This is a genomic window from Methylomonas sp. MED-D (genome assembly GCF_050276835.1).
GTDB lineage: Bacteria > Pseudomonadota > Gammaproteobacteria > Methylococcales > Methylomonadaceae > Methylomonas > Methylomonas koyamae_A.
In genome coordinates, this window is the sequence record NZ_CP189965.1 from 230687 (window position 1) to 287229 (window position 56543).

At 56.6% G+C, this 56543-nt stretch carries 55 protein-coding genes and 1 tRNA gene (2 of these 56 running past the window's edge); 26 read left to right on the top strand and 30 right to left on the bottom strand.

The window, feature by feature from the left end; translation table 11 throughout:
- The 4 genes from ACQE3E_RS01000 to ACQE3E_RS01015 form a co-directional block, all read right to left on the bottom strand.
- Window positions 1-823 carry the 5' end (the start) of a serine/threonine protein kinase gene (locus ACQE3E_RS01000; RefSeq protein WP_313729322.1) on the bottom strand. The gene continues 1142 nt to the left of window position 1, outside the view, so the window shows 823 of its 1965 coding nt (coding positions 1-823); it begins with the start codon at window positions 821-823; its stop codon lies off the left edge, out of view.
- Window positions 824-895: 72 nt separating this feature from the next.
- The gene (locus tag ACQE3E_RS01005) at window positions 896-1183 is read right to left on the bottom strand and encodes a SelT/SelW/SelH family protein (protein ID WP_168030234.1); all 288 of its coding nucleotides are present in this window, start codon (window positions 1181-1183) and stop codon (window positions 896-898) included.
- A 6-nt stretch (window positions 1184-1189) separates the two neighbouring features.
- Entirely contained in the window at window positions 1190-2539 is a 1350-nt protein-coding gene (gene mpl, locus ACQE3E_RS01010) for a UDP-N-acetylmuramate:L-alanyl-gamma-D-glutamyl-meso-diaminopimelate ligase (RefSeq protein WP_313729471.1), read from the bottom strand.
- 27 nt (window positions 2540-2566) lie between these two features.
- Window positions 2567-3091 (bottom strand): ankyrin repeat domain-containing protein, encoded by a 525-nt coding sequence (locus tag ACQE3E_RS01015; RefSeq protein ID WP_168030230.1) that lies wholly within the window; start codon window positions 3089-3091, stop codon window positions 2567-2569.
- A 72-nt stretch (window positions 3092-3163) separates the two neighbouring features.
- Here ACQE3E_RS01015 and apaG point away from each other — a divergent pair, with 72 nt between their 5' ends.
- From apaG to trpD, 5 genes are all read left to right on the top strand, one after another.
- Complete coding sequence (apaG, locus tag ACQE3E_RS01020) at window positions 3164-3541, top strand: Co2+/Mg2+ efflux protein ApaG (RefSeq protein ID WP_064026361.1); 378 nt, start codon at window positions 3164-3166, stop codon at window positions 3539-3541.
- Window positions 3541-4368, top strand: coding sequence for a symmetrical bis(5'-nucleosyl)-tetraphosphatase (locus ACQE3E_RS01025; RefSeq protein ID WP_313729321.1), 828 nt, complete (start codon window positions 3541-3543; stop codon window positions 4366-4368). Before apaG ends, ACQE3E_RS01025 begins: the two co-directional genes overlap by 1 nt.
- Window positions 4369-4454: 86 nt before the next feature.
- The gene (locus ACQE3E_RS01030; protein ID WP_168030225.1) at window positions 4455-4781 is read left to right on the top strand and encodes a periplasmic heavy metal sensor; all 327 of its coding nucleotides are present in this window, start codon (window positions 4455-4457) and stop codon (window positions 4779-4781) included.
- Window positions 4782-4849: 68 nt separating this feature from the next.
- Window positions 4850-6154 (top strand): NAD(P)/FAD-dependent oxidoreductase, encoded by a 1305-nt coding sequence (locus ACQE3E_RS01035; RefSeq protein ID WP_313729320.1) that lies wholly within the window; start codon window positions 4850-4852, stop codon window positions 6152-6154.
- Between the two features lie 96 nt (window positions 6155-6250).
- A complete protein-coding gene (trpD, locus tag ACQE3E_RS01040) occupies window positions 6251-7267 on the top strand; it encodes an anthranilate phosphoribosyltransferase (protein ID WP_071160182.1) in 1017 nt (338 codons plus the stop codon).
- Between the two features lie 110 nt (window positions 7268-7377).
- On the opposite strand, the gene ACQE3E_RS01045 is transcribed toward trpD, so the two are convergent.
- A complete protein-coding gene (locus tag ACQE3E_RS01045; protein WP_064026352.1) occupies window positions 7378-8457 on the bottom strand; it encodes a choice-of-anchor L domain-containing protein in 1080 nt (359 codons plus the stop codon).
- A 524-nt stretch (window positions 8458-8981) separates the two neighbouring features.
- Between ACQE3E_RS01045 and ACQE3E_RS01050 the strand changes: the two genes are divergently transcribed.
- The 4 genes from ACQE3E_RS01050 to ACQE3E_RS01065 all read left to right on the top strand — a co-directional run bounded on the left by ACQE3E_RS01050 (window position 8982) and on the right by ACQE3E_RS01065 (window position 14056).
- Window positions 8982-11093, top strand: coding sequence for an acyltransferase family protein (locus ACQE3E_RS01050; RefSeq protein WP_313729319.1), 2112 nt, complete (start codon window positions 8982-8984; stop codon window positions 11091-11093).
- Between the two features lie 278 nt (window positions 11094-11371).
- On the top strand, window positions 11372-11998 hold the full coding sequence (locus ACQE3E_RS01055; RefSeq protein WP_313729318.1) for an LON peptidase substrate-binding domain-containing protein: 627 nt from the start codon (window positions 11372-11374) through the stop codon (window positions 11996-11998).
- Between the two features lie 289 nt (window positions 11999-12287).
- Window positions 12288-12692, top strand: a complete 405-nt coding sequence (locus ACQE3E_RS01060) for a FixH family protein (RefSeq protein WP_427501147.1) — start codon at window positions 12288-12290, stop codon at window positions 12690-12692.
- A complete protein-coding gene (locus tag ACQE3E_RS01065) occupies window positions 12689-14056 on the top strand; it encodes a cytochrome-c peroxidase (RefSeq protein WP_427501148.1) in 1368 nt (455 codons plus the stop codon). Before ACQE3E_RS01060 ends, ACQE3E_RS01065 begins: the two co-directional genes overlap by 4 nt.
- A 231-nt stretch (window positions 14057-14287) precedes the next feature.
- On the opposite strand, the gene ACQE3E_RS01070 is transcribed toward ACQE3E_RS01065, so the two are convergent.
- From ACQE3E_RS01070 to ACQE3E_RS01110, 9 genes are all read right to left on the bottom strand, one after another.
- Complete coding sequence (locus ACQE3E_RS01070) at window positions 14288-14560, bottom strand: hypothetical protein (RefSeq protein WP_313729315.1); 273 nt, start codon at window positions 14558-14560, stop codon at window positions 14288-14290.
- A 120-nt stretch (window positions 14561-14680) separates the two neighbouring features.
- Window positions 14681-15190 carry a formaldehyde-activating enzyme gene (gene fae, locus ACQE3E_RS01075; RefSeq protein ID WP_426991600.1) on the bottom strand — a complete coding sequence of 170 codons (510 nt, stop codon included), beginning with the start codon at window positions 15188-15190 and terminating at the stop codon, window positions 14681-14683.
- A gap of 28 nt (window positions 15191-15218) precedes the next feature.
- Window positions 15219-16520 carry a c-type cytochrome gene (locus ACQE3E_RS01080; protein ID WP_426991598.1) on the bottom strand — a complete coding sequence of 434 codons (1302 nt, stop codon included), beginning with the start codon at window positions 16518-16520 and terminating at the stop codon, window positions 15219-15221.
- 14 nt (window positions 16521-16534) lie between these two features.
- Complete coding sequence (locus ACQE3E_RS01085) at window positions 16535-17971, bottom strand: c-type cytochrome (RefSeq protein ID WP_427501149.1); 1437 nt, start codon at window positions 17969-17971, stop codon at window positions 16535-16537.
- Between the two features lie 385 nt (window positions 17972-18356).
- The gene (gene pqqA / locus ACQE3E_RS01090; RefSeq protein WP_082885416.1) at window positions 18357-18431 is read right to left on the bottom strand and encodes a pyrroloquinoline quinone precursor peptide PqqA; all 75 of its coding nucleotides are present in this window, start codon (window positions 18429-18431) and stop codon (window positions 18357-18359) included.
- A gap of 81 nt (window positions 18432-18512) precedes the next feature.
- Complete coding sequence (locus ACQE3E_RS01095) at window positions 18513-18992, bottom strand: c-type cytochrome (protein ID WP_082885405.1); 480 nt, start codon at window positions 18990-18992, stop codon at window positions 18513-18515.
- Window positions 18993-19011: 19 nt separating this feature from the next.
- Window positions 19012-19872, bottom strand: coding sequence for a substrate-binding domain-containing protein (locus ACQE3E_RS01100; RefSeq protein ID WP_427501150.1), 861 nt, complete (start codon window positions 19870-19872; stop codon window positions 19012-19014).
- A 29-nt stretch (window positions 19873-19901) separates the two neighbouring features.
- Complete coding sequence (locus ACQE3E_RS01105; RefSeq protein ID WP_427501151.1) at window positions 19902-21698, bottom strand: PQQ-dependent dehydrogenase, methanol/ethanol family; 1797 nt, start codon at window positions 21696-21698, stop codon at window positions 19902-19904.
- 834 nt (window positions 21699-22532) lie between these two features.
- Window positions 22533-23324, bottom strand: coding sequence for an RMD1 family protein (locus ACQE3E_RS01110; protein WP_168030200.1), 792 nt, complete (start codon window positions 23322-23324; stop codon window positions 22533-22535).
- Window positions 23325-23429: 105 nt separating this feature from the next.
- Here ACQE3E_RS01110 and aroG point away from each other — a divergent pair, with 105 nt between their 5' ends.
- The 6 genes from aroG (at window position 23430) to ACQE3E_RS01140 (ending at window position 29003) form a co-directional block, all read left to right on the top strand.
- The gene (aroG, locus tag ACQE3E_RS01115) at window positions 23430-24509 is read left to right on the top strand and encodes a 3-deoxy-7-phosphoheptulonate synthase AroG (RefSeq protein WP_064026329.1); all 1080 of its coding nucleotides are present in this window, start codon (window positions 23430-23432) and stop codon (window positions 24507-24509) included.
- Between the two features lie 3 nt (window positions 24510-24512).
- Complete coding sequence (thiS, locus tag ACQE3E_RS01120; protein ID WP_064026327.1) at window positions 24513-25490, top strand: sulfur carrier protein ThiS; 978 nt, start codon at window positions 24513-24515, stop codon at window positions 25488-25490.
- A 1056-nt stretch (window positions 25491-26546) separates the two neighbouring features.
- Complete coding sequence (locus tag ACQE3E_RS01125) at window positions 26547-26885, top strand: elongation factor Tu (RefSeq protein ID WP_083386009.1); 339 nt, start codon at window positions 26547-26549, stop codon at window positions 26883-26885.
- A 98-nt stretch (window positions 26886-26983) separates the two neighbouring features.
- Window positions 26984-27466 carry a hypothetical protein gene (locus ACQE3E_RS01130; RefSeq protein ID WP_157197778.1) on the top strand — a complete coding sequence of 161 codons (483 nt, stop codon included), beginning with the start codon at window positions 26984-26986 and terminating at the stop codon, window positions 27464-27466.
- Window positions 27467-27538: 72 nt separating this feature from the next.
- Window positions 27539-28240 carry an RES family NAD+ phosphorylase gene (locus ACQE3E_RS01135; protein ID WP_064026321.1) on the top strand — a complete coding sequence of 234 codons (702 nt, stop codon included), beginning with the start codon at window positions 27539-27541 and terminating at the stop codon, window positions 28238-28240.
- Between the two features lie 562 nt (window positions 28241-28802).
- On the top strand, window positions 28803-29003 hold the full coding sequence (locus tag ACQE3E_RS01140; protein WP_427501152.1) for a (2Fe-2S)-binding protein: 201 nt from the start codon (window positions 28803-28805) through the stop codon (window positions 29001-29003).
- 18 nt (window positions 29004-29021) lie between these two features.
- On the opposite strand, the gene ACQE3E_RS01145 is transcribed toward ACQE3E_RS01140, so the two are convergent.
- From ACQE3E_RS01145 to metH, 3 genes are all read right to left on the bottom strand, one after another.
- Window positions 29022-29252, bottom strand: a complete 231-nt coding sequence (locus ACQE3E_RS01145; protein ID WP_427501153.1) for a glutaredoxin family protein — start codon at window positions 29250-29252, stop codon at window positions 29022-29024.
- A complete protein-coding gene (locus ACQE3E_RS01150) occupies window positions 29252-29758 on the bottom strand; it encodes a TIGR00645 family protein (RefSeq protein WP_197471737.1) in 507 nt (168 codons plus the stop codon). The genes ACQE3E_RS01145 and ACQE3E_RS01150 overlap by 1 nt, the downstream gene beginning before the upstream one ends.
- 62 nt (window positions 29759-29820) lie before the next feature.
- Window positions 29821-33495, bottom strand: a complete 3675-nt coding sequence (gene metH, locus ACQE3E_RS01155; protein ID WP_427501154.1) for a methionine synthase — start codon at window positions 33493-33495, stop codon at window positions 29821-29823.
- 80 nt (window positions 33496-33575) lie between these two features.
- On the opposite strand from metH, the gene ACQE3E_RS01160 reads away from it, so the two are divergent.
- A complete protein-coding gene (locus ACQE3E_RS01160; protein ID WP_064026314.1) occupies window positions 33576-33764 on the top strand; it encodes a DUF2970 domain-containing protein in 189 nt (62 codons plus the stop codon).
- A gap of 60 nt (window positions 33765-33824) precedes the next feature.
- Here ACQE3E_RS01160 and ACQE3E_RS01165 read toward each other — a convergent pair whose 3' ends face one another.
- On the bottom strand, window positions 33825-34244 hold the full coding sequence (locus ACQE3E_RS01165; RefSeq protein WP_064026312.1) for a hypothetical protein: 420 nt from the start codon (window positions 34242-34244) through the stop codon (window positions 33825-33827).
- A 209-nt stretch (window positions 34245-34453) separates the two neighbouring features.
- On the opposite strand from ACQE3E_RS01165, the gene ACQE3E_RS01170 reads away from it, so the two are divergent.
- From ACQE3E_RS01170 to ACQE3E_RS01180, 3 genes are all read left to right on the top strand, one after another.
- A complete protein-coding gene (locus ACQE3E_RS01170; RefSeq protein ID WP_255189959.1) occupies window positions 34454-34582 on the top strand; it encodes a hypothetical protein in 129 nt (42 codons plus the stop codon).
- A gap of 142 nt (window positions 34583-34724) precedes the next feature.
- Window positions 34725-36629: a DCC1-like thiol-disulfide oxidoreductase family protein gene (locus tag ACQE3E_RS01175; RefSeq protein WP_313729305.1), complete on the top strand. Its 1905-nt coding sequence runs from the start codon at window positions 34725-34727 to the stop codon at window positions 36627-36629.
- A gap of 105 nt (window positions 36630-36734) precedes the next feature.
- Window positions 36735-36872 (top strand): hypothetical protein, encoded by a 138-nt coding sequence (locus tag ACQE3E_RS01180; protein ID WP_168030184.1) that lies wholly within the window; start codon window positions 36735-36737, stop codon window positions 36870-36872.
- A 378-nt stretch (window positions 36873-37250) separates the two neighbouring features.
- On the opposite strand, the gene ACQE3E_RS01185 is transcribed toward ACQE3E_RS01180, so the two are convergent.
- From ACQE3E_RS01185 to glyQ, 4 genes are read right to left on the bottom strand one after another with little or no spacing between them, the layout of a single operon-like run.
- Window positions 37251-37961 (bottom strand): lysophospholipid acyltransferase family protein, encoded by a 711-nt coding sequence (locus ACQE3E_RS01185; RefSeq protein ID WP_313729304.1) that lies wholly within the window; start codon window positions 37959-37961, stop codon window positions 37251-37253.
- 13 nt (window positions 37962-37974) lie between these two features.
- Entirely contained in the window at window positions 37975-38517 is a 543-nt protein-coding gene (gene gmhB, locus ACQE3E_RS01190; RefSeq protein ID WP_313729303.1) for a D-glycero-beta-D-manno-heptose 1,7-bisphosphate 7-phosphatase, read from the bottom strand.
- Window positions 38514-40580, bottom strand: coding sequence for a glycine--tRNA ligase subunit beta (gene glyS, locus ACQE3E_RS01195; protein ID WP_409521105.1), 2067 nt, complete (start codon window positions 40578-40580; stop codon window positions 38514-38516). The genes gmhB and glyS overlap by 4 nt, the downstream gene beginning before the upstream one ends.
- Window positions 40580-41494, bottom strand: a complete 915-nt coding sequence (glyQ, locus tag ACQE3E_RS01200; protein WP_064026492.1) for a glycine--tRNA ligase subunit alpha — start codon at window positions 41492-41494, stop codon at window positions 40580-40582. The genes glyS and glyQ overlap by 1 nt, the downstream gene beginning before the upstream one ends.
- Window positions 41495-41638: 144 nt before the next feature.
- Here glyQ and ACQE3E_RS01205 point away from each other — a divergent pair, with 144 nt between their 5' ends.
- The gene (locus ACQE3E_RS01205) at window positions 41639-42085 is read left to right on the top strand and encodes a GNAT family N-acetyltransferase (protein ID WP_313729301.1); all 447 of its coding nucleotides are present in this window, start codon (window positions 41639-41641) and stop codon (window positions 42083-42085) included.
- 33 nt (window positions 42086-42118) lie between these two features.
- On the opposite strand, the gene ACQE3E_RS01210 is transcribed toward ACQE3E_RS01205, so the two are convergent.
- On the bottom strand, window positions 42119-44224 hold the full coding sequence (locus ACQE3E_RS01210) for a hypothetical protein (RefSeq protein ID WP_313729300.1): 2106 nt from the start codon (window positions 44222-44224) through the stop codon (window positions 42119-42121).
- A gap of 245 nt (window positions 44225-44469) precedes the next feature.
- On the opposite strand from ACQE3E_RS01210, the gene ACQE3E_RS01215 reads away from it, so the two are divergent.
- The 3 genes from ACQE3E_RS01215 (at window position 44470) to ACQE3E_RS01225 (ending at window position 46386) form a co-directional block, all read left to right on the top strand.
- Window positions 44470-44688, top strand: coding sequence for a cold-shock protein (locus tag ACQE3E_RS01215; RefSeq protein ID WP_064025375.1), 219 nt, complete (start codon window positions 44470-44472; stop codon window positions 44686-44688).
- Window positions 44689-44869: 181 nt separating this feature from the next.
- Window positions 44870-44946: transfer RNA gene (locus tag ACQE3E_RS01220), tRNA-Pro, on the top strand.
- A 984-nt stretch (window positions 44947-45930) separates the two neighbouring features.
- Window positions 45931-46386 carry a hypothetical protein gene (locus tag ACQE3E_RS01225; RefSeq protein ID WP_139306335.1) on the top strand — a complete coding sequence of 152 codons (456 nt, stop codon included), beginning with the start codon at window positions 45931-45933 and terminating at the stop codon, window positions 46384-46386.
- Between the two features lie 212 nt (window positions 46387-46598).
- Here ACQE3E_RS01225 and ACQE3E_RS01230 read toward each other — a convergent pair whose 3' ends face one another.
- Together ACQE3E_RS01230 and ACQE3E_RS01235 are read right to left on the bottom strand one after the other, a co-directional pair.
- Window positions 46599-47723, bottom strand: a complete 1125-nt coding sequence (locus ACQE3E_RS01230) for a GNAT family N-acetyltransferase/peptidase C39 family protein (RefSeq protein WP_313729299.1) — start codon at window positions 47721-47723, stop codon at window positions 46599-46601.
- Window positions 47720-48814, bottom strand: a complete 1095-nt coding sequence (locus tag ACQE3E_RS01235) for a DUF2817 domain-containing protein (protein WP_313729298.1) — start codon at window positions 48812-48814, stop codon at window positions 47720-47722. The genes ACQE3E_RS01230 and ACQE3E_RS01235 overlap by 4 nt, the downstream gene beginning before the upstream one ends.
- Window positions 48815-49061: 247 nt before the next feature.
- Here ACQE3E_RS01235 and gltA point away from each other — a divergent pair, with 247 nt between their 5' ends.
- Window positions 49062-50357, top strand: coding sequence for a citrate synthase (gene gltA, locus ACQE3E_RS01240; RefSeq protein ID WP_064025365.1), 1296 nt, complete (start codon window positions 49062-49064; stop codon window positions 50355-50357).
- 68 nt (window positions 50358-50425) lie between these two features.
- Here gltA and ACQE3E_RS01245 read toward each other — a convergent pair whose 3' ends face one another.
- The 3 genes from ACQE3E_RS01245 to ACQE3E_RS01255 are packed head-to-tail and all read right to left on the bottom strand — an operon-like array spanning window position 50426 to window position 53209.
- Window positions 50426-51013, bottom strand: a complete 588-nt coding sequence (locus tag ACQE3E_RS01245; protein ID WP_064025363.1) for a phosphoheptose isomerase — start codon at window positions 51011-51013, stop codon at window positions 50426-50428.
- 1 nt (window position 51014) lies between these two features.
- Complete coding sequence (locus tag ACQE3E_RS01250) at window positions 51015-51386, bottom strand: YraN family protein (protein WP_427501155.1); 372 nt, start codon at window positions 51384-51386, stop codon at window positions 51015-51017.
- Entirely contained in the window at window positions 51383-53209 is a 1827-nt protein-coding gene (locus ACQE3E_RS01255; RefSeq protein WP_427501156.1) for a penicillin-binding protein activator, read from the bottom strand. The genes ACQE3E_RS01250 and ACQE3E_RS01255 overlap by 4 nt, the downstream gene beginning before the upstream one ends.
- Before the next feature lie 22 nt (window positions 53210-53231).
- Between ACQE3E_RS01255 and rsmI the strand changes: the two genes are divergently transcribed.
- Window positions 53232-54089, top strand: a complete 858-nt coding sequence (gene rsmI, locus ACQE3E_RS01260) for a 16S rRNA (cytidine(1402)-2'-O)-methyltransferase (protein ID WP_427501157.1) — start codon at window positions 53232-53234, stop codon at window positions 54087-54089.
- Window positions 54090-54105: 16 nt separating this feature from the next.
- Here rsmI and ACQE3E_RS01265 read toward each other — a convergent pair whose 3' ends face one another.
- Together ACQE3E_RS01265 and ACQE3E_RS01270 are read right to left on the bottom strand one after the other, a co-directional pair.
- Complete coding sequence (locus ACQE3E_RS01265; protein WP_427501158.1) at window positions 54106-55575, bottom strand: polysaccharide biosynthesis C-terminal domain-containing protein; 1470 nt, start codon at window positions 55573-55575, stop codon at window positions 54106-54108.
- Window positions 55576-55639: 64 nt separating this feature from the next.
- Complete coding sequence (locus ACQE3E_RS01270; protein ID WP_427501159.1) at window positions 55640-56230, bottom strand: TetR/AcrR family transcriptional regulator; 591 nt, start codon at window positions 56228-56230, stop codon at window positions 55640-55642.
- 82 nt (window positions 56231-56312) lie between these two features.
- Here ACQE3E_RS01270 and ACQE3E_RS01275 point away from each other — a divergent pair, with 82 nt between their 5' ends.
- On the top strand, window positions 56313-56543 hold the 5' portion of the coding sequence (locus ACQE3E_RS01275; RefSeq protein ID WP_427501160.1) for a glutathione S-transferase family protein. Its footprint extends 417 nt past the window's final position; the window shows 231 of its 648 coding nt (coding positions 1-231); its start codon is at window positions 56313-56315; its stop codon lies off the right edge, out of view.

Here is a 56543-nt window from a genome sequence, read left to right on the forward strand (position 1 = left end):
CGCCTTGTAGAGGAGGTCGGCCGTTCAGCAAATAAAATAGCATGCAGCCCAGCGCGAACACGTCAGTGCGGGCATCGATACCGCCGAAACGCGGGTCGGCTTGCTCCGGCGCCATGTAAGCCGGTGTGCCCAAGATGTCGCCGAGCCGGGTCAGGTCTTCGTCGTCATCAGCGTTCGAGCGGCCGGCGCGCGGTAACGGCGCCGCCGCCGACTCCGTCTCGCTTTCGACCTTGGCCAAGCCCCAGTCCAGCACGATGGTCTCGCCAAATTGACCCAGCACCACGTTGCCGGGCTTCAAATCGCGGTGGACCACGCCTTTGGAATGCGCGTAAGCCATCGCCTCGCAAACGTCGATCAGGCGGTCCAATAGGGCCAAACGCTTGGACAGCGCATGTTCGGGCAACGGATCGGCGTTGCACTCCTTCAGCGCCTGGGCCAAGGTGTCGCCGCGTACCAGTCGCATGACGTAGTAAGGCGCGCCGCTGGGCTTAACACCCAAGTCGTAGACCGGCACGATGCCGGGATGCTCCAGCCGGCCGGTGATGCGTGCCTCGCGCAGAAAGCGGGTGCTGAGTTCGCGGTCTTCGTTGGCGGCCTGGTCCAGCATTTCCTTGATCGCGACTTCCCGGCCGATACGCTCGTCGAAACCGAGCAGCACCTGGCCGACGCCGCCGGCACCGACCGCACCGCGCAACGAATAGCCGCCGCCGTAAGCCTCGTCGTTCGCGCGAGTGTCGGGCAACGGACGCGGGTAAGGCCGCGGTTTCAGCACCGTTAAATCGTCTTGCGGGAGAAGGCGGGTCAGGTCGTCGTCGGGCGTCATCGGCTAACCGTGGGAACAAACAGTTGCGCCAAGTATAGGTCGCTATTTGCGGTGGGGCCGGCCGCGCGCGGATTAGGTCGGCGGCGGCTTGCGGTCGGCGTGGCCCAGATCGCGCTCCGGGGCGATTTGATCGCGGACGCGTTGCTTAAGCTCGGTGATGTCCGGGAAGCGACCCTCGGCCTTGCGCGACCAGACCAGTACGCCGTCGGCATAGACCTCGAAAATGCCGCCGGTGCCGGGCTGCAAGGCCAGTTCGGTCAGGTCGCCGTCGAAAGTGCTCAGCAGTTCCTGAGCCATCCAGGCCGCGCGCAGCAGCCAGCGGCATTGGGTGCAATAGCGGATTTCGACACGGTGGCTCATAGCGACTTACAAAATCTCGCGCAAGCGTTGGTAGATGCCGCCGAAACTGCCGTTGCTCATCAACAAGACGTGGCAAACGCCGCCGGCTTCGGCGCGGATGGTTTCGATGATGGCATCCAGGCTGTTGCAAATCTCGATGTTGTTGGCGTATCTCAGCAATTGGCTCAAGTCCCAGCCCAGTCCGTCCGGCTGAAAGATGATGGCCTGGTCAGCCTGGCTCAGCGATTCGGCCAGCGACTGGGTATGTACGCCCAGGCGCATCGTGTTGGAGCGCGGTTCGACGATGGCCAGGATTTTTTCGCTGCCGACCTGTTTGCGTAGGCCGTCCAGCGTGGTTTGGATCGCGGTCGGGTGGTGGGCGAAATCGTCGTAGACGGTGATGCCGGCTTTCTTGACAATGACTTCCATCCGCCGCTTGACGTTCTGGAATTGGGCCAACGCGGCAATCGCGTCGGCCGGCAACACGCCGACATGACGAGCGGCGGCAATCGCCGACAAGGCGTTGTAGACGTTGTGTCGGCCGGTCAGCGGCCATTCGACGACGCCTTGGGCTTGGCCTTCGAAATGCACCGCGAAGCGGCTGCCGTCTTTGCTCAGCAATTCGGCTTGCCACGGCGCCGGGGCGTCGATCGCGGTCAGTTGCACCGGGGTCCAACAGCCCATGTCCAGTACTTCGGAGACATGCTGCTCGCAGTCGGGCGCGATAATCAAGCCTTGGCCGGGGATGGTTCTGACCAAATGGTGGAACTGTTTTTTGATCGCGTCCAGATTTTCGAAGATGTCGGCGTGGTCGTATTCCAGGTTGTTCAGAATCGCGGTGCGCGGCCGGTAGTGGACGAATTTCGAACGCTTGTCGAAAAAGGCGCAGTCGTATTCGTCGGCTTCGATGACGAAGAAATCCGATTCACCCAAGCGCGCCGAAATCCCGAAATTCAACGGTATGCCGCCGATCAGGAAACCCGGTTTGAAACCGTTGAATTCCAGTATCCAGCCGAGCATGCTGGTGGTGGTGGTCTTGCCGTGAGTGCCGGCCACCGCCAACACCCATTTGTGTTGCAGCACGTGTTCGGCCAGCCATTGCGGGCCGGAGATATAGGGCAAGCCCAGATTCAACACGGCTTCCACCTCGGGGTTGCCGCGCGACATCGCGTTGCCGATGACGACCAGATCCGGCTTGACGTCCAGATTTTCGGCCATATAACCGTTCATCAAGCGAATGCCTTGCTGTTCGAGTTGGGTGCTCATCGGCGGATAGACGTTCTGGTCCGAGCCGCTGACGCTGTAGCCGAGTTCGCGGGCGATCAGGGCCAAGCCGCCCATGAAAGTGCCGCAGATGCCGAGGATGTGAATATGCAAAGGTTTGTCGTTGGTCATGTGGCTGGTTTATTTGCCTGCTTCCTTGGGGGTCTCGCCTTCGGGCTTAGCTTCGCCTTCGGGTTTGGCTTCGGTTTCGGATTTGGTTTCTGTGCCTTTGGCGCCTGCCGCTTCCAGCAACTTGACGATGGTCTCGCGGCCCGTCTTCTTGGCTTTGTCGAGGATTTTGACATTCTGGCCGTCGGCGGCATTGACGTTGGCGCCGGCCGCGATCAACACGCCGACCACATCGGCGCTGCCGAACATCACCGCGTCGCCAAGCGCGGTGGCGCCGGTTTTATCGGCGGCATTCACGTCGGCGCCGTAGGCCAAAAGCGCTTTGACCACCCGCAGATTGCCGTTGAAACTGGCCGCCATCAGCGCGGTTCTGTCCTGTTCGATCTTGGCGTTGACATCCTCGCCTTGAGCCAGCAAAGCCTCGACTCGCTCCGGCTTGCCGGCCGCCGCCGCCGCGAACAGCTCCTTGCCGCCCTCGGCGCCGGCGGTAACTGAAATCGTCAGCAGCGCCAGCGCCGCGAATCGGGTCGTGAACATTCGGATTGCTTGCTTGCGTTTGCTTATCAGTTGGGTTGAAATAACCGGCATAACGATTTACATCATCTATCAATGAGCGAAAAAAACAAAGTTTTAGTTGAGGCCCAGCCTTACTACATCGAGGCGCAATCTTCGCCCGAAGACAACCGCTACGTGTTCGCCTATACCGTGACGATTACCAACGTCGGTTCCAGCGCCGCCAAGTTGCTGACCCGGCATTGGCTGATTACCGACGCCAACGGCAAGGTGCAGGAAGTCAACGGCGAAGGCGTGGTCGGCGAACATCCGCATCTGAACCCCGGCGATTCGTTCCGTTACACCAGCGCGGCGATGATCGAAACCCCGGTCGGCGTGATGCAGGGCAAATACCAGATGCAGGCCGACAACGGCGAAAGCTTCAACGCGAACATACCTAAATTTACCTTGTCGATTCCCCGCACTCTGCATTAATGGCGACCTACGCGATAGGCGATATTCAAGGGTGTTACGACGACTTGCGCCGCCTACTGGACCGGGTAGACTTCGATCCGGGTAAGGATACGCTGTGGTTGGCCGGCGATCTGGTGAATCGGGGGCCGAAGTCGCTGGAGACCTTGCGCTTCGTCAGGAGTTTGGGCGACGCGGCAGTCTGCGTGCTTGGCAACCACGATCTGCATCTGATCGCCACCGTGGTGGCGCTGGGCAAGTCCAGCAAGAAAGACACGCTGGGCGCCATTCTGCGAGCCGCCGACTGCGACGAATTGATAGCTTGGCTGCGCCATCGTAAATTATTCCATTACGACGATGATTATTGCATGCTGCATGCCGGTCTGCCGCCGCAGTGGGATTTCGAACTGACCCGGCAAATGGCGCTGGAAACCGAACAGGCCATGCAGAGTCCGGACTACGAGCGCTTCTTTCGGTCCATGTACGGCAACAAGCCGGCGGTCTGGCAGGACGATCTCAGCCACACCGAGAAACTGCGGTTTGCGATCAATTGTTTCAGCCGACTCCGTTATTGCAGCGCCGACGGCGTGTTGGATTTCACGCAAAAAGGTCCGCTCGGCAGCCAGCCCGCGCATTTGCTCCCCTGGTTCGCGGTGCCCGGCCGGCGCAGTCTGGGCATGCGGATCATCTTCGGCCATTGGTCCACTTTGGGGTATTACGAAGGCTACAACTGCTACGGTATCGATACCGGTTGTCTGTGGGGCGGCCAATTGACCGCGCTGGAATTGTCCGACCCGCCGCGCCGCCACCAAGTCGAATGCCAAGCCGCCAGCGATCCGCTGGCCGTATGAAAACCTGAACTTTAGCGGTGTTTGCTTATCCATTTCGACGCCGCCCTGAAGGCGCGCATTCATTCAACCCTCCGAGAGTACATCCGATGATTAAACCGCTACTGATGCTGGCCGCGCTGATTTTGCCGCTGACCGCGACTGCCTACCCCAGCGAAAACGATTACGGTCAACCGACCGACCACAAGCTCGAGCACTTGAGCAAAATGCTGCAACTGACGCCCGAGCAAAAAACCAAGCTGGAAGCCATTTTCACCGAGCAACACGCCAAATTCCGGGCGATACACGAAGAGTCGCACGCCCGCATCAAGGAAGTGCTGACCCCGGAACAGATGCAGAAAATGGACGAGATGCGCAAGGAGCATATGGAAAAACGCCAGGAAAAGCGTGGTGCGCTCAAACCCAGCCAACCTTGATCGGTTCGGTTCCTCGCATGATAGGTCAGCCGCCATGCTAACTCGCATACTTCTGGGCTTGGCGGCCGGTGCCAATAGCCGGCCCTGGACGCTTACGCCGGCACCGGCCGGAACAAGTCTTGGCGGCGAACGGATCGCCGGGCATGGATAGCTCGCCCACCGTCGCCATCGTCGGCGCCGGTCCGGCCGGTTTGATGGCCGCCGAAGTGCTGGCTCAAGCCGGTGCCGCTGTTACCGTTTACGACGCGATGCCGTCGGCCGGGCGCAAATTCCTGATGGCCGGCAAAGGTGGCTTGAACATCACCCATGTCGAAGGTTTTGAAAGTTTTTTATCGCGCTACGGTGCACGGAGCCACGCTCTGGCCGGGTTTATACACGATTTCTCGCCGGAGATTTTGCGCCATTGGGCGGCCGAATTAGGCATTGCGACTTTCGTCGGCAGTTCTGGCCGGGTGTTTCCCAACGAAATGAAAGCGGCGCCGCTACTGCGCGCCTGGCTGCATCGGCTGCGCGGCAGCGGTGTCAAATTCCGGATGCGTCATCGCTGGCTGGGTTGGACCGACCAGCGGCTGCGCTTTGCGAGTCCGGACGGCGAAAAACTGATCGAAACCGATGCACTGGTATTGGCCTTGGGCGGTGCCAGTTGGCCGCAGTTGGGTTCCGACGGCGCCTGGACTCAGCCCCTGGCCGAGCGCGGCGTGACCATCTCGCCGTGGCAACCCGCCAACTGCGGCTTCGAAACCGGTTGGAGCGATTATTTCCGCGAACGCTTTGCCGGCGAGCCGCTGAAGTCGGTGGCCTTGACGTTTGTCGGAAACGACGGCCTGGAATGCCGGCGGCTTGGCGAAATGACGATCGCGGATTACGGTTTGGAAGGCGGCTTGATCTATACGTTGTCTGCGCCGATTCGCCAGCAGATCGCCGCCAACGCCGCCGCCGTCGTCCATTTGGATTTACTGCCCGGCTTAACGGTCGAGGAAGCCGGCCAGCGTGCCGGGCAAGCGCGCGGCAAAATGAGTTTGAGCAATCATCTGCGCAAACGCTTGGGTCTCGGCGGCGTAAAAATGGCGCTGCTCCGCGAAGTCTTGAGCGCCGCCGAAATCAACGACCCGCACCGCCTCGCTATCGCGGCAAAAGCCCTGCCTATCCGCCTGAGCGTGGCCCGACCGCTGGCCGAGGCGATCAGCAGCGCCGGCGGCATAGACTTTGCCGAACTTGACCAAGGCTTGATGCTGCGGCGTTTGCCGGGGGTGTTCGCGGCCGGCGAAATGTTGGACTGGGAGGCGCCGACCGGCGGCTATCTGCTGACCGCTTGCCTGGCGACCGGCCGCGCCGCCGGGCTGGGCGCGGCTACCTGGCTGCAAGCACGTTGACATTTGCGGCGCGTCGCGGTTTGTTATCATAACCGTCTACCTTAACCGGCCGCCCGGGACTGCCGTTCCGAAGCGCCCCAACCCACGACGCTTGCCATGCAAATTCAGGCCACGCTGCAAAAACTGCTGGATAAACACGACCTCGACGGCGAGGAAATGCGCGCGGCGATGCGCGCGATGATGAACGGCAAGTTGACCGACGCCCAAATCGCCGGTTTTTTGATCGCGTTGCGTTGCAAAGGTGAAACCATAGACGAAATTGCCGCGGCGGTCGGCGTGCTGCGGGAGTTGGTGCACAAGGTGCCGGTGACGGGCAAACACGTCATCGATACCTGCGGCACCGGCGGCGACGGCGCCAATACCTTCAACATCTCTACGACGGCGGCTTTCGTGGTCGCGGCGGCCGGCGGTAAGGTCGCCAAACATGGTAACCGTTCGGTGTCCAGCTGCTGCGGTAGCGCCGATTTGTTGGAAGCCGCCGGCGTCAATCTGGACCTGCCGGCCGAGCAAGTCGGCCAATGCGTCGAAGACATCGGCGTCGGCTTCCTGTTTGCCGCGAAGCACCATAGCGCGGTGCGCCACACGGTCGGGCCGCGCAAGGAAATGGGCGTGCGCACGCTGTTCAACCTGATCGGTCCGTTGTCGAATCCGGCCAATGCGCCGCACCAGCTGATCGGTGTATTCGACAAACAATGGCTGGTGCCGGTGGCCGAGGTATTGAAACGCCTGGGCAGCCGCCACGTGCTGGTCGTGCATGCCCACGACGGCCTGGATGAAATCAGTATCGCCGCGCCGACTGACGTCGCCGAACTGCACAACGGCGCGATCGGCACTTACACAATTACCCCTGAATATTTCGGCCTGCGCCGCGCACCGCTCGACAGTCTGGCCATCACCTGTGCCGAGGACAGCCTGACCATCGTCAAGGCCGTGCTGAATAATCGTCCCGGCCCGGCGCTGGACATCGTCGCGCTGAACGCAGGCGCCGCGATTTACGCCGCCGACCTGACCGACTCGCTGGAAGCCGGCGTCCGCCGGGCCTATGCGGTGCTGGCGGACGGTAGCGCGTTAGCCAAGTTCGAGGCCTTGGTAGGGTATTCCAAAGTCGGTTAAAGCATTGATTTTTTTCTAATCATTCGAGTAGCCACTCGGCGAGCGGCTGTTAGCTTGAAAGAGGGATTGAATCCGGGCCGTTTGGTTCGCCGGCCACGCTCAAGCCTTCCCTAGCGTCTACGTCGCAATCCGCCCACCAGCGCTAATCCCGATACGAACAACCCCAACGATGCCGGCAGCGGCACGGCGGTCGGCACGTTGGCTTGGAATACGCCGGGCACCGTGGCGGAGCGCAGGCCGGATAGGAACACCGCGCTATCCCAAAGCGGATCGTTGGAATCGGCAATGACGGCTTCCAGACTATGATTGGCCAGGGCTGGGTTCAGTAAGGCATTGACGGTCAAAACCGCCGTATAACCGTCGAACTCGAACGGAACCGAGCTGGCGCCGGCGTTGGGCGTCAGAAAGCCGTTGTCGTTTTGTACGGTGTCGGTGCACGGATAAACGCCATTGCTGCTGCAATTGTCCAGCACCACGAAGTTCGAGGCATCGAAGTGTGCGTAATTGACGCCGTCCACGACCAACGCAAAGCCGTCGCGGAAAATGCCGGTCCATTCCGGGTATTCCTCGGAGGCAAACACGAACTGGGTCGTGATGCCGTTGGCGCTCGACGCTGACGGATCCAGGGTAAAGTCGAACTTCAGCGAATTGGCGTCGTAGGTCATTTGCTTGCTGAGCTTGGAAACTTCGTAGCTCGCGCCGGTTCCGGTCACGCCGGTTGCCCCGCTGGACGTGTTGGAATGGGCAAAGTTAGCCATGCCGGTGGTCAGGACGATGCCGTCGGCGTTCACCACGCTGCTGAATTCGCTGGCGGCATAGACCCGCGCCTGGTCGCCCTTGCCGATGTAACTCACGTTTTGCGCGACGATGCCGCTGTTGGGCACCCGCCAGGCATTCAACAATTGATTGCCGGTCACGGTATCAAGCGGAGTCTGCACCGGCGGCGGAGTGACTTTTATCGTCTCCAGTTCGGTTTCGGTGATTTCCGGTGTGTCGGCATCGTTTTGCTTTTCCGCGCCGTATTGCAGCACGTAAAGGTCCGAAGCGGAGGGATTGTCGTCCACGGTGCCGCTGTTACCTCCGCCTCCGTTCCCGCCATTTCCACCACCGCCGTTACCGCCGCCGGCAGCCCAGGTTGCGTTCGTAGCCGCCAGTAAAACCATTAGTACAGCCAAATTCACGATTTTCATATTCGATCTTTCTTTTTCAGGGTTAAAGGTCATTCGTTTCCCAGCTCGGCGATCCGATCGGGGCCGGTTAGATTGGAAATCCCTTCCGCGCCGTTCGGTCTCGCTAACATGTGTTAATGCGAACTGGCGCGTAAGAAGTTCAATCGGATAAATTTTCGGTGCGAAATGAGGTTAAGAATTGGGCTGCGCGATAACGACGCAGTTTGAAAGGCCGAAGCCCGCGTAAGTCGTAACGGACGCGGGCAATACCGGGTTCACGCGCCGACGTGAGGTATCAACCGGTTTCGATAGCCGCGACTGTCCTAAATCCAAGGCTTATCGGGGCCGGGGCGGCCGATTGACGACGGCGCCGTGAAGCAATATGATCGCCGCCAGAGTTGTCATTCTGTTGTCTTGATTCCGGGCGAACCGCGATGGCGCCAGATTCAGCGACTCGCCACACATGCGTTCTGCTTTACTCCATCAGTCACCTATAGTGCGGGCAAGAAGTCGAACTTATGCCACTTTAGCGTGCCGGGAGCTTCATGACCTTTACCCAGTCCCACGTTTTAAACCCTAGTCTGTCTCATCCGAAATATCGCCCCGATATCGATGGCTTGCGAGCCATCGCCGTGCTGTCGGTCGTTGCGTTCCATGCCTTTCCGAACGGTTTAAAAGGCGGCTTCATCGGCGTCGATATCTTTTTTGTGATTTCCGGCTATTTAATTTCCACGATCGTTTTTCAGAACCTGGAAAAGGGTACGTTCAGTTTCAGCGAGTTTTACATTCGCCGGATCAAACGTATTTTTCCGGCGTTGATTCTGGTATTGGCGGCAAGCTTTACGTTCGGCTGGTTCGCGCTGTTTGCCGACGAGTACAAACAGTTGGGCAAGCATATCGCCGCCGGTGCCGGCTTCGTGTCGAATCTGGTGTTGTGGAATGAGGCCGGTTATTTCGACAGCTCCGCCGAAACCAAGCCCTTGCTGCATTTGTGGAGCTTAGGTATCGAGGAACAGTTTTATATTGTCTGGCCGTTGTTGCTGTGGCTGGCGTGGCGGAAAAATTTCAATTTGTTTACGGTGACGGCGATCGTCGCCATTGCCTCGTTTTATTTGAATGTTCGCGGCGTATTGAACGATTCGGTCGCCACGTTTTACTCGCCGCAAACTCGGTTTTGGGAACTGCAGTGCGGCAGTTTGTTGGCGTGGATGGCCTTGTACCGCAAGCACGCCTTCGCATCGGTTCGACACAGGCTGGACGGTTGGCTGGTGGCCGTCGTCTATCGGGAGGGCCAGCCGGTGGATGGCAGAACCCTGGCGAACGTGTTGTCTTTCCTCGGTATCGCGCTGTTGATTTACGGGTTCAGCGTCATCGACAAGGACTCCGACTTTCCCGGCAAATGGGCGATATTGCCGATGCTCGGCGCGGTATTGATCATTTCGGCCGGACCGAATGCTTGGGTCAATCGGAAGTTGTTATCCAACCGGCTAGCGGTTTGGGTCGGTCTCATCAGCTTTCCGCTATACCTGTGGCATTGGCCGCTGCTGTCCTTCGCTCACATCATTCAAACCGACGAGCCCAGTGCCAATATCCGAATCGCCGCGGTGCTGTTGACGGTGGTGTTGGCGTGGTTGACGTATGCCTTGGTCGAGAAACCGATACGCTTGGGTAAGCACAGCGGCGCCAAGACCTTGACCTTATTGCTGCTGATGCTGGGTATCGGAAACGTCGGCTACCAGTTATATCTGAAAAACGGCCTGGAGTTTCGGGATGCCGACGCGCTCAGTAAAACCCAGATGTTCGCCGATGTGAACGGTACCGTGCTGTTCAATACGCCGGAAGATTGGGTAGACGATCGATGCCGCGCCGAATTGGGAGCCAGTTACAATTACTTGATCTGTCGATTTACCAGCGCCACGCCGAAAACCTTGGTGGTAGGCGACAGCCACGCCGCGCAGTTTGTCTACGATTCCATTTCTCATGGCGCCGACGATCTGGCGCTGGTGGCGGTGAACGGCTGTCTGCCGTTTATCGATTTGGTTACGATCAATCCGACCGAGCAGTACGAGGAAAAGTCGACGCGTTGCAAGGTCATCATGCCCATCGTGCTGAAACTGTTGCGGGATTTTCCGTCGATACAGCGGATTGCGTTTGCTACCCGAGGCGCGATGTATATCGAAGGCTCCGGTTACGGCAATACCGAAACCAAAAATGTTTATCGGATTATCAACGGTCCCGACGATGTATTGGTGGAAAATTATCACAAGTTTATCGACGGTTATTTGGATTCGATTAATCCGATCCTAAAACTCGGAAAAGAAGTGGTGTTTATCGAAGACGTGCCGGAAATTGGCGTCAAGGCCAAAAATTGCGTTGACGAGCGGCCGTTTCATATCAGCTCGAAAGATCGCCCGGAATGCAGCGTATCCAGAACGTCGTTCGACAAACGTAATGCCAATTATCGGAAGGCGGTGGATTCCATCGTTAACTCAACCCAGCATCAGGTTAAGGTATTCTCGGCCTATCAATATTTGTGCAACGATATTTCTTGCGGCGGCATGCACGAGGATATGTCTTACTTTTACGACGACGATCATCTTTCGATGCGCGGCAGCCATTTTATTTTTGGAAAGTTCGCCGAATGGCTGGACCGGTAAACCGGCCAAGCATTCCGAAGTTCGAGTCCGCTTCCGGGCATGCCGGCGCCGAAGGCGTATTGTGCTGTCTGAGAAGTCCTCTAATCCACTTGTAAACCGCGACTGATTCCGTTCAGTTGTGTGGAATGGGATATTTGGGACGCGCGGAAGATTAACGTAATCAATTCAAGGGCGACGATCACCTTAGTTTTATCAAAATCGCTAAAAATAGTTTTCGCTATTTTTAATGGCTTAGCACACGAACTGAATAGCGATAACCAACCATTAGGATTGATAACATGCAATCACTGCAAACCGGCGACCAAGCCCTATTTCCCCTGAATATCCCCTTATTCCCAAAATGCACTTTACAACTGCAAATATTCGAACAGCGCTATATCAAGATGATATCTGCTTGTTTACGAAGTGGATCGAGTTTTACCGTATGCTTGCTGCGCGAGGGTTTTGAAAAACAGGAAGTGCTTGTTAATGCCGATTCACCCGCAAAGAACGAGTCAATTTTTTATTCAATCGGTACCAGCGCTAAAATCATCGACTTTGGCCAAATGCCCAATGGCTTGCTGTCTATCTCTTTACGGGGCGAGCAACGCCAAAGTCTGGATGAAATTCATCAACAAGCCGATGGACTGTGGCTTGCCAAAACGGGCAATTTAGAGGAAGTAAACGTTTGCAACGGGGAAGTTCTACCTATTTGGGCGGCCGTTTTGAAAAGTTTGATCCAAAGTGGCGTTGTCAGCTGTTCCGAGGTGGAACTTTACGACCACCCGGAACTAGCGATGAATTATTTTGCCATGTACGCACCTCTGCCATCGCATTTGAAGCAATCTTTATTGGAAATAGATGACTTACAAATTCGCTGGCAACGTTTGCAAGAATTTACCGCGCAAAGCTTAATTAAGGTTTAGATGTAATGATTTAGCCTGGATAACACGTGGCCTTAATCCAAGTTTCGCCTTTTAAAACGAGAGAGTGAGGGGAATATATTTAAATAATCCGCTATCCCTCATTTTCAAAGAGGGGGCAGATCGCTGAGCAGTGACAAAATCCGTTTGATTGCAAGCTGGCACGGAAATTTCTAAGTAGTCCGGACACTCGCGGAAACCGCCGGATCGAGCGCGTTGGACGAGTGCCATTGTTTAGAAATCGAACATAGACATTGTTCATCTGCCTGCAATTCGAACACTTGCGCCACTAATGGATAACTTGAGATACCTGCGTATCGCGTTGGGCATGGTCTTGGCCCTAAGCATTTCCCCCTCTTCGGCGACCGACGCCCACATCAGCGACAAAGGCCTGTACCGGGTGAGTTGGCAAAGCTTGGCCCCGGAACTGACAACCGATTTGATACACGAGTGGCTATTGCATGTGGAGACCGCTGACCGACGTCCGGCGGATAACCTGATCATCACCGTTTCCGCCCACATGCCGGGACATGCGCACGGCCTGCCGACTCAACCCAGGGCGACTGCGTACCTCGGCAACGGCGACTACCGAATCGCCGGCATGAAATTTCAAATGAGCGGCGTTTGGTGGGTACGCTTCGATTTTTGGCGTAAGAACCGGCGCGACTGGGTGATCTTCGAGGTCCCGGTCAAATGAGCGCCCCGTTCAAACCCGAGCTCGCCCCAGCGATCGGCCGGGACGATAAGCCCGGTGCCGTAGACATTCCTAGAAACGAACCGCTTACCCGGCAACGGCAGACTTGTTCGGCCAAGCGCTTGGCGGGCGGTTGGACTCTGCTCCTGGTGTTGAGCGCGACCAATGCTGGGGCGATCGATTCCGGACTATGGTCCGATAGCGAACTGACCACGCTGCGCTCGCTAGCGCTGTCCAGTCTGCCGCCGTTGCCGGCCGATCCGTCCAACCGCTTCGCCGACGACCCGGCGGCCGCGGTGTTGGGGCGGCGCTGGTTTTTCGACCAAGGGCTCAGTTCGAACGGCAAAGTCGCTTGCGCCAGTTGTCACGATCCGGACCGGGATTTCCAGGACGGGCGAGACCTGGCGAAAGGCGTCGGCCGAACCAACCGTCGCGCGATGCCGCTAGCGGGCATGGCTTACAGCCCGTGGCTGTTTTGGGACGGTCGCAAGGACAGCCAATGGGCGCAGGCGCTCGGTCCGCTGGAAAACCCCAACGAACACAATCTGACCCGCGGCGGTTGCGCCAAATGGGTGTTGGCGCATTACCGGTGCGAATATCGCGCTGTGTTCGGAGAGCCGCCCGATCTGTCGGCGCTGCCGGATAACGCCGGTCCGCTGGGCGACAAGCGAGCTCGGCGTGCTTGGATCGGGCTTGACGATTCGGCGCGCGACGCAGTCAATCGGGTTTTTGCTAATGTCGGCAAAGCCATCGCGGCTTTCGAGCGGCGCATCGCGTGGAACGAAAGCCGGTTCGACGCCTATGTGCGGGCCTTGGGGGAACAGGCTCCGGCCACGCCGGAAAACTCGTTGAGCTCGGAAGAGATCGCCGGACTGAAACTGTTCATCGGCAAGGCCCATTGTGCCGAATGTCATCGCGGGCCATTGTTCACCGATTTGGATTTTCACAATACCGGCGTGCCGGCCCGCCCCGGTTTGCCCAAGGATTTGGGGCGCCTGGCCGGCGCGGAACAGGTCGTCGCCGACGAATTCAATTGCCTCGGCGGTTACAGCGATGCCAGTCCGGAACAATGCCGGGAGTTGAACTTCATCAACAAGGGTGAGCGACGCCTGTTGCGGGCCTATAAGCCGCCCAGTTTGCGCAACGTCGCGCAGCGTCCGCCCTATATGCATGCCGGACAATTCGCCAGCCTGGAAGCGGTGATCGGCCACTATAACCGGGCGCCCGCCGCCCCGGCGGGGCGCAGCGAAATCAAACGCTTGCATCTGAAGCCTGCCGAAATACGCCAACTGGCCGCCTTTCTGAACACGCTGAGCGGCACCATCGATAGCCCGGCCGACGCGCGACCGCCTGAGTCGTCTCGATAGCCTGTCAGCGCTCGAAGAGGCTTGCCTTGAACTGGCACGCCCGCAATCAAGCGCGTCGTGGAAACCGAACCGATTCCGTTCAGGAGTGCCCGTGGGCTTAGGCTGGCGGTTTACACGGACGTGCAAAATCCCGTGCCCGCCGACAAGCCGGCGGACGCATCTATTCGGGAAGAGGACCGAAGGCGCCGGCGGCTTTGGGTAAAACCCCGCGCCCCGCGCTATGGTCTCGCTTTAATTACGCTTGGGACAGTTTTCGCAACGCGTTTCCCAGCCGGTTTGCAAGGCCAGATCCATTTTGGCTTCCAGTCGCGCCAAATGCCGGTTCAGCGCGCGAATTTCCTGATGCAGGGATTGGTTGTTTTCGTGTATGTGCTGGAAGTGGGTCTGAAAATATTTTGGCAGCGGAAACAGCTCGATAAAATCGGATTCCGGTTTGGCTTGCCGTTTGTTTTTCTTGGCTGCCTGAATATTTTGGGATTGCGATACAGTCGTCAATTGCGTCATTGGATAACTCCTTTTCAGTCAATGCGTTTGCCTCGGCGAACGCTGGATAAATCCATCCGGGATCTCTCGTGTGTGCATCCTTGCCCGTTGCCGATGCCGGACCCGCCGGCGCCGGCAGACTCATTTCGCGGCATAGGGGTGCTTGGCACCGGCCTTGGCCCCAATCACTTCGGCCGCGCCGGGTCGGTGGGAAACCGCCCGTTCGATAGCCAATTTGGTTGCTTGGTAGTTGTAGCGTTCGATTTTGTTGTCGTCCTCTGCGGCCCAATGGATGAACACGCCGACCGAGATGAACAAATCGTCGGCCTGCTCGAGTGGGATCGTGCCGTTTTCAACCGAATCGGCCACGGCCATTGCCACGCCGCGCTGGGCAGGACCGAACATTTGCACGGCCTGCCTGGCGCCCTTGATCGTGACTTTGTTGAACAGGATCGTGGCCGGCTTGACCATCAAATTCGGCGCGACGACGGCCAACAGCGTCGAAAAGCCCTCCTTGTTGTTGGTCAATGCCAGTGCGAACGCGGTTTCGGCGGCGGAGCCGCGCGGCCCCAGGATCAGGTCGATATGAGCAATCTCGTTGCCGTCGCCGACTAAGGCTTCCCCGACGCAAAGATGAGTGATTTTCGTCATGACGGTTTGTCTCGTGAGAGGTTAAAACTTAGCGCAACATGTAGTCGGCGATGGCCTGCAGTTCGGTTTCGCTCAGATGCGGAAAACCGGGCATTTGCATGCTGTTCTCGCGCTTCTTGCCGGGATTTTGGGTCCAGCGGATCAGGCCCTTGGCGTCTCCGGCGTAAATTCGGCGGATTTCCCCCATGTCCGGGCCGACCGTCGGCAGATTAATATGGTGGCAAGCCGCGCAATTGCGCTGAAACGCTTGTTCGCCGAGATCGACCGGTTCGCTTTGTTGCACCAATGCGGCCGATTCCGCCTCTTGCCTGGCGTCGGCCGCCGCAGCCAGATAGTTGGCGGTTTTCTGGGCGATCGCGGCTTTATGGTCTTTCAACGCGTGTTCTCGATACTGGTGGCGGGCCACGGCCATTGCCAAGATCGTGCAGGCGAACAGAACTATGATTCTGCTGAAATGCCTGTCCAGCGAGTTGTCTGGGTTCACCAGATTGCCCCACATCCAGTACAGCGCCGGAACACCGAAACCGCCGCCGGCGAACAACAACAAGGTGACGCCCCAGCTCATGCCCTGGGCCGGCAGACTGACGAAGACCACCAACCCTGACAATATCTGAAAGATGGTCGCGCCAAACGCAAAGGCGTAGAAAAAGCGGCGTACCGATTGCAGCAACGGTTGGCTGAGTTTGACCTCGGCTTGAAATGCCGGCCGGCCGCTCCACCACGCGAAAAACAGCGCGCTGAATAAAATCGCCGCCGAAACGAAGTGCAAGTAACGCTGCAACACGTTCGGCAACAACACTGCCGAGAAAAAGCCTTTCACCTCCGGCCAATATTCCGGAAACAACATCAGATTGACGTTGGTCATGTAGATCAGCGGAATAAACAGGAACAGTGCCGATTCCAGCGCGGCGATGCCGATATGCAATTCCGGAATGTTGACGAAGCGATCCCACCAAAACTTATGCGCGTAGGCCAGCAGAAAAGCGACCGCCACCAGTGGGATTACGGCCATCCAGGCGCCGCCGATCAAGGCGCTGGACGCGTAAAACTGCGGCGCGTACAGCGTGTTGATGATCAACAGCGGAGCGACGCCCATCACCACCGCCAGACTTTTGTTGACGGTGACCGCCTGGGCGATTTTATAGGCCAATCGCTCGTATTCGATCTGCTTCAGGCCCTTGATCTGGCAGAACAGGCTAAACAGCGATCCACCCAGCATCATATGCACGAACACAATATGCACGATGAACGAGACGATCAACAAGACTTCGAGCAATCCCTCCGGCGCCGGCAGCGGAAGCGGGATGTCGCGAGGTACTGGAACATTCATGTCGGGTTTCCTGATTATGGATGAGTAAGATCGGGGATGCTGCCGTAGTGCGTCGAAGCGGCCACGTGATCGGGCTTGGGAATGCCGGTGACCTGAACGCCTTCATACGACTGGGCGCGGTTTTGCAGCGAAGCCAAATAAACCGCCAGCGCGGTCAGTTCTTCTTGGTTGCCTGGGAACGGCGGCATGAAATAGCGGGCGCCGTGCATGTTTTCCAGATAGGCCGCTATCACGTCGGCGTTCCAGCGCTGGTCGCCGTACATCCTGACCAACTGGGCGCGGATGCCGTTGACACCCTTGACGGTGTGGCAGCGGGTACAAGTCAGTTGAAACACTTCGCGGCCGGCGATGGTTTGGTTGTCGGAGCGTATGTCGCGCACGCCGGCGTAAACCGCGTGCTTCAGAATGCCGTCGCGCCGCAGCAAGGGGTAATCGGCGACCCGTATGCCGTTGGCGTACATGTAGTTACCGATGATGAAAGGCTTGCGGATGAACTCGCGGACCCGCTCGAACTGTCCCAGCATCACGCACAACACCAGCGCCGCCGCCACATACTGACCGCCGTGCAAACGGCCGGGACGGCGCAGGCTATCCGCCAGCACCCAGCCGACGAACAGCAGGCCGGCGATCAGCACCCATTTGAAATTGGCGAGCCAGTCGGTATAGGCCTGGGTGGTGATCGCGACCGGGATATTGGCCAGCATGTGCGCCGGCACCACGCTGGAATACCACCATGCGGCTATCGCCAGCAGACCGGTCCACAATGCGGTCCAAACGCATATCGTGCGCGCCAAGCCCTCTCGAAAAGCCGTGTCGTGGTCGGTAAACCAATAGCCGAACGCCATCATCGTCATGCCGCCCATGACCATGGCCAACGAGGTTCTAAAGGCCAATTGCGGCAAGTACATCGGATTGAACAGGCCGGCCCACAAGGACTGCCGTTCGTGCCAGTCGCCGGGGTCCATCATGAATCCGAGTATCGCGACGATGATGGCCATCGTAATCCACGAAAACGCCGCCAACATCACGCCAAAGCGCATATGGCGGCGTTTGGCTAGCGCCGATTCGGTCGAGTTCGGCCAGCTCAGGAAATACAGCATGATCAGCGAGACTTCGCTAACGAATACGATCCATTCGACGAACCAGCCCCAGAAAAACACCCGAATCAAACTACCGATGGCCGCCGGATTGACCAAGGCCGCCGAAAACCAGATGCCGACGCCGGTCAACGCGCCGACCGTGGTTGTCACGATGAACACCACTTTCAACAAGCGGTAGGCCAACGTGTCCCAGCGCGGATCGCCGTGACGAATACCGGTGTATTCCAGCAGAACCACGATAGGCAGGGCGCCGATCGCGAAGGCATGATTAATCAGTACGTGCAGAATCGCATCGACCGCGATCAGCAGGCGGTTTCCGATGAAGTCGATATGAAATATTGGAAAATCCATGTAGGTCCCTAAGCAAAAGTCAGATTTGCCTCAGCCCAAGGCAAATGCCGTGCCTGTTTTGCCTAACGAGCCTGCCGCGCCGCGAGCTGCAAGGCTTGGCGTTGGCAACAAAAATTTCGCCCGGCAAAATGGGTCGCCATTTGTAGCGAATCGGCTCGGCGAAATAGTGTAGAAACTGGACAGGTATGCAGAAATTAAACGGACAATAACTGCCCGATCCGTCGGGGAATCGCGGCGGCGGGCAAGGCCGGCCGAGTTCGGTATAACGCCGGTTTGGCCGGAAACCGGTTTTGGGTATCGTGGCCGCCCCAAAATTCGGTTGGCGGGATTCGAAAAGTCGAGCCGCCGGTTGTGGGCCGACAGCTCGGGCTCGCTTAGAAAGCGTCTAACGGTTGTAAATGTACATCGTGACTTCGAAGCCGAAGCGCAAGTCTTGATAACGTGGGGTTTCCCATTTCATGTCGATGATCTCCTAATGAGTTTGCTTGTTAAATACTCGATGCGACGCCGAACCGGCCGATTTGGTCGGTTCGGCGTTCGTCTATCGGCTGGGATGCGCTTCCCACCAATTGACGAAGGTTGGCTCCGATCCGGTTCCCAATAAGCGTAGATAGGCCGTCAGGTTGGCGAGATCGTTGGGGCACAAGTTGTTTTTGAACGACGGCATGCCCTCGCCTTCGCCTTGCGTTACCGCCTCGGCGGTTTCGTCGGCTTCCCCGACCAAGCTCGGGCCCATCGCGCCGCCGTGACCGCCCATGCCGTGGCAGCTGTAGCAATTCATCCGCATGAAGGCCCGACGACCTTCGCCGGCGGCGTCCTGAGTCGGCGTGACGCATTGCGGCGGGGTGGTCAATTTCGGATCGGCCGCCACGGTGGTTCCGCCACCGGTGCCGGTCCGGCTGGAAGCCGTTTCCGAATAGCTGCCGCCCGTCTTGGGTCGATCCGCTCGCGCGGCGCCGATGCCGCCGACGATGAGCATCAAGCCCAAGGCGGCGCAACTGAGTGTCTGTAAAACTCGCATGATTGATTTACCTCTTATATCAATGGTTAGCGGCCACGCTATCCGTCGCGGATGGCGTTGAGCCGACGATAGGTTGGATGATCGGTACGCGGTAAGCCGCCAGAATCGCTTGGATCTCCGGCCGCTTTCTGGTCAGGCTGGCCGCTAAACGATCGGCCAGGGCCTGGTCGTCTTTGCGGACTCCCAGCGCGATGTCGAACGCAAACGGCATTTCCGGACTAGCGGAATCGGCCGGTACCGGCGCGACCTGGATTGCGTTGCCGTAAGGCTTGGCGAAATAACCGGCAATCGGCCCCCAAACCACGGCCAGATCGATCTCGCCGTTGGCGACGGCGCTCACGATTTCGCCCTGCGGGTTTGCCTGGCTCTCCTCGCCCCACATCGAATAGCCGACGATGTTTTCGACGATGCCTCGGCTAGCCAGCGCGTGCGCCGGCGGCGAATTGGCACCGTCGTTGCCGATCGCATGCAGACCGATTTTCAGATCGCGCAAGCGCGGATCGTCGAACGACGAGATGTCCAAATGCCGGCCGGCAGGCGTCACGAAGGCGTAGCCCGAACGATAATACGGCGGGGTGGCGCGCACCCGTTCGTAACCGTGGGGCACGCCCATCACGACATCGCAATGACCGGCACCCAAGGTTTCCCGTATGAAACCCTGGCGTTGCTTTTGCCAGTAAAAGCTCAGCTTGGCCGGCAGATCGTCGGCTAACAACGCGGCGATCTTGTTTTCGAATCCCTCTTGATTGCGATTGGAAAACGGCAGATTGTCCGGGTCCGCGCACACCCGCAGCTCGGTTTCGGCCGAGGCTGGCGCGGCTAGACTGAATAGCGCCGTCAACAAAGCGATCGCGGCATTGCGACTGGAAGGTGGGTGCATGGCAGCTTTCTCCGTACCGATGAAGGACATCAGGGCAGTTTGTAAACGTGAACCCAACCGCCGTTACCGGTGGGGTGTTCGCCGCCGGAGTTGGCCGCGCACTTGTCGTCGCTGAATACCGCGATACGTTGCTTGCCGTCCGCGCCGGCAAAACTGATCGGGTTGCCGACCGTATTGCATTGCAGCGCGGTGTTAAACAACGGTGCGCCGGTCTTGGCGTCGACGGCTTTCAACGCGGGCGCCTTGGTCGAGTAAAACACCACGCCGCCGGCCGTCGTCAATGTCCCCGCGTAGATCCAGGCTTGCTCCTTGACGCCCCAAAGCTTCTCGCCCTTGGTGGCGTCCCAGGCGATCAGCTCGCTGGCGTAACTGGTGTCCGACGCCGGCCCGATGCTGTAATCGGTCCCCATATAAGGCGCGCCGGAGATGAATTCGGCCTTCAATGCCTCTAAATTGCTGCACAGATTGAAGGTCGGCGCGTAGAACAATCCGGTTTTCGGCGAAAACGAAGCCGGTTCCCAACCCTTGCCGCCGAGCACCGACGGACAGATCTTCTCGGTCAGCACGCCTTGGTGGACGCGCATATCTTCGTTGACGTCCGGCAGGCCTGTCGCGGTATCCACTTCGTTGGCCCAGTTGACTTCATCCACGAATTGCGGCGCCAGCAGCACTTCGCCGGTGGCCCGGTCAAAGGTGTAGGCAAAACCGTTCTTGTTGAAATGCACCAGCAATTTTTCATGGCGAACGCCGCCGACCGTGACGGTTTGATTGACCGCGATGGCCTCGCTGGCGGCGTCGTAGTCCCAACTGTCGTGTGGGGTAAACTGGTAGGCCCAGACCGCTTCGCCGGTATCCGGTTTTCTGGCGAAAACCGATGCGCCCCATTTATTGGCGCACTTTTGCGGGTCCTTGGCATACGCGGTTTGGTCGCAGCGCATATCGGCGTTCCACACGCCCGGCTGGCTGGTGCCGTAGAACAGCAAGTCCAGCTCGGGATCGTAGGTCAAATAACCCCAGGCGGCGCTACCGCCCAATAGATAGGCGCGCTGGTTGGGCCAACTGGTCGCGCCCTGGTCGACTTGACCCTTGTAATAGACCGAATTGTCGCGGAAGTTTTGGCCGATCAGCACGTCCTTGTCGGGACCCGTGTTATAGGCGCGCCATAAGGCTTTGCCGGTTTTCAGATCGAGCGCCTGAATCCAGCCGCGCACGCCCATCTCGCCGCTGGAAGACGCCGTAATCACCTTGCCTTTGGCAATGATGGGCGCGACGGTCATCGTCACGCCGGTATGCGGATCGGCCAAACGATTGCGCCAGACTTCCTTGCCGGTGATCGCGTCGACCGCCACGGTGGTGTTATCGAGCAGGTTGAAGACGATTTTACCGTCGGCATAGGCCGCGCCGCGATTGATGCCGCCGCAGCAATTGGCGCCCTTGGCGTATTCGCTGATGTTTGGGGCGTAGGCCCATTTGGGTTTGCCGGTGGTGAGATCGTACGCGATCAATTTGTTGGGAAACGGTGTGACGACGTACAGCGTTTTACCGACCACCAATGGTTCGCCCATGTGGCTGCCGTGAGTGCCGGTTTTAAAGGCAAATTCTTCTTTTAATTTCGGGGCGTTGGCAGGGGTAATGTCGGTCAGCTCGCTATAGCGTATGCCTTCCGGCGTGCCGCCGGCGGTGGTCCACTCGGCGCCGGCGCCGGTTTGCGCCGACGTGGTTTGCGCGGCCAACAGTCCGGCCCCAAACAGCAGGGCGGTGATCGGCGTCGTTCGCCGATTTCGGCTGAGCTTTGAATTACGACAAAGCGGGTTGTCAGTGGTCATTGAATGGCCTCCTTCTAATGGTTTAACGGTCGAAAAGGCAATAACGAAATCAGCGGAAAATCGCGAGAAATGAATATCGAAATTCGTTTCGATAACTGATGACGTCGAGTCCCTTCGAATTTGTGAGAAAACAAACCTAGTGTTTAGGCGTGAATGCGCCGATATCGGAAAACGATCGGGCATATTCAGAATATCGAGCTGGAATGAATGTTTTGTTAATGCGGGATTAAATCCAAATTAAAACCGGGATTTTTTCCTATTGACAGGGTTGGCTTGAATGCTTGTGCTGGCTAAAAACTCTATATAGCTGATTTATATTGGTTATTTCTAATTGGCTGGCGGCGGATTGGTGGCTCGGCACGAATTGGGCTTTGCCGGGAATTGAAAGGCGCGGAATTTTAATTTGAGTGGTTCGGTGTCGAATAACTTCGAAAATACTCCGCCCCATTATCCCATTTAATTAATTCTGGTTCAGGCTTGGCACAGTAAGCCGGTAGAATAAATTCAAGCTTAAAACTCTATTAGAATTTTATTAAAATCGCTTGGTCGGCAATCGGCAAATTGTGCCGGCGATCTATCGTTACCAATATCAATCCAAGGCAATCTCGGTTTAACGGGGCCGTTACCGCGCGGTGTTTGCCGCCCCAAAAAACTCAAGCCAATTAATGGCAGCAAGAGCGAGGACTTGAGAAAACGCAGCCGAATGTTGGTGCGCTAGTCAGGAGACGAGCGTAGCGCTTTAGTCGAATAGTGAGAGATAGTTCAGTGCTGGATGCGGCCCGCTTTACCCGGCGGCGGCGAGCGTTCCGAGTGGGGAGGCCGGGAAATCCTCGTTTAAAGCAGCCTGTCCACGATCGACATCACAATCTCGACCGCGATCAGCCAGATGATGATCCATTCCAGCGCCGAGGAATGCTGGTGCTTTTGTTCGTCGGCCAGCATCTCCAGCAGTTCGTGTATCGTTTCCAGTTTTTTCGACAGCACCTCGGTGCGCGGCGCGATTTCCAGATAATTGGCGGCCATCGAATACATGCTCTGATATTCAGGGTGTTCCCAGAAGAATTCCGGGGTATCGAGCAAATCGTAGTTCAGGATGATGTCGCTCTTGGTTAGGAACAACTGGCCGCGGATCATTGCCATCGCCTGGCGATTGAGCTTGATTTTGCCTTCGCGAGCCAGCGATCGGGGCAGGTGAGCGGTCGCGCGGATTGTGTCGATGGCGTGGCCTTCGAAGGCCGCCAGTTTGATCGACTGGGCCATCGCGTGCGACAAGGCCAACAAGACCAGGAAGTCGCCGGATTGCAATTCGATATGATCGTGTTGAAAACGATCCTGCTCACAGTCGGTTTCGTAGCTGAAATTGTCTTCCGGCGGTTCGTCGGCCGGCGTCGTCGCATATTCGAGCAACAACTCCTGCAAGCCGTGGCGCTCGTCCAGAGCGACGTTCCAGTAAACCACGACGCCGTAGGAAAATACCACCGCGCAACCGGTTTTGTAATCCACGATCAGCGCGTTCCGAAATACTTGAGTGCGCCGGGTGTCGAGCAGTTTTTCGCGCAGATCGGCAAAACGGAACGATTGCGCCAGGCAGACGGTCATGCAGCGCTTAACGATACGATTTTCCATGGTCAGGTCGATTTCCGTTACAGGCTTAGCATTACTTTGTATCACAGGCGGCGCAAAGGTTAAAATAGCGGTTTTCGTTCATTCATCGAGCCTTCGGCCACGCTTATGCCTACTCACTATAACACCGACGATTTAAGAATTTGCGACACCAAGGATGTCGTAGCGCCGATTCAGGTTCATGAAGAGATCCCGATGACCGAATTCGCCGCCGCCAATATTCTGAAGACTCGCGCGGCGATTCACGACATTTTGTACGGCAACGACGACCGGCTGTTGGTCGTCATCGGCCCTTGTTCGATACACGATCCGGAAGCGGCGGTGGAATACGCCCGGCGTCTGAAACTGGAAATCGAGCGCCTGGAGCGAGACCTGGTGATCGTGATGCGGGTCTACTTCGAAAAGCCGCGTACCACGGTGGGCTGGAAGGGTTTGATCAACGACCCGGATTTGAACAGCAGCTTCAACATCAACAAAGGCTTGCGGATGGCGCGCAAAGTGTTGTCCGACGTCAACAATCTGGGCGTGCCGGCCGCGACCGAATACCTGGACTTGATTACGCCGCAGTACGTGTCCGACCTTATCTCCTGGGGCGCGATCGGCGCCCGCACCACCGAAAGTCAGGTACACCGGGAGCTGGCTTCCGGATTGTCTTGTCCGGTCGGCTTCAAGAACGCCACCGACGGCGGCGTCAAAATCGCCATCGACGCGATCAACGCGGCCATGAGTCCGCACCACTTCCTGTCGCTGACCAAGGAAGGCCGTTCGGCGATTTTTTCGACCCGCGGCAACGAAGACGCCCACATCATCCTGCGCGGCGGCAATAATCGTCCCAACTACGACGAAGTTAGCGTCCAGCAAGTCGCCGAAGGTCTGGAAGACGCCGGCCTGCGCCCCAATATCATGATCGATTTCAGCCACGCCAACTGCCAGAAGAAATACGAACGGCAAATGTTGGTGGCGCAGGACGTGGCCGGCCAAATCCGCCAGGGCGATCGCCGCATCGTCGGCATCATGGCGGAAAGCCATCTGGTCGAAGGCCGTCAGGATGTCGAAGACGGCAAGGCGCTGGTGTTCGGCCAAAGCATTACCGACCCCTGCCTGGGTTGGGACGATACCGTCAAATTACTTAACGATCTGGCCGGCGCCGTCGAACGCCGCCGCGCCGCGACTACATCGAAGGTTTAACGCATGAAAATACAAGTCAACGGCGACAGCCGCGAAGTGGCCGACAATACCTCGGTCGCCGACGTCATCGCCGATTTGGGCCTGACCGGCAAACGCATTGCCGTCGAATTGAATCTGGAAATCCTGCCGTTTACCCAGCACGGCCAACATGCTTTGAAGGACGGCGACCGCCTGGAAATCGTCCACGCCATTGGCGGCGGCCAGGACGATTATTTCACGCTGGCCGGCAAGCAATACCGCTCCAGGCTGTTGGTCGGCACCGGCAAATACCGGGATCTGGACGAAACCCGCGATGCGATTGCGGCCAGTGGCGCCGAAATCGTCACCGTGGCGATTCGCCGTACCAACATCGGCCAAAACCCCGGCGAACCGAATCTGCTGGACGTGATTTCGCCGGACAAATACACGATATTACCCAACACCGCCGGCTGCTATACCGCCGACGACGCGGTACGCACCTGCCGTCTGGCCCGCGAGCTGTTGGGCGGTCATAAGTTGGTCAAGCTGGAAGTGCTGGCCGATCAACTGACCTTGTTTCCCGATGTCGCCGAAACCTTCGTCGCCGCCGAATTGCTGGTCAAGGACGGCTTCGACGTGATGGTGTATACCAACGACGATCCGATTGCCGCCAAGCGCCTGGAAGACATCGGCTGCGTCGCGGTAATGCCGTTGGCCGCGCCGATCGGTTCCGGCCTGGGCATCCGCAATCCCTACAATATCCTGACCATCGTTGAAAACGCCAAGGTGCCAATTTTGGTCGATGCCGGCGTCGGCACCGCTTCCGATGCGGCCATCGCGATGGAATTGGGTTGCGACGGCGTATTAATGAACACCGCGATCGCCGCCGCGAAAAACCCGGTGCTGATGGCCTCGGCGATGAAAAAAGGCATCGAGGCCGGCCGCGAAGCCTTCTTGGCCGGCCGCATGCCGCGCAAGCGTTTCGCCTCGGCCTCGTCGCCGATCGACGGCTTGTTTTTATAAGCCGGCGCGGGCGACCTCGATCCATCACCCTAAAAAGTGCAGTTTGGCGATGAAAAATCCCGTTCGTCCTGAGTTTGTCGAACGGCGTGCGGGATTTTTCATTCACCCGTTTGGCGAGTGTATTGCGAGCCGTACATCATGCTTCGACAGGGCTCTCATGAGCGCAGCCGAAGGACTCAGCACGAACGGCCCGCAATACACGCAAACTACCCTTTTTAGGATCACGCGGTAAAAGCGGCGATTTGCAAAGTCGGCTTGAACTGAAAACCGCCGAATTTCAATTTTCCTGCCCTTTCTGCCGAGCCGGTTTAGCCCGAACCGGCCGCCGGCAACCCATCGGACCGCGAAATACTCGCCCCGCCTACGCCAATCTCGCCCCCCGGCAAGGCCGGCCCGAGGTCATCGGCCTTTCCGTGTCGTGTTTCCAAGCTTCAGTGACGTCCTTCCAACGTTCCGCGACGTGCTTCCAGGCTTCCGTGACGTCCTTCCAACGTTCCGTGACGTCCTTCCAACCTTCCGTGTCGTGTTTCTACTGCTCCGTGAAACCCGAATCGCCGGAAGCCTTGCCAGCCGTGGCCTACAGCGGTTTTCCCCCAACGTTGGAAACACGCGTAAAAACCGTTCCGGGACGGCCTTCCCGGCCGGGTTACCGCCAGCCGCTTTGAAACGCGCGCGGATTCGTTGACCAGGTAGCTAACGTAACCTGAGCGGCTAATGCCATAGCCGATGCGCACGCTGCTTGAGCGTTGGATAAGGTAACCTATACACCGGATACAGCACGGTAAGGCCGCTAGTGTGCTCACGCGGATATTTTTCGATGCGCTATGATTCAGCACACTGCGGTACGGAATTTTAGCGGGTGGCTTGCGATCCGTTGCGGACTATCGGTTGATCTGATTCAATGACGGCAGTTTGGTCGTTGCTAGTCATTATTTCATCGTCGAATGATATATAGAAAGGAAGATCGTATTCTAATCAATAAATTATCGTGCCGAAGATCGTTTTTCTGTAGATATACGGAAACTATTTAATTCCTTGTTATGCATCTGATACGCGATGAGAATCCCGCACGATATTGAGGTCGAAATTTACTTCCTTAAGCCCGAAGAAGGAGGGCGAAGTACTCCCGCCTTTAACGACTATCGACCTCAGTTTTATTATGAGGGGCACGATTGGGATGCTAGGCATGTTTACCCTGATGTCAATCAAGTCAATCCTGGTGATACCGTCAGGGCCTATTTGGGTTTCCTCAGCCCTGCAGAACATTGGGGGAAACTTTATCCCAACATGAAGTTTGAAATTAGAGAAGGCGCACGTATCGTCGGCCGAGGGAATATTACCCAAATTCTTGAACTTGAAGTGTCAGCAAATCGTGCGAAGAAAACAAATGCATAACCCTGCGCTCAAAGGGACGCTCCGCTTCGCTACGCGCCCCTTAGCTCCACGTTATGCGTACTAATAGACAAGAAGATTTCTTAGAGGAGTGCCGCAGTTTGTCGCTGACAGCGCGTCTTCTCCTTGCGCTAATGATCTTCGAACGTTTCTGTGTACAGAAAGGTATCGTACATACTGAGATTGAGCAGTTCGTAGAGTACCTATGGCAATGGCCAGCGATAAATGGGCCGGACGAATTCAACCCTTGGGAAAACTCACGACCCCATTTGGTGAATTACGGGCTTGGTGATGAAATTCACAAGGAAGTTCTCTCTAATCTCGAAGCAAAAGGAGTTTCCGAACAGAGTTTCCGCGATATTGTGTCTGGTGTTGTGGAAATCCTATGGGGAAACTTTTGGGGCGCCCCGGACGACGATGGTTCCTTTCGTATGCTTCGGCAAGTAGTCGAGGCCGCAAAAGTTGATCCACTGCCGTCGATAACACCATTTAAATTCTCTAGGTTTTTAGACAACTCTGGCTGGGGGCAAAGACCAACTGTGTCTGATTATACTTTCTGGAAAGCCTGTCGTGGGTACGCATAACACGGCGCTCAAAGGGACGCTCCGCTTCGCTGCGCGCCCCTTAGCTCAGTGTTGGGTTGCAGTGTGACAGAAATGATCGGAAGTGTCGAAGCTACGATTGCGACAGCGTTGAACGGAATACGTCAGAAGGACTGGACAAGGCTTGTCCTATCTTCAGCTTCGGACGGCCGATGGCGCGAGTTGATCTGGTGGCATAACAAATACTATCGAGTGAACGGCTCTAATGATGGTCGCAGGATTCAAGTACCAAGAAAGGGAGCTCCGGAGATTCCTTACGAACGGGAACTTTTTTATCCTAGCCCACACTCGCGTTTTTCCTTAGGCGCAGAAGCCAACGTTGCGTATTTCTCGAATGACTTCGCAATCAACTGCTGCGAAACGATTGAGCAGTTCTCCGAGAATCCAGAACTGTCCCTCGAAGACTTTCTGCAGTACGGAGGTGGCAATCCTACCCCCGGCTGGCATGGCTACCCGCTCAACTTCCATTTAGCGTTACATGCTGTGGTGCTTGACCTTTCTTCGAATCGTTCCTTGTTCTTTAGCTTCGTGAGCGCCGATGCAGGGGAGGCGATCTGGACCGTCGTCGCGAATCGAGATGAGAGTAAGCGGCATACTCAGCAACTAGCAATCGCGGCCGCGTCGGCGGGCTTTGATGGGATCGTCTATTCATCGGTTCGTGCGCCCGTCGACGCAGTAATACCGGATACCAATCTAGTTGTGTTCAACAAAACGGCGATTGAGTCCGGGCCACCGCCCACCCACGAGGGCATATAACCAGCCGACCAACCCATCATTCGAGCGGACCTGCGCGAAAAGCCGCGCAGGCCGCTCACTTCTACGTGTGTGCCGGGCATGGCGCGTTACTATGTCGGTGAAAAGGCCGTAAGGTGCAATCGTAGGGCGTCAATAGGCGTAGCCGTATTGCGCCGCATGTTGGCCTTAAACCATTCGGCGCATTACGCTACCGCTAATGCGCCCTACGCGGGGTTCCGCCCAGGATATTCTCCGCGTTAGCGGCTTCGTCCAACTCAAAGCTCCAGCTGACTTCGCTATCGCTAAGCCCGGTGGGCACGGTTTTTGTGCCCACGTGGGTTGCAATGGTGGGCAAATTTGCCCGCCCTACATCTGATAAAAGCACTTAACCGGACATCAAAAATTAAAGGGCCGTCCGCTTTTGGCCGAGAGAGCGAGCAAAACTCCCCACCAACTTTTGCAAACACCCCAAAACCTCACAGCGGCGGTAGCCGCGATTCGGTAATATAGGAGGCGGTCGCGCTTGACGGCCAACAAACCTCGCTTGCCGATATATCAACATCATAGCCTCGGAACATTCAGCATGAGCCTAGACCAGGACGACGTCCTTTGTTTTTGTAGCGGTACCACTCGCCGCCAGATCGAACAACTGATCGCCGAAGGCATAAGCGATCCCGAGCGAGTGTCTCGTATCACCGGCGCCGCATCCGGTTGTGGCGGTTGCGAGTACGAATTCGAGCAGTTGTTTAAAGCCGAAGCTCGCCGGGCGGCCGGCGGCGCATAAGCGGGGTCGCGGAGGCGGTTAGCGTTCGGCCAAGAACGCGGCGACCTGCTCTGCGTCGAACGGCCAGTTCAGTTCCGTACCGTCGGCCGGGTCGCGCAGTACCGGAATCCGAAGCGCATAATGTTGATAGACCGCGTCGTCGTTTAGTATCTCTTGTTTTACGAAGTGCGCGCCGGCCCGAGCCAACAGCGCTTCAGCGTCCTCGCACAAATGACAGCCGTCGCTGCCGTACAAAATCAATTCCGCCATCAGTGCTTGGAAATCTTGTCCAGGTAGCCCATGAAGAAGGCCGACACCACCAGCGTCAGGTGGATAATCACGTACCACTGCAATTTGTCGGTTTCGGTGGCGTGCAGATTCATGAAAATTTTCAGCAGATGAATCGACGAAATCGCCACGATGGACGAGGTGACCTTGGTTTTTAAAGAGCCGTAGTCGTGGGTGCCCAGCCACTCCAGCTTTTCGGTGTCGGACTCGATGTCCATCCGCGACACGAAGTTTTCATAGCCGCTGAACATCACGATCACGGTCAGGCTGCCGACCAAGGCCAGGTCGATGAAGGTCAACAATTTCAGGATGATTTCGGTATCCGGCAAGTCCATGACGTGCGGGATGAAATGCCAAAGCTCCTGAAAGAACTTGACGGCCAACACGGCCAGAATCAGCGTCATACCGAAATAAATCGGCGCCATGATCCAGCGGCTGGCGTACATGGTGCGTTCCAGGAAATGTTCGATGCGTTTTGGGGTGCTCATAGTCGTCTTGGGTCGCCGAGTTAAAGACCGAAAATCAGAGCCGGTCTCTAACTCAGCCAAGCTTAGTGGTTTAAATGTGCCGCCAGCCAACGTTCGGCCACTTCAACGTTGATGCCTTTGCGCCGCGCATAATCTTCCAGTTGGTCGCGATCGATTTTGCCGACATTGAAATACTGCGACTGCGGATGCGAGAAATACCAACCGCTGACCGCCGCGGTTGGGTACATCGCGAAGTTTTCGGTCAGTGCTATCGTGGTATTTTCGGTGACGTTCAGCAATTCGAACAATTTGGCCTTTTCGGTGTGATCGGGGCAAGCCGGATAGCCGGGCGCCGGACGGATGCCCTGATAGGCTTCTTCGATCAGGGCATGGTTGTCGTACTTTTCATCTTCGGCATACCCCCAGTAATCGCGGCGTACGGTTTGATGCATGTATTCCGCAAAGGCTTCGGCCAAACGGTCGGCCAAGGCTTTCAGCATGATGGAGCTGTAGTCGTCGTGATCTTTTTCGAATTCAGCCAACTTAGTTTCGATGCCGATACCTGAGGTAACCGCAAAGCCGCCCAGATAATCGGCAATGCCGCTGCCGACCGGCGCGATGAAATCGGACAAACAGTAATTGGGCCGACCCGGCGCCTTGACATTTTGCTGCCGCAAATGATGCAACACTTCCCGTTGCTCTTTACGGCTGTCGTCGGTATACAGCACGATGTCGTCACCGTCGCTATTGGCGGGAAAGAAACCGATCACGGCTTTGGCGGTCAGCCATTGCTCGCTGACCAGTTGTTGCAACATTTTTTGCGCATCTTCGAATAACTTCGCGGCTTCGACGCCAACCACGTGGTCATTGAGGATGGCCGGGTAGCTGCCGGACAACTCCCAAGTCTGGAAGAATGGCGACCAGTCGATGTAGCCAACCAATGTTTCCAGCGGCAAATCAGTGACGACCTTGGTACCCAAAAATTTAGGCTTAACCGGCTGGTGGTCGGCGTAATCGAATCGATTTTTCCGTGCACCCGCCAAATCGTGCTGTGGATTCTTGGCTTGCCGGCCTTTATGGCGTTCGCGCACCAAGGCATATTCTTCGCGGGTTTTTTCGACGAAGTCGGCTCGCAAGTCTTCGCTTAACAGCGCACTAACGACGCCGACACCGCGCGAAGCATCGGTGACATAAACGGTCGGCGCGGCTTGGTAATTGGGTTCGATTTTGACAGCCGTGTGGGCGCGCGACGTGGTGGCGCCGCCTATCATCAAGGGGATTGTAAAGCCCTGCCTCTGCATTTCCTTGGCGACGTGTACCATTTCATCCAACGATGGGGTAATCAAACCACTGAGACCAATTACATCGACTTTTTCGTCACGCGCGGTTTTCAAAATGGTTTCAGCGGGCACCATCACGCCCAAGTCGATAACTTCGTAGTTATTACATTGCAGAACCACGGCGACGATGTTTTTGCCAATATCGTGTACGTCACCCTTTACCGTGGCCATCAGCACCTTGCCGTTGGTTTGCCGTTCGCTGCCATCGACTTCCGCATCCATAAACGGCATCAGATAGGCTACGGCTTTTTTCATGACCCGCGCCGATTTGACCACTTGCGGTAGGAACATCTTACCCTCGCCGAACAAGTCGCCGACGACGTTCATGCCGTCCATCAACGGCCCTTCGATGACATGCAGCGGTTTTTCGGCTTCTAGCCTTGCTGCTTCGGTATCTTCTTCGATGTAATCGGCGATACCTTTGACCAACGCGTGTTCCAAACGCTTGCTGACTGGCCATTCGCGCCATTCCAGGGTTTCTACCTTAGCTGCCTGGCCACTGCCGCGATATTTTTCGGCAATTTCAAGTAGTTTTTCAGTGCCTTCAGGCGTGCGATTCAGGATAACGTCTTCGACGGCGTTACGCAGTTCTTCCGGAATATCGGCGTAAATAGCCAACTGTCCGGCGTTGACGATACCCATGTCCATACCGGCGTGGACAGCGTGATAGAGGAACACCGCGTGTATCGCTTCCCGCACCGGGTTGTTACCGCGAAAGGAAAACGACACGTTAGAAACGCCGCCGGAAACCAAAGCATGCGGCAGAGTTTGTTTGATGATGCGGGTAGCTTCGATAAAGTCCACACCATAGTTGTTGTGCTCTTCGATGCCAGTGGCGACTGCGAAGATATTCGGGTCGAAGATGATGTCTTCTGGCGGGAAGCCGATTTGTTCAGTCAAAATCTTATACGCGCGGCTACAGATTTCCACCTTGCGCGCCATCGTATCGGCTTGGCCTTGTTCGTCAAACGCCATCACAATCACGGCGGCCCCGTAACGGCGCACCAGTTTGGCATGCTTGATAAATGCTTCCTCGCCTTCCTTGATGGAAATCGAGTTGACAATGCCTTTACCCTGAATACATTTCAGACCTGCTTCCAGAATCTCCCATTTTGAGGAATCCAGCATGATCGGTACTTTAGCGATGTCCGGCTCGGCAGCTAGCAAGTTCAAAAACCGCACCATCGCGGCTTTCGAATCCAGCATACCCTCGTCCATGTTGATGTCGATAATTTGCGCGCCGTTTTCGACTTGCTGTTTAGCAACTTCCAAGGCTTCCTCGTAGCGTTCTTCAATGATCATTTTTTTGAAGATTGCCGAACCGGTAACGTTGGTACGCTCGCCGACGTTAACGAATAAAGTTTCCGGCCCGATGCTCATCGCTTCCAGCCCGGCCAGGTGGCAGCGCTTTTCCAACTCGGGAATCTTACGCGGCGGATATTTTTCTAACGCGGCGACGATGGCGCGAATGGTGTCCGGCGAGGTACCGCAGCAGCCGCCTATGATGTTTAAATAACCGCTGGCGGCCCAGTCGGCCAATTCAGCGGCCATCATTTCCGGCGTTTCGTCGTATTCGCCGAATTCGTTAGGCAAGCCGGCATTAGGGTGCGCCGAAACGTAAGTGTCAGCTATGTTAGACAACTCTTCGATGTATTGACGAAGCTCCTGAGCACCCAAAGCACAGTTGAAGCCAATCGAGACCGGTTGCACGTGCTTCAGCGAATACCAAAACGCCGCCGCAGTCTGACCGGACAAGGTGCGACCCGAGGCGTCTGTGATGGTGCCGGAAATCATCACCGGCAATTTGTAACCAATTTTGTCGAAAGTCTGTTCGACCGCAAAAATCGCGGCCTTGGCATTCAGCGTGTCGAATACGGTCTCGATCAGGATGATGTCGGCACCGCCATCGATCAGACCTTCAGTCGCTTCGCTGTAGGCAGAGACCAGATCGTCGAAGGTAGTATTGCGGAAGCCGGGATCGTTGACGTCGGGCGACATCGACGACGTGCGGTTGGTCGGGCCCAATACACCGGCGACGAAGCGAGGCTTGTCCGGGGTGAGCGCGCTGGCCTCCAAGGCGGCTTGCTTGGCAACCCGCGCGGATGCGACGTTGATCTCGTAAGCCAGGTCTTCCATCCGGTAATCGGCCATCGCGATTCGGGTGGAATTGAAGGTATTGGTTTCCAGTATATCGGTGCCGGCGTCCAAATACGCCTTATGTATCGCCTTGATGATGTCGGGCTGGGTGATCGACAGTAAATCGTTGTTGCCCTTCAGGTCGACCGGCCAATCGGCAAAACGCGCGCCACGATAATCCTTTTCGCTCAGCTTGTAGCTCTGTATCATGGTGCCCATTGCACCGTCCAGAAACAGTATCCGTTGTGACAAGAGCTCGTGTAATGGTTGTGTTCTGTTCATCGATCCGAAGAATAAGAGTGGTTACCGACTCGGAGTGGGCGATGCCATCAAGGAATCCGTTTTAAACACCGAGGGGAAAAATGTCGAAACCCAGCATGTTACATGTTATCAAAAGCGTGCTCGCCGCCGGAATCGGCGTACAAAGCAACAAGAACCGGGAAATTGATTTCAAGCACGGTTCGCTACCGGCTTATATCATCGTGGGACTAATTGCGACGGTACTGTTTGTTTTCGCCATCGTGACGGTGGTCTCGCTAGTCACGGGATGATCAGTACCGGTGGGACGGCGCGTAAGCCCAAATTCAGGCTTTAGGGCTTACGCGCGGCGATTAATTGCTGGAGGTTTTAAAGCTGTCTTTAATGCTAATGAGCATTTCCTTGATACCGCTAAACAGGTTGGCCGGTGTCGGCGCTTCCTTCAAAATGACTAGCGTGCGGATGGCGGCCACGGCTAGAACGCCGGCAACCGACGGGAATAATTCGCACAAGCTGTTGACGAAGAAGCCGCCGGGGTTTTCCTGGGTTCTTCTGTCGCTGACGCTAGCTAAATCGCGATCGTAGCTGTCGCCTATATCCTTGCCGCCCAATGCGTCGATGATTTCAATGCAAAAGATCTGGGCAACGAATTCGACCGCGAAAAACACCACCACGCATGCGGCTACCCACATGAGCACATTGCTCTTTTTGGCTTTCATCATGGTCTGGTAGACCCAGATCGCCGTTAAAACCATTACTATGCCGCCTATCATGATTTCTCCCCTATGACTATTGTTATTGTTATGAAATTAACACGCGCCCATACTACTCATATTCTCTCTGGATGGCAATTGCACCGCGATCTTTAACAATCACCCACCAATTGCTTGACTTTGCAAGCAGCTAAAGTAACATATGATGCTCGACCGCCAACGAACTGGCACATTTTATAACAATTAACTTATTTAGGTAGGAGGCACCCATGGGAGCGATCTTAGACTTAACAGAAATGCTGAAAGAACCTTCAGGCATGATCGGCGCGGTAGTGATTATCGCTGCCGGATATTTTTTCGTAAAATGGGTGTTTGCCGAACCTAAAGACGAAGAATAAGACAGTTCGGTTACGAACAAGCTTTTCTGGAAAAGGCGGCTACGGATTGATCCGTAGCCGCCTTTTTTTTGCCAAAAATTCGGGAGGAAGGTTGCAATACCTTATAATTCCTGATCTTTTTCTTTCGCCGTTTCGATCAAACATGTATAGAGCCCTTGTTTCCAAATTCGCAACGCTTTACTCAAAGCGAGTTCCAGCCACGGGCGTGGGGCTGTTTCGCATGTTGTTCGGTCTGGTCACGCTTCAGGAAGTGTGCTTTCTGATCTATTTCAATCATTTGATCTTCGACCCCATCCCGTTTCTCGATGTCGAATTTCCGATGATCGTATTCGCCCTGTGGCTCTGGGCCGTTGTCGCGCTGTGTTTGGCGGTGGGCTACCGCTGTCAAGCCGCCAGCGTCGCCAACTATCTGTTATGGCTGATTTTCGTCAACTTCACGCCGATGCAGCGTGATTTCGACGGCGGCTTCGATTTGTTCATGATAGGCGGCAATTTTTTCTTGATGTTTATGCCGATGGATAGGGCGTTTGCTATTGATGCGCTCCTCCGTAAATTGCGGGCGCCGTTTGCTATTTACGACCGCACACGAGTGGAGCAAGTGTCAGCGTTAGTCTATATTCTGCCGGTTTCGATCTGTCTAGGTCTGCTCTATTTTGATTCCGCCATCCATAAAATGTTTGCCGAGCACTGGCGGAACGGGTTGGGTGCCTGGTTGCCTTCCTCAATGCCGTATTATATTTCGGCCGTCGATCTGGCTTGGTTGCTGAATATCGAAAGCCTGCAAAAATTTATAGGCTACACCATCATCGTCTTCCAATTCAGCTTCCCGTTTTTTTACTTTTTAAGACGATTGCGGCCGCTGTACTTTTTGATCGGCGTCGCGCTGCATCTGGGCATCAGCTTGTCGTTCAATATTTATCCGTTCGGTATGGGTATGTTGATTTTCTATGTCTTAGTCATGCCGTTTTCCTGGTATCGGCGCATCGGTACTTGGCTGAGAGGCAAGACCAAGCTGACGGTGTTCTACGACCGGCAATGCCCTCTGTGCAATCGCACGGTGTTGACGCTCGCTCATTTCGACGTTTTACGCCGTGTCGAATTCAAGCCGGCCCAAGTGCATGCAATCGAATATCCCGCGTTGGCCGAATTGGACGAACAGCAATTGCTAACCGATCTCTACGCGGTGGATAGCGAGGGGCGTGTGTATGCCGGCGTCGATACCTATGCGCAAATCCTGATCGCAATGGCCTATCCTGCCCCAATCGGTTGGCTGATGAATCTCCCGCTATTGCACGGTTGGTTATATCGACGCTATCGTGCGATCGCCGACAGTCGTGCCCGTCTGGTCTGCGACGTGAGCTGCGTTACAGAGACGGCGCCGGACGTAGCGTTTTCCTGGTATGAGCGAGTCTTCGAGCCGGAGCATGCGACGCCGGCGCGTAGCCGAATTCACAAGATTGCCAAAGTCGTAGTGGTGCTGTTGTTTTTTCAGTTCAACAGCAGCATCCATTACGGTTTGCTATATCGCTTGCATGTCGACACCCGGCAAACGATGCTGGCCGGCATGTTGACCGACGCGAGCAACGGGATTTTAATGCTCTCGCATACCTTTCTAGGCATTACTCCTCACGCGCTTTACTTGCACGACCACTTCGAAGGCTACGATCGCATTCTCGGCATCACTTATCTGAACGCCGATGGCGAAGAGTTCTGGTTACCGTTTGTGAATCGGCAAGGACGCTTACTGGCGCCCAATTGGGGGCGGGTGCATTCGATGTGGGCTAACATCGCCGTGACCCCGAATATCGACGAAGTCAGGCTCAAGAAATTCATCATGAAGGTCACCGCTTTTTGGGGAAAAAAGTCCGGACTGGATTTGGAAAACACCCAATTCATCATCAAAATGAAGCGAACCCGTGCACCGTCTTCTTGGGAAAAAGATCTAAGAAATAATAACTTATCTGGAGATTGGGAGGCGATAGGTTCGGCGGCCTGGTCCGGTAAGGAAATCAAGATTAGCCTGCCAAAAGACATCGATTCGCTATGAATATAAGGGGTGTTGCAAGCCGAGAATGATCATGCTATAAAATCCTGGTGCTCGAGATTTGTGCACGAGAACTATAAAAACCTACATTTTTATTCGGAGGATGTTATGAAAAAAGTTTTGTCTCTTCTTGCGATGGCGATGATGATTGTTAGCTTGAGCGGCTGCATGGACGACCCGGACCAAGGTAATCCAAAACCAAAAAACTACGGTACTCCTGCCCAACAAGGTTCAGGCGTCAACTGATCGTAGTTAGGGATTTAGCAAAATCCTTTTATAAGGCCCGCTTTATGCGGGCCTTATTTGTTCTGAAACCGTTCTCTAAAGATATTTTGTTTGCGAAAATCGGCTTTAGTCTGTATAAGTTTCGCCGTGCTTAATTCTTTTTTGATTTCGTACACGAAAAAATATAAAAAACATTCATTTGGAGGATATTGTGAAAAAAGTACTGTCTTTGTTGGCGATCACCCTGATGCTGGTTGGCCTGAGTGGTTGCATGGACGATCCGGACGCATCCAAACAAAAAGTTTCAAGCTCTACTTCCGTACAGCTCTAAAGCTTAACGGCAAGGCCCGCTGTCGGCGGGCCTTGTTTATGGTTTTTTCCTAATATCCTCTTCAAAAATCAAGCGCTCTCGGCGGAAATCTCCGTCATGGCATTCCCAATCCATTCTTCCGCAGCGGCGTTAATCTCTTTAGCGGTTTTGCCGGTGACTTCGATAGTCGGCCCTATCTTGACTTTAATTACGCCGGGATATTTCAAAAAACTGTTGCGCGGCCAAAATTCGCCGGCATTGTGAGCCAGCGGTATTACCGGAAAACCGGATTTTTGCGCCAACATCGCGCCTCCGGCGTTGAATTTTTTGGAGTCGCCTGGCGCGACACGAGTGCCTTCCGGAAACACCAACACAAACAGACCTTCCTTGAGGCGCGCAGTGCCTTGTTCCAACAACATTTTCAGTGCCTCTTTTTGCGCGCTTCGATCGATCGCAATTGGTTTTAGCGTTGCCAAGCCCCAGCCGCCGAACGGGATGCGTAATAACGACTCTTTCAAGACAGCGGTTTGCGGCGAGATAAACTGACGTAGCGCGATAGTCTCCCAGGCCGATTGATGCTTGCTCAGGATCACCGCCGCGCGATCCTTGGGAACGTTTTCCAATCCCTCCACCTGGCAACTCAAACCGCAACAAAGCTTAAGCATAAACATCAGGTAGTTTATCCAGATATCGGCGATTCGATACCGCAGCTCGAAAGACAACGGTATTGCCGCCAGTATCAGTACGCCGACAATCGGGGTGGAAAACAGAATGTAAATAAAGAATAGGGTGGAGCCCAAATAGACTCGGAAATCAGCTTTGCGTGACGATGAAGTTGGCTGCGTCATAAAGAGTGTCGAAGATAGGACAGTAAAGTTCTGGATGATCTTGCATGGTTTTCAGGCCCTTGCCGGTCTTGACCAGGATAGGCTTGGCGCCGGCCGTTTCGGCGGCTTGCAGGTCGCGGAACGAGTCGCCGACCGCGTAGATTTTGCTCAAGTCGGCGCGGTAGTCGGCGGCGAAGCGGCGAAATAGCCCGTCCTTGGGTTTACGGCAATCGCAGGCATCGTCGGGCCCGTGCGGGCAGAAATAGATTGTTTCGATCTTGCCGCCCGCGTCGATTACCAACTGTTTCATCTTGGCGTGTATCGCCTCCAGCGTTGCGAGATCGAACAGGCCGCGCGCCACGCCGGATTGATTGCTGATCACCACGACTTTAAAACCATGGTGGCTCAATAAGGCGATGGCATCCAGGCTACCGGGTAGTGGTTGCCATTCTCCCGGCGACTTGACGAAGGTATCCGAGTCGACGTTGATGGTGCCGTCTCGATCCAGGATGACATAACGGTCCGTCACGCTTGCAGCTTGGAAATGTCGGCGATCCGCAAGAACTGGTTGGACAATTTGGCCAGCAAGGCTAGGCGACTGTTGCGCAATGCTATGTCGTCGGTGTTGACCATGACGTGATCGAAAAACGCGTCGACCGTATCGCGTAGCTGCGCCAAGCGGCTCAGCGCCAGCGGATAATTGCGCTCGGCCAGCAGTGGCAGAATCGCGGTTTCCGATTCCTCGGCGGCAACCAGTAGATTTTTTTCCTGTGCTTCGGCCAGATTACCGATGGTTTCCGAAACCGGCTGTTCGGACTTCTTCAAGATATTGATGATGCGTTTATTGGCGGCGGCCAGACTTTCGGCTTCCGGCAAGGCGCGGAAGGACTGCACCGCTTTAATCCGCAACCAGAAATCGAACGGACGGGTCGGGTTAACCGCGAATACCGCTTCGAATTCGTCGTTGCTGAAACCTTGATCCAAGCAATAGCCTTTCAGACGATCGAAGATGAAGCCAGTCACCTTGTTTCGGGTTTCGGCCTTGTCGAATGTATGACTGAATTGCGCCAGCGCGGCATCCAGCAATTCGACGACATCCAAATCCAGGCCGTTTTCGATCAAGGTCCGCAAAATGCCCAAGGTGGCGCGGCGCAGGGCATAAGGGTCTTTGTCGCCGGTTGGTATCAGTCCGGCGCTGAAAATGCCGGCCAGGGTGTCGATTTTTTCCGCCACGGACAGCGCCACGCTGATAGCCGCCTTGGGAATCTCGCCACCGGATTGTTTCGGGAAATATTGTTCTTCCTGGGCGTTAGCGACCGCTAAGTCCTCGCCGTCCGCCGCCGCGTAATAACGGCCCATCGTGCCTTGCAGGTTGGTAAATTCGCTCACCATATTGGTCAGCAAATCGGTTTTCGCCAGCAAGGCCGCGCGTTTCGCCAACGCGACATCGGCGCCGAGTTTTTCGGCGATCAAGCCGGCCAGATGGGCGATGCGCTCGGTCTTGTCGAGCAAGGTGCCCAAGTCTTTTTGAAAGACGATGGTTTTCAGGCTGTCGACGCGATCGGCCAGGGATTGCTTGCGGTCTTGTTTCCAGAAGAATTCGGCATCGACCAAGCGCGGCAACACCACGCGTTCATTGCCGGCGCGTATCGCCGCCGGATTGGAGCTTTCGATGTTGGCAAAGGTGATGAAGTGCGCCAGCAAGCCGCCGTTTTCATTCTTGACTGGGAAGTACTTCTGGTTGGACTGCATAGTCGTGATCAATACTTCCTGCGGCAATTCCAGGAAGCGGGCATCGAAATTGCCGACTACCGGCACCGGCCACTCGTTCAAGGCCGCGACCTCTTCCAGCAAATCGGCCTCGATATGCGCGATGCCGCCCAGTTCGGTCGCCGCCCGCTGGGCGCCGGTTTCGATTTGCCGCATGCGCTGTTCGAAATCGACCGTCACTTTCGCCGCCAACAGTTTGTCCACGTATTCATTGGGATGGCTTAGCTCGATCGGCGCTGGTGCATGCATGCGGTGGCCGAAGCTATGACGACCGGTCTTCAAGCCCAGGATCTCAGCCTCGATAATGTCGTCGCCGAATAGCAGCACCGCATTGTGCACCGGTCGCACGAACTCGTGGTCGTAATTGCCCCAGTGCATGCGCTTGGCGATCGGCAGTTGCGCCAGGCTTTTGCGGATGATGTCGGGGATAAGCTGGGAGGTCGCTTGACCTTTGACAGCCTGTTTGAAAATCAGCCAGGAACCTTTATCGGTTTCCAGTTTTTCCAGTTGCTCGAAGCCGGCGCCGCAACTGGACGCAAAGCCCAGTGCCGCCTTACTTGGTGCGCCATCCGGACCGTAGGCCGCTTGCAAGGCTGGGCCGCGCTTTTCGACCACCTTATCCGCCTGCTGGCTGTCCAGGTTACGGATGATCACGGCCAAACGGCGTGGTGTCGCGTAGGCCTTGGCCTCGCTAAATTTCAAGCCGGCGTCATTCAAGCCGGCGACCATGCCGTCCAGCAAAGACTGGCTGAGTTTCTTCAAGGATTTTGGAGGCAGTTCTTCGCCACCCAGCTCGAATAACAAATCATTGGTGCTCATGATTACGCTCCCTGTCTGGCCAGAATCGGGAAACCCAGCGCTTCGCGGCGGGCATAGTAGGCTTCGGCGACCGACTTGGCCAGATTGCGCACGCGCAAGATGTAACGTTGGCGTTCGGTGACCGAGATGGCGTGGCGCGCATCGAGCAAGTTAAATGAGTGTGAGGCTTTCAAGACCATTTCGTAGGCGGGCAGGGGCAGGTTTTGTTCGAGCAGTTTTTGGCATTCCGCTTCGAAGGTATCAAAGCATTGGAACAGAAAATCGACGTTGGCGTGTTCGAAGTTGAACGCCGACATTTCCACTTCGTTTTGGTGGAATACGTCGCCGTAAGTCACTACGCCTTGCGGGCCGCGGGTCCAGACCAGATCGAACACCGATTCCACGCCTTGCAGATACATGGCAATACGTTCCAGGCCATAGGTGATCTCGCCGCTGACCGGCTTGCATTCCAGGCCGCCGACTTGTTGGAAATAGGTAAACTGCGTGACTTCCATGCCATTTAGCCAGACCTCCCAACCCAGCCCCCAGGCGCCCAGGGTCGGCGACTCCCAGTTATCCTCGACGAAGCGGATGTCGTGCTCCAGCAAATCCAGGCCTAGATGGCGCAGAGAACCCAGATACAATTCCTGGATGTTGTCCGGCGACGGCTTCATGATGACCTGGAACTGATAGTAATGTTGCAGGCGGTTGGGGTTTTCGCCGTAGCGGCCGTCGGTGGGGCGGCGCGAAGGTTGGACGTAAGCCGCGTTCCAAGGCTCCGGGCCTATGGCGCGTAAAAATGTCGCGGGATGGAAGGTACCGGCGCCGACCTCCTGATCCAGGGGTTGTAATAACACGCAACCCTGCTCCGACCAGTATTGTTGCAAGGTCAGAATCAGGCCTTGAAAAGTAGAGACATCAGTGTTGGTCGTCGTCACGTCGCAAGCCATTTTAAGGGATTAAAAAATACTGCGATTATACTCCAAAAGCCCCCTCGAACGCGGCGGATGGCAACCGACCAGCGCTGATGGTTACTCGGAAAATTCGGTTACACTGGCCGATTCGAATTAGGAGACGACACTATGCGGATCGATTTGGCCTGTGCGGCCGACATCGCGGTCCTAAGCGATTTGTTGACTGAGCTCTTCGATCAAGAAGCCGAATTTTGCCCGGATTCGACGGCGCAACAGCGAGGGTTGGCGGCCATCATAGGTGATCCGACGATCGGCGAAATCCTGGTGGCGCGGGAAGACGGCCGGCCTGTCGGCATGGTCAGCTTGCTATACACGGTGTCCACGGCGCTCGGCGGGCGCGTGGCATGGCTGGAAGATATGGTGGTGACCGCGAATCGGCGCGGGTCGGGGATAGGCCAAGGATTGCTGAAAGCGGCCATCGCACACGCCAAATCCGGCGGTTGCCGCCGGATTACCTTGTTAACCGACGCGGAGAATGCGGCGGCGCAAGACTTTTATCGGCGGGAAGGTTTTAACGCTTCGCCAATGCGGCCTTACCGCTTGTCGTTGGAGTGACGCAGCCGAATGCGTTTGACGTCACGCGCCGGATTATTCGCCGGCCGCCGTAAAGGCGTCGCGTAATATTTGTTCGGCGCTGTAACCGGCTTCAGCCAGGGCTTGGGCGCGCAATATCGACAATCCCAGGCCGTGGCCACTGCCCACGCCTTCGAATTGCCAGCCCCTCCCGCCACTGAGTGCTTCGATCCGGTCCGGGCAGGACGGCAATTTGAGGGTATTGCGGAATACTTCGCAGGCTAGGACCTCCTCGCTTTCCGGATAGTATAGGCGGACCAACAATTCGCCGGTTTTGCGGCGTTCGCGGCGGATAGCGTCGATGCGTTGTTCCGCGAAACGGCCTTCCAATTCCGCGGCCGCGATTTGGCGAATCCAGCGTCGGTCGCCGCCGTTGGCGAAGGGCAGCCAAGTTTGTCCGTCCGCCAGCGCATCCAGTAATCGCAACAAGTTGGGGTCGGTTCGCTCTCCGCTACGGGAATGGGCGTTTGGCGCCTCGCCCAGAAACACCATGCAATGGGTGGTATCGCACAGAGCCTGACTCTCCGAGTGGCGATGCTTGCCGTGGCTGCCGTTCCAAATCACGAGGGCTCGCATCGCTCGGCGGGCACTGCCGGTCAAGGTTTGCGCCTCGGCTGACAAAACGCCATCGGCATAGGTTTCCGCGTCGGTTTCCAAAATGTCGGGACCGTCGCCGACGTCGTTCAATAGACCCGCAATCAAGCGAACGGAACGACTGCCGCGCGCGCTGGATACCAGTGTAAACGACCCGCAACGGCTAAATCGTCCGGCCGGCCCGTTCAGTTCCGGGCAGTCTGCGTCGGCTTGCCAGCTATTGCGTTCGGTGGCGGACAGTAAGCGTACCCGGACGGCGGCGAATTCGGCGGGATATTGTTGTTGCCAGCGTTGCAGCCGCGGCGACGCATAGGCTAGGACGCCGGCGCCGTTGACGCCGCGCTGGCGGAAAACCGCTAAATAGACCGGATGTCCGGCCGGCCAGGCCACCATCAGATGACCGATCTCGGCTTGGCCGTCCGCGCTCGAGACCGTGCCGGTTTTTGCCATTGCCTGTAATCGGCGCAATATCGCTAGCTCGGAGTCGGGACGAGCGGCCAAGGTCGAACCCGGAAGACTACCGTTTTGGGCTAGGCCTTGAAAATAGCTGGGCTGGCTTAACATGGCGGCTCGCATGGTCAGCGCCAATTCGGGCAAGTCGGCGACGATCGGGAAGCGGCCGTCGGCGTCGCGTTCGCCTAAAAACACGCGCCAACCTTGGTCGTCAATCTGGGCTGTCGGTGGAGCTGGCCGCGAAGCTTCCGGCAAAAATCGTCGGTAAAGGTCGGGTTGAAATTGGGCGCGGCGTTGTAGCAATTTGTCGGTGTCGCTGGTCGCTAATTCGGTGGTCAGCACTTCCGGATTGGCGTTTCGCAATGCGGCCGCATAGGGAATCTTCAATAACGAGCCCGGCGGCAAAGCGGTTTGCGAGTCACCGCCTTGGTCCAAAATCCGCCCCGAAATCAAGTTCATCAGTAAGTAGCCTGCTCCCGCGCTCGCATTGGAGCCCAACCAAGATTGCCATTGTGGCGGCGCGCCACAGGCGCGCGCCGGCCATTCAGCTGTCACCGCGAGGCGGCCCAGTAACGATCTGGCTTTAGCGCTCAATTGATTGCCGGAGCGGATGTCTGCCGCTAGGGCTTCCAACTCGGCAGCATTGAGTTGAGACGGGGCATCGACGTTGGATAGTTCGCCGCTAAAGCGCATTGCGGCGGCTTCCTCGATCCAGGTCGGCCAAAGTCCCCCGCAGCTGCGATGGCTGGCTTCATGAAACAGCTCGTGGCGCAGATAGACTGCCGCATCCAAACCGCCTTGCGGTTGCTGGCGCAGGTAAATGGCGCCGGGTCGCCAGCCGCCGGCATGGCTAGCGCTGAATTGGCCGTTCGTTAATGTCGGAAACACTCGTACCGGATCATTTTCGCTGGGGACTCGGTAGCCTTGTTCGATCAATTCGGCCAACGCTGCAACGCCGGCGTCGTGCAAATCTGGCGAATGGGCCAGGCTGCCGAAAAACAGGATAGCGGCACCGGCTTCCGCGTAGTACCCAAAGCGAAGCAAGGGGCGTATCCAGGCCGCAATGGTCGTCAAAGCTAAAATCCTCCAACAAATAATGTCAGGGTACGTCATCTCTCGTTTAAAGACACGAATTAGATTGACAAGCCGGCGAATCAGCCTAGAATAAGGTCAGCTAGAAAATACGTTTTTACCTTTGTTTATCAAATCGGTGTCGGTAAGTTAGACATTCGTCCTTGTTCTTCATTTAGTAATTCCAGCATTTACCAGCGTTACCGGCCTATCGCAGGCCAAATTTTAATATTTTTCTAGGACTTATCATGTCTACTACTTTCACCACCGGCGTCGTCAAATGGTTTAACGCGGATAAAGGCTTCGGCTTTATCGAGCAAAAACAAGGCCCGGACGTTTTCGTTCATTTCAAAAACATTCTGAACCCGAACAACAGTTACAGAACCTTGGACGAAGGCCAGCACGTGCAGTTTAAATTGGGTCGCGGCCCTAAAGGTCCGCAGGCCGAAGAAGTTAGCATTATTTAATGCGGAGAAAGGCCGCCGAGATGTCGGCGGCCTTTTATGAGCCGCATCCGGTTTGGTGCCAGCTTCGCTATCCAGATGGGCGGCGCTAAACTCCCTCTCCTTACTCGATTCGGTTCTGGTTAGCGAAAAGCTTGCGCCGAAGCTACCCATCTTTGTTAGAATAAGCCATCCAAGACGGCATCGGAGTGTAGCTCAGCTTGGTAGAGCACTGCCTTCGGGAGGCAGGGGCCGGAGGTTCGAATCCTCTCACTCCGACCATTCCAAAATGATTGAAAATCCCTCGTGATTGTCAATTGTCATCGATAGTCTCAAGTATAAAACCGGCGGTTGCCTGACAACGTGGATCACGCCGCTTCCCTGGCTCGAAACGGTTCAGGGCATTTGAAAACTTCAGCGTTGTTCCGGAATTGTCTTTGTTGAGATCAATTTAAACTTGCCCTGCTAAGCTATTACCAGCTGGATTTTAGAGCGCAAACGGAATGCTGAAGGCGGCCCGCATCTGGTGGCGGATGCTATCGGCGTGCTTTGGACTTCGCAGATGATTTCCCCGGCGGAGTGTACGCGCAGGTATAGCGGCTGCGGACGCGTAGGGAAATCAGCATTTTCATCCCTCGCCATCGGCCGTGGTACCCGGGTTACAAACTGGAGGAGATGGCTGGCGCCAACTTTTTAAATGCTTGGCACCGATGGTTTGTCTTTCACGATTACAAGGGGAGCTGAATGCCGTGAGTTACGGTAAAAATAGATCGTCGGCGTTGCCACTCGTTTTCAATTGACTTCTTAAGCACTTGAACTGACTTCCTGGCGCCGCGAAGGGATATCAAACCGTCTCGGCCCCATATCTACAGCGCCCTTAGGCATTTTCCACTGTCCTTAACGCAATCGTTCTAGCCTGGACGGTGCGCTAGCCAATCTCGAAAAAACGGCCCGAAGCAGCGATGGTATCGCTGAATGTCGTGCAAGTGTGGTCGGCGTGGCTGTCCACGCAAGTAATTTCGTTGCAATCCTCGCTTACAATGGATGCGAACCAAGTTTTGGGTTCGAGCCTGCCGCGACTTTGGCGTTGGAACGGCGGTTAACAAAGTTTTACCTGCTTTTACCTTTTCGGTGGCCCCGTCGAAGGCGATGTCTTCTAGTATTTCGTTGGCCGGTCAAGTCGCAACTTCCCTCTATTCGGTTTGGCCGGCTACCGGCGACGGCGTTGCCGTCGCCACATTCCAACGAAAACCAGGAGTTTTAATCATGACTAGAGCATGGCTGATTTCCAGTCTCTTGATCGCGTTGGTCGGCAGTGCGCCGGCTTACGCCAAATCGTCGCAAACCGCGCTACGGACCGCCGAGTTCGAGGCTGCCAATACCGACACCGCCGACGACTTGACCTTGGCTGAGTACCAGACCTATATCGCCGGTTTGACCGACACTCGTTTCGACGAACTGGATGCGGATGATAGCGCCGACATTTCGCTTAGCGAATTCGTCGTCGGCAAGACCGGGAAGGCGCTGACTTTGGAAACCGAAGTTTTCAATTTGGCTGATGCTGATGCCAGCGGTGCGTTAAGCAGCGAGGAGTTCGCCGTGACCGCATTGGGCAACAGTGATGGCGAAGTATTGCGCCGCTTCGCGGATATGGATCGAGACAGCAGCTTGACGGTCAGTCTGAGCGAGTATTTGGTCGGTTGTCGGAAACAACGTCATTGATTCGCGTACTCCGTCGGAGGGTTAACTGGGCGGCAAACGCACAGAGGCGGTTCGCCTTGATTTAACTCCTTACGGCTCGACACGCCTGTCCGCGAGAGGGAGCTTCGCCCTAAAAAGCACGCAAGACCGGCGCTTGGGCCAATTGAAAATGCAGCTCGAAATTTGTCGAAACTGGCGGCGTTTTTCGATGCCGGTTTCGGCGCGGCTCGCGTTTATTGGGTTTTGTGAGCGAGAGCGGAGTCGGGTTTTAAAATCACCGCCGTCCGCAGCCTGGATTTGCCGAAACAGCACATCCGCTCGAAATCCTCGCGGGCGATCGGGATGAACTGGCAATCCAGGTCGCTTTGCCGGCCGTCGTCGGGGTCGGAGTCGTGCATGTACAAGCAATCGTTGTCGTAGCCGCTCATGACGACCCAATGCGGGGCTTTCTTACGGTCCATCGCATAGGTGCTGATCAGAATCAAGGGAATTGCACCGGTCTCGAACGCGGCGATTAGATCGGCCTGGCTGATGCTGGCGTAATGTACCGGTATTTGCCGACGCTCGGCTTCGCGTTTGAAATATTGATCAGTGAGTTCGATGACGCGTTTTTTCTCGTCGCTGCGTACGCTGTCGATGAACAAGGTCGAGGTTTGGTTGATCCAGGTTTCCACGTGAAAACCGCGCCGGCCCGCCGCCAGCGCTAAACCGAGCGGGTGGCAGCCGCCGTGGCCGGAGGTCATGAAGACTGTGGTGGCCTCGCGCCAAAGATTGATTTCTTCGTCGGCCGACGGCTGGTAGGTTCGGTTCAAGGCGTGCATCGCCATCATCAGCGCGGCCGGCCCGCAGGTAAACGGCGTGGTTTGTCTGAGCCAGTGCACCGAGCGGTGCTGCGGTTTGTCGCGGTAACGGCGGATGCGTTTTTGATAGCGCAGCGCGTCCTTGTGATCCTGATAATAATCGCGATAGACCCCGAAACGCTGGTAGCCTAGCGCTTCGTAGAGCTTGATCGCCGCCGCGTTATCGACGCTGACTTCCAGGCGCAGATAAAGCCTGCCGTCGTCGCGAGCGGCTTGTTCGCCGGCGGTCATCAAGGCCTTGGCGATGCCGTGGCCGCGCAACTCCGGCGCCACGGCCAGCGAGTAAATTCGCGCCAATCGGGTGCCGGGATGGTAAATGATCAAAATGTAGCCCGCCATCCGATGTTCGAATTCGCCGACCAGCAGGGCGCGATGCTCGTTGGTCAGCCAATGCCGAAAACTGCGCCGACTGAGTTTGTCGGTGGCGAAGCTGGCGTTTTCCAGCGCGACCAGCGCCTCCAGATCGGTCGGCAGCGCCGGGCGTATCGCGGTCGTCATCGTGCCAGCCCGGCTAGTGCTTGGCCGATAACCTGACGGGCGCGAAACAGTACCTGTTCGCGCCAGACCGGGTCCTCCGGACAGAAATGCCGGCGCATCGCGTCGCGGTGGATCAGGCGAGCCGCGTCGTTGCCGGTTTGCGCCCAAAGCAAATGATCTTGCAGCAAGACATCGAACAGCGCATCGGTGGCGTAGGTGCCGAACTCCAGTGTGACGTAGCAACCGGCATCGCCGATTGCCGCGTGCCACAAATAATCCAGCAAACCCCATTTTGGTACCGAACTCGAGGTGCCGGCCGCCGGTAAGGTCACCGCGTCGCCGTACCAAGTTTTTGCAAGCGTCGAGCCGATGCTGTTCGGCGCGTGGTCGCAGATGATTTCTCCGTAACCGTAGGCTCCTAGTCCTGTGTGGATGTCGACGACCGCCAGCCGGCGCCGATTGAGTTGATAGCGAGAAATCAACGCTTCGCATACCTTACGGCCGTGAGCCGGCGCGCGGCCGCCGTAAAAAGGCCCGAGCGGATCGAGGTATTGCCCGCCGCTGATCGCGATTTCCAGCGCGGTTCGACCGTGGCGGGCGGCGAATTCGGCGAACGCTTGTTGGCGGCGGCCGGTATCGGCTTCGAACAAGATCGGCCGCAGTTCGCGGTAATGCGGGTTGTCGGGTGGCGGTAGGGAGAAATCGATTGCATTGCGGTTCAAATCGACGCCGTCGGCATCGCAGCGACGCGACCAGGCATAACCCCACGGCGTTAATGCATGCACCAGCACTAATGCGACACCGTTGGGCAGCAGCGAGGGTTGTGCACTCAAACGGTGCAACCAATCGGTTTGTACCGCCGAACCGGCGTAGCCTTCGATGCCGTGGGTGCCGGCCAGAATCACCACCACTTGTTCGGCATCGGCTGGTCCTATCCAAATGCTGTCCGTGAATAAGGCCGCGCCGTCCGGTCCTTGGCCGGGACAGGGAAAATCCAAACTCTCGCAATGCAAGCTTAATTCCGCCGCCGCTAGCCAGCCCTGGCGCGCTTCGACGTAGTTGCTTGGAAAGCAAGCGAGGTCTAATGGGTTGGAAGTGGTTGAGCTGGACATGGTGTTTTGGTGGCGGGGCGAAGGCCGGTTTTGCGGATCACGGATTATCGGCCTTCCTCGGCTAGCGAGTCCAGCGCTGACTGGAGAAATACCGGCCGGGTTTTTGCATGGATTCGTCCGCAACTATCGGTTATCAGTAAATAGTCAATTCGTGAACAATCCCGATTTTCGGCTGTGTTTATTTGCTGTTTGCAATAGAATAGCTGCATCACCGCCATTAAACGCAAGCTTTCAGGAGAATTCCCCGATGACTGACAGAAAAGTGACGATAAAACGGGACGATCAGGACCAGCACTACGAATTGCCGGTGATGCCCGGTACCTTGGGGCCTTCGGTGATCGACATTCGCTCGCTGTACGCGCAGACCGGCCATTTTACTTACGACCCAGGTTTTACCTCCACGGCCAGTTGTACGTCCAAGATCACTTTCATCGACGGCGACGAGGGCGTCTTGCTGTATCGCGGCTATCCGATCGAGCAATTGGCTGAAAAATGCGACTTTTTGGAGGTTTGCTACCTATTGCTGAACGGCGATTTGCCCAACGGCGCGGAAATGAAGAATTTCGTCACGACGGTCAGTCAACACGTGATGGTGCACGAACAATTGACCAAGTTCTACAACGGTTTTCGCCGCGATGCCCACCCGATGGCGGTGCTGGTTGGCGTGGTCGGCGCGCTGTCGGCTTTCTATCACGACGTCATGGACATCAACAGTCGTGAGGATCGTTACATGTCGGCAATCCGGCTGATCGCGAAAATGCCGACCATCGTGGCGATGTGTTACAAGTACAGCATCGGCCTACCCTTCATATATCCCAAGCGCCGCTTGGGTTACGCCGAAAACTTCATGCGGATGATGCACGGCGATCCGTACGACGATTACATCGCCAATCCGGTGCTTACCCGCGCGCTGGATCGCATCCTGATCCTGCACGCCGATCACGAACAAAACGCATCGACCTCGACGGTGCGTCTGGCGGGTTCCAGTGGGGCGAACCCCTATGCCTGCGTCGCGGCGGGCATCGCTTGCTTGTGGGGCGCGGCGCATGGCGGCGCCAATGAAGCGGTGTTGAACATGTTGGAGCAGATCGGCGATGTCTCCCGAATTGGCGAATACGTGGCGCGGGCCAAGGACAAAAACGACTCGTTCCGCTTGATGGGGTTTGGGCATCGGGTCTACAAAAATTACGACCCGCGCGCCAAACTGATGCGGCAAACCTGCCACGAAGTGTTGGACGAATTGAATTTAAACGACGATCGCCTGTTCAAGCTGGCGATGGAATTGGAACGCATCGCGCTGGAAGATCCGTATTTCGTCGAGAAAAAACTTTACCCCAATGTCGATTTCTACTCGGGTATCGTGTTGCGGGCGCTGGGCATCCCGACCGAGATGTTTACCGCGATTTTTGCGCTGGCCCGTTCGGTGGGTTGGATCGCGCAGTGGGACGAAATGATTTCGGATCCGGAGCTGAAGATCGGCCGGCCGCGCCAGCTATATCGCGGGGTCGGCAAGCGCGATGTCAAGTTTATCTCCGGCCGCTAGCTCTTAAGGCCGCCAGCGGCCGGCGCGCGCCGGCCGCGTTCCGTCAAACTCTTGCTCGATCGCTTAGGTTAGCCGCCAAATAATTGGTGGTCGATCAAATCGCACAAACAATGCGAAATCAACAAGTGGACTTCCTGAATCCGGGCCGTGGAATAGGACGGCACGCGGATTTCGATATCGGCTTCGTTCAATGCGCCGGCCAATATTCCGCCATCCTTGCCGCTCAGCGCGATCACGGTCATGTCGCGGTCGTGCGCGACTTTCACGGCCTTGACGATATTGCCGGAATTGCCGCTACTGGTATAAACCAACAAGATGTCGCCGGCCTGCCCCAGCGCGCGGAGTTGTTTGGCGAAGATTTCGTCGTAGTGGTAGTCGTTGGCGATCGAGGTGATGGTTGAGGTATCGGTCGTCAACGCAATCGCCGGTAAGGCCGGCCGTTCGCGCTCGAAGCGGTTCAGCATTTCCGACGAGAAATGTTGGGCGTCGCCGGCCGAGCCGCCGTTGCCGCAGGTTAATACCTTCCGGTCGTTGACCAAGGCCTCGACAATTTTCTGCGAGGCGAATTCGATCAACTCGCACAAACTGGCCATCGAATCTTGCTTGGTTTGGATGCTGTCGGAGAAGTGACTGATGATGCGGTCTTGTAAGCTCATGTTAGGTTTGAAATGCGTTTTTGATCCAATGGAGATGCTTGTCGCCGGAGACGGCCACTACATCGAAGCGAACCGATAGGTGGTTTAGCTTGTGGATTATGACATAGTGCTGAGTGGCGGCGACGATGCGGGCCTGCTTTTGCGGCGTGATACTGGCCAGGGCTCCGCCGTATTGTTCGGATTTGCGGTAGCGAACTTCGACGACGACCAGCATTTCGCCATCGCGCATTACCAGATCCAATTCGCCGCCTTTGCAGCGGAAATTGCTGCACACCCAGATCAGTCCTTGGCCTTGCAAATGGTTCAGTGCCAAGCGCTCGGCGTCGGCGCCGCTTTGCAAATGGGCGGGTTTGGGTTTGCCGAAACGGATCAATTCAAAAATCCGTCGGCGATCGGCACGCCGGCCTTGAATTGCGCGCAAACCAGCGCCCGGCCGATCCGGTTTTCGCCGGTCAAGGTCAAGCGTCCGGTGGCGCCGGCATAAGCGCCGCCGGCTAACTGGGTCAATTGCCCGCTCAGATTGTAGGCGTCCACGCCCAGCGCCACCAGTTTGATTTGGCTGTCCGGCAGACCTTGCCAGATGTTTTGCAACGCCGACTGGCTCAGCGGGCCGGGATAGTATTCGCCGAACAACCATGGCATGTCGCAAAAGCGGATGGCGCCCAAGTCCACGTCCCGCACCGGATTTTGCCGGCCGCTGTAAAGGTTGGGCATCGCGTAAATCGACAATTCGGCGCTTTGCGGGTACTTGAGCTGCGGCGCCAATTCGCGGGCGACTTCCGGGCTGGCGCTGACGAATACCGCCAAGGGTTGTTTCTTACCGTCGATACTGACCGAGGGCGCCAGCAAAGTGGCGACCGATCCCGAGAAATCGTGCTGCTTGGGGTCGTATTGTTCCAGACCTACAACGCTGCCGCCGCCGGCTTGCCAGGCCGAGGTCAAAAAATGGCCGACGCGCTGGCCCTGGGGGGTATTCGGCACCAGAAACACCGCGTTTTGCAGGCCGTCGCGGCGGGCTTTTCGTGCCAGTTGCTCGGCTTCGTCTTGCGGACTTAGACCGAATTGGTACAGGTTGGCCTTGCCGAGATGGTCGACCTGGTTCAACGCCAGCACCGGTATCGGCAGCTCGCCGGATAGCGCTAAGGTTTGAATGTCTTCCTTAACCAAGGGGCCGACCACCAAGCCGGCGCCCTCGGCGATGGCCTTGCGGTACAGTTCGCCCGGTTCGCCCTGGCTGGTGTCGTAAAACTTCAATCCCGGTTGCGGCGCGGCACTGGCCGCCAAGCGGTGGGCGACCGACAAACCCTCCTTGATGGCTTTCGCGGCGGGTGCGTAAGGACCGGCACTGGGTAACAACACGGCGAGGTTGGCACCGGCGGCGGAGGTCGCCGAGGCCGGGCCAATAGCGGTTTCACTCGGCGCGGGTTCGGCCGCGGCCGCCGGCGCATTCAGGTAGGTTTGCAGATATTCGGCGTTGGCCGGATGGTAGGGATAGGCTTGCCGCCAGCCGGCGATTTGCCCGCTCAAATCGAAACCCGGCGAACCTCGCTGCTTCAGGATCTTGGCCAACGCCATCCAGCCGCTCAGTTCGTCGGCCACCGGCGCAGATGCATTCAAGGTTTCCACCGGCAGTACGCTTAATGCGTCCAGGATTGCCGCGATATTCTGCCTTTGCTGTTCCGGGGCTTGCAGTAATTGGCCGAGCTTCAAGCGGGCGCGTACCGAGGGCAGAACGTCGCCGAGCAAGGCGTGCACGAAGGCCAGGGACTGATAGTAAGCAATTCGGTCGGCTTCGGCCAACACCGCCGGCCGGGTGCCTTCCAGTTTGTGCAAGGCTCGTTCAGCGTCTCCGGCGCTCAACGAGATTTGCGCGTCGAGCAGTTTATACTTGCTCAGTTGCTCGGGCGTTAGCTGCTCCGGATTGATCCGGTCCAGGGCTTTTTGCGCGGCTTCGCTGTCGCCGGCCTGAATGCGGGTATCGGCATCGAGCAAATGCAAGCCGTTCTGGTTGTCCGCTATTCGGTAGCTTTGGGCCGGTTCGTTGGGCTTGCCGCGTTTCGCCGCCGACTTGGTCCGCGCGGTCTGAGGTTTGACGGATTTCACCGGCTCTTCGGCGCAGGCCGTCAATAACAGCCCGAAAACACAGCAGGCGGCCAAGCGAGCGGGCATAATGGCGGCGAATTTAAAATCAGACATGGCAAGAGGGCCTGCAGCGGAAATGTCCGGGAAATTATACGTGGTCGCCACGCCGATAGGGAATCTGGCCGATCTCAGCTTTCGAGCCGTCGAGGTTTTGAAGTGCGTCGATTTGATCGCCGCCGAGGATACCCGCCACGCCAAGCTGCTGATGCAGCACTACGGCATCGGCAAGCCGTTGCAATCGCTGCACCAGCACAACGAAGAGCATGCCTCGGCGGGCTTGATCGCCAAAATTCAAGACGGCCAGTCGGTGGCACTGGTCTCGGATGCCGGCACGCCGCTGATCAGCGATCCTGGCCTACCCTTGGTTCAACTGGCGCGACGCCAACACATCGATGTCGTGCCCATTCCGGGCGCTTGCGCGTTGATTGCCGCGCTCTCGGCCGCCGGCTTGCCGACCAGTCGCTTCAGTTTCGAAGGGTTTTTGCCGCGCACCTCGTCGGCCCGCAAAGGCTTTTTCGAAACCAAATTAAGCGATACTTCGACCTGGGCCTTCTACGAGTCCAGCCATCGGATCGAGGATGCGTTGGCCGATATGCTGACGGTGTTTCCGCCGGAACATCCCATCGTCGTGGCCAGGGAAATCACCAAATTGCACGAGACCATCGTCGGCGATCGCTTGGATAAGGTTGCCGAGCGCGTCAGAACCGACGAAAACATGCGCAAGGGCGAGTTTGTGGTCATTGTCGCCGGCTATCAAGCGCCGGAAACCGCCGGCGAAATCAGCGGCGAAGAGCGGCGGATTCTGGCCTTGTTGTTGAAGGAGTGCTCGACGAAAACCGCCGCCGCGTTGGCGGCGGACATCACCGGGCAGCGTAAAAAGTTGCTGTATCAAGCGGCGTTGGCGATGCAGGGCGGCGCCAACGCCGCCGATTAACCTACGTTGCCACGGCTCAGCTTCGACGGATTAGCGGCTTCAGATCGAAGGCCGCGACGACCGTCAGATAAATCGTCAAGCCCAGGCCGCCACTCAGCCAGGCGTTCCAATGGAATTCGCTTAGGGTCCAGCGATTGGCGACGTACAAGCCCAACCCTAGGATCAAGTAACTGAACATCCGGGCCAACGGATACGGAACCGGGTAATAGTGCCGTCCCAGCAGCCAGGAAGCCGCCGCCATGAAGGCATAGCAAGCCAGCGTGGCCCAGGCCGAGCCGACGTAGCCCCAAAGCGGTATCCAATAAAGATTCAAGACTACCGTCAACGCGGCGCCGGCCAGCGATACCCAGGCACCGAGGCCGGTGCGGTCGCCGAGTTTGTACCAGACCGCCAAATTCACATAGATACCGAGCAGCAAATTCGCCATTAACAGGACGGGCACGATTTCCAGGCCGGCTCGATATTCCGCGCCGATAAAATACTGGAAGAAGTCGATAAACAGCGTCACCAACAAAAAGATGAACACCCCGGCGATGACGAAATAGCGCATCACCAACGCGTAGGCGCGTTTGGCATCGGCGCGGCCGGCGTAAGCAAAAAAGAACGGTTCGCCGGCGTAGCGGAAGGCCTGCACGAACAAACTCATCAGAATCGATAGTTTGTAACAGGCGCCGTAGATGCCCAGCAGTTTCAGGTTGGTGGTCAGATCGTAAGGTAGTAGGATTTTCAGGATGGCCCGGTCCAGCATTTCGTTAACCATACCGGCGAAGCCGATCACCACCATCGGTAGCGAATAGCGCAGCATGGGGCCGAGCAGCGCCGGATTTAGGTTGACCGGTATCCGGCGGAATTGCGGCATCAGCAGCAGCCATTTTGTCAGACTGGCGATCAGATTGGCGATGAAGATGTAGCCCACGCCCAAGGTGGGGTCGTAAAAGCGTAACCACGCCGCGTCCGGCCAGTGTTGCGCCAGTTTTGGGCATAGCAACAGGAAAAATAGATTCAGCGCGATCGTCATCGCGATCTCGCTCAATTTGATGCCGGCGAAACGCCAGGCGTGGTTTTCGGCGCGCAGTCGGGCGAACGGCAGCGCGGTGATGCCGTCCAGCGCTAAAATCGCGGCAAACCAGACCAGATACTCCGGATGATCCGGATAGCGCAGCCAATCCGCCAAGTCCTGGCGCCAGTAAGCGACGGCGGCGAGGAATCCGGTATTGGCCAAGGTCAGTAAACTAAGGGCGTTAGCATAAATCGCGTCGCCGGAATAGGCGGGATTTTGCCGAAACCGAAAGTAACCGGTTTCCAGGCCCAACGCCAACACGACCGCGAAGAAGCCGGCGTAGGCGTAAAACTCGGAGACCACGCCGTATTCCGCGGCGCTGTAGGTATAGGTGTAAAGCGGGACCAACAGATAATTCAAGAAGCGGCCGACAATGCTGCTGAGGCCGTAGATTGCGGTTTGGGAAACCAGTTGGCGGAGATTCACTTGATGAAACCGGGGAAACGAGGGCGGCGCTTATTGTAATCGTTGCAGGCGCGAGCGAAATGGCTCAATCGCGGGCCGATGCGATCAGGATTTTGGCGGCCTCGCGCGCCAAGCGCATGTTTTCGGTGCCGCGCCGCATTTGCTCGCCGACCATCGCGCCGGCGATCAACATCGCCAACTGTTTGGATAACGGCTCCGGATCTCGGACGCCGGCCCGAGCGGCCAAATCGGATAACAGCGCGCGAAAGCCTTCCGAAAATTCGGCGGCGGTTTGTTGAATCGGACTGCCGGAGTCGGCGAATTCGGCGGCGGCGTTGATAAACGGGCAGCCGCGAAACGCCGGGTTGGCCTGCAAATCCCCGAAAGCATCGAAAACCGCCAGCAGTTGTCGCCCCGGATCGGTACCGGCCTTGAACAAATATTCTTGGATGTAAGCCTGAAGTTTGGCCCGGCTCTTGCGCAAATGCGCCAACACCAGATCGTCTTTCGACGGATAATATTTGTACAAACTCATTTTGGTGGTGCCGGCCGCTTTGACGACGGCATCGACACCGGTGGTTTTTATGCCCTGGCTGTAAAACAGCTCCGAGGCGACATTCAGGATATGTTCTTGCAGATTGCGGGTCATGGCGGCGAGAGAAAAACGATGTTGCAACTATACCGACCGGTCTGTATTATTTCAATAGACTGACCGGTCTGTTTGGATCGGTCGTTTTTTAATCAAGGGAGACAACAGCATGATTACTCTGTACGGTTTTGCGATCAGCAATTATTACAACAAGGTCAAATTCGCGCTTTTAGAGAAAAACCTGCCGTTCAATGAAGAATTGGTGCGGCCTAGTCAGGACGAGGCGGTATTGAAGCGCTCCCCGCTCGGCAAAATCCCGTTCATTAAGACCGCCGACGGTTATTTGTCGGAATCTCAAGCCATACTCGAGTATTTGGAAGACGCCTTCCCCGAGTATCCT

What these genes read in the sequence shown, in the direction of transcription:
- ACQE3E_RS01125 (WP_083386009.1), top strand. Translation starts at nt 26,547, where the DNA reads ATGAGAATCCCGCACGATATTGAGGTCGAAATTTACTTCCTTAAGCCC.
- ACQE3E_RS01050 (WP_313729319.1), top strand. Translation starts at nt 8,982, where the DNA reads ATGACCTTTACCCAGTCCCACGTTTTAAACCCTAGTCTGTCTCATCCG.
- ACQE3E_RS01175 (WP_313729305.1), top strand. Translation starts at nt 34,725, where the DNA reads ATGTATAGAGCCCTTGTTTCCAAATTCGCAACGCTTTACTCAAAGCGA.
- ACQE3E_RS01225 (WP_139306335.1), top strand. Translation starts at nt 45,931, where the DNA reads ATGACTAGAGCATGGCTGATTTCCAGTCTCTTGATCGCGTTGGTCGGC.
- ACQE3E_RS01015 (WP_168030230.1), bottom strand. Translation starts at nt 3,091, where the DNA reads ATGTTCACGACCCGATTCGCGGCGCTGGCGCTGCTGACGATTTCAGTT.
- thiS (WP_064026327.1), top strand. Translation starts at nt 24,513, where the DNA reads ATGAAAATACAAGTCAACGGCGACAGCCGCGAAGTGGCCGACAATACC.
- ACQE3E_RS01180 (WP_168030184.1), top strand. Translation starts at nt 36,735, where the DNA reads ATGAAAAAAGTTTTGTCTCTTCTTGCGATGGCGATGATGATTGTTAGC.
- ACQE3E_RS01145 (WP_427501153.1), bottom strand. Translation starts at nt 29,252, where the DNA reads ATGGCGGAATTGATTTTGTACGGCAGCGACGGCTGTCATTTGTGCGAG.
- ACQE3E_RS01095 (WP_082885405.1), bottom strand. Translation starts at nt 18,992, where the DNA reads ATGCGAGTTTTACAGACACTCAGTTGCGCCGCCTTGGGCTTGATGCTC.
- ACQE3E_RS01065 (WP_427501148.1), top strand. Translation starts at nt 12,689, where the DNA reads ATGAGCGCCCCGTTCAAACCCGAGCTCGCCCCAGCGATCGGCCGGGAC.
- ACQE3E_RS01235 (WP_313729298.1), bottom strand. Translation starts at nt 48,814, where the DNA reads ATGTCCAGCTCAACCACTTCCAACCCATTAGACCTCGCTTGCTTTCCA.
- trpD (WP_071160182.1), top strand. Translation starts at nt 6,251, where the DNA reads ATGCAAATTCAGGCCACGCTGCAAAAACTGCTGGATAAACACGACCTC.
- ACQE3E_RS01230 (WP_313729299.1), bottom strand. Translation starts at nt 47,723, where the DNA reads ATGACGACCGCGATACGCCCGGCGCTGCCGACCGATCTGGAGGCGCTG.
- ACQE3E_RS01215 (WP_064025375.1), top strand. Translation starts at nt 44,470, where the DNA reads ATGTCTACTACTTTCACCACCGGCGTCGTCAAATGGTTTAACGCGGAT.
- ACQE3E_RS01100 (WP_427501150.1), bottom strand. Translation starts at nt 19,872, where the DNA reads ATGCACCCACCTTCCAGTCGCAATGCCGCGATCGCTTTGTTGACGGCG.
- ACQE3E_RS01255 (WP_427501156.1), bottom strand. Translation starts at nt 53,209, where the DNA reads ATGTCTGATTTTAAATTCGCCGCCATTATGCCCGCTCGCTTGGCCGCC.
- ACQE3E_RS01170 (WP_255189959.1), top strand. Translation starts at nt 34,454, where the DNA reads ATGGGAGCGATCTTAGACTTAACAGAAATGCTGAAAGAACCTTCAGGC.
- metH (WP_427501154.1), bottom strand. Translation starts at nt 33,495, where the DNA reads ATGAACAGAACACAACCATTACACGAGCTCTTGTCACAACGGATACTG.
- fae (WP_426991600.1), bottom strand. Translation starts at nt 15,190, where the DNA reads ATGACGAAAATCACTCATCTTTGCGTCGGGGAAGCCTTAGTCGGCGAC.
- ACQE3E_RS01105 (WP_427501151.1), bottom strand. Translation starts at nt 21,698, where the DNA reads ATGACCACTGACAACCCGCTTTGTCGTAATTCAAAGCTCAGCCGAAAT.
- ACQE3E_RS01055 (WP_313729318.1), top strand. Translation starts at nt 11,372, where the DNA reads ATGCAATCACTGCAAACCGGCGACCAAGCCCTATTTCCCCTGAATATC.
- ACQE3E_RS01025 (WP_313729321.1), top strand. Translation starts at nt 3,541, where the DNA reads ATGGCGACCTACGCGATAGGCGATATTCAAGGGTGTTACGACGACTTG.
- ACQE3E_RS01245 (WP_064025363.1), bottom strand. Translation starts at nt 51,013, where the DNA reads ATGAGCTTACAAGACCGCATCATCAGTCACTTCTCCGACAGCATCCAA.
- ACQE3E_RS01085 (WP_427501149.1), bottom strand. Translation starts at nt 17,971, where the DNA reads ATGGATTTTCCAATATTTCATATCGACTTCATCGGAAACCGCCTGCTG.
- ACQE3E_RS01110 (WP_168030200.1), bottom strand. Translation starts at nt 23,324, where the DNA reads ATGGAAAATCGTATCGTTAAGCGCTGCATGACCGTCTGCCTGGCGCAA.
- ACQE3E_RS01150 (WP_197471737.1), bottom strand. Translation starts at nt 29,758, where the DNA reads ATGAGCACCCCAAAACGCATCGAACATTTCCTGGAACGCACCATGTAC.
- ACQE3E_RS01060 (WP_427501147.1), top strand. Translation starts at nt 12,288, where the DNA reads ATGGATAACTTGAGATACCTGCGTATCGCGTTGGGCATGGTCTTGGCC.
- gltA (WP_064025365.1), top strand. Translation starts at nt 49,062, where the DNA reads ATGACTGACAGAAAAGTGACGATAAAACGGGACGATCAGGACCAGCAC.
- ACQE3E_RS01160 (WP_064026314.1), top strand. Translation starts at nt 33,576, where the DNA reads ATGTCGAAACCCAGCATGTTACATGTTATCAAAAGCGTGCTCGCCGCC.
- ACQE3E_RS01140 (WP_427501152.1), top strand. Translation starts at nt 28,803, where the DNA reads ATGAGCCTAGACCAGGACGACGTCCTTTGTTTTTGTAGCGGTACCACT.
- apaG (WP_064026361.1), top strand. Translation starts at nt 3,164, where the DNA reads ATGAGCGAAAAAAACAAAGTTTTAGTTGAGGCCCAGCCTTACTACATC.
- ACQE3E_RS01135 (WP_064026321.1), top strand. Translation starts at nt 27,539, where the DNA reads ATGATCGGAAGTGTCGAAGCTACGATTGCGACAGCGTTGAACGGAATA.
- ACQE3E_RS01165 (WP_064026312.1), bottom strand. Translation starts at nt 34,244, where the DNA reads ATGATAGGCGGCATAGTAATGGTTTTAACGGCGATCTGGGTCTACCAG.
- ACQE3E_RS01030 (WP_168030225.1), top strand. Translation starts at nt 4,455, where the DNA reads ATGATTAAACCGCTACTGATGCTGGCCGCGCTGATTTTGCCGCTGACC.
- ACQE3E_RS01205 (WP_313729301.1), top strand. Translation starts at nt 41,639, where the DNA reads ATGCGGATCGATTTGGCCTGTGCGGCCGACATCGCGGTCCTAAGCGAT.
- ACQE3E_RS01080 (WP_426991598.1), bottom strand. Translation starts at nt 16,520, where the DNA reads ATGAATGTTCCAGTACCTCGCGACATCCCGCTTCCGCTGCCGGCGCCG.
- rsmI (WP_427501157.1), top strand. Translation starts at nt 53,232, where the DNA reads ATGTCCGGGAAATTATACGTGGTCGCCACGCCGATAGGGAATCTGGCC.
- ACQE3E_RS01070 (WP_313729315.1), bottom strand. Translation starts at nt 14,560, where the DNA reads ATGACGCAATTGACGACTGTATCGCAATCCCAAAATATTCAGGCAGCC.
- ACQE3E_RS01045 (WP_064026352.1), bottom strand. Translation starts at nt 8,457, where the DNA reads ATGAAAATCGTGAATTTGGCTGTACTAATGGTTTTACTGGCGGCTACG.
- ACQE3E_RS01005 (WP_168030234.1), bottom strand. Translation starts at nt 1,183, where the DNA reads ATGAGCCACCGTGTCGAAATCCGCTATTGCACCCAATGCCGCTGGCTG.
- aroG (WP_064026329.1), top strand. Translation starts at nt 23,430, where the DNA reads ATGCCTACTCACTATAACACCGACGATTTAAGAATTTGCGACACCAAG.